Source organism: Methylobacterium sp. NEAU K, assembly GCF_030700285.1.
Taxonomy (GTDB): domain Bacteria; phylum Pseudomonadota; class Alphaproteobacteria; order Rhizobiales; family Beijerinckiaceae; genus Methylobacterium.
In genome coordinates, this window is the sequence record NZ_JAUYZJ010000040.1 from 1 (window position 1) to 43,687 (window position 43,687).

40 protein-coding genes and 5 pseudogenes are annotated in these 43,687 nt (G+C 65.0%); 24 read left to right on the forward strand and 21 right to left on the reverse strand.

Features of this window, described 5'->3' with window-relative positions; translation table 11 throughout:
* Nucleotides 1-101: 101 nt before the first annotated feature.
* Nucleotides 102-456 (forward strand): annotated as a pseudogene (locus Q8W67_RS23175) (transposase); the annotation flags it as partial.
* Nucleotides 457-678: 222 nt separating this feature from the next.
* Here the strand turns inward: Q8W67_RS23175 and Q8W67_RS23180 are convergent.
* The 5 genes from Q8W67_RS23180 to Q8W67_RS23200 are packed head-to-tail and all read right to left on the reverse strand — an operon-like array spanning nt 679 to nt 4,045.
* Nucleotides 679-1,446, reverse strand: coding sequence for an amino acid ABC transporter ATP-binding protein (locus Q8W67_RS23180; RefSeq protein ID WP_305550169.1), 768 nt, complete (start codon nt 1,444-1,446; stop codon nt 679-681).
* Nucleotides 1,439-2,095, reverse strand: a complete 657-nt coding sequence (locus Q8W67_RS23185) for an amino acid ABC transporter permease (RefSeq protein ID WP_305550171.1) — start codon at nt 2,093-2,095, stop codon at nt 1,439-1,441. The genes Q8W67_RS23180 and Q8W67_RS23185 overlap by 8 nt, the downstream gene beginning before the upstream one ends.
* Nucleotides 2,092-2,745 (reverse strand): amino acid ABC transporter permease, encoded by a 654-nt coding sequence (locus Q8W67_RS23190; RefSeq protein ID WP_305550172.1) that lies wholly within the window; start codon nt 2,743-2,745, stop codon nt 2,092-2,094. The genes Q8W67_RS23185 and Q8W67_RS23190 overlap by 4 nt, the downstream gene beginning before the upstream one ends.
* A 46-nt stretch (nt 2,746-2,791) precedes the next feature.
* On the reverse strand, nt 2,792-3,622 hold the full coding sequence (locus Q8W67_RS23195; protein WP_305550173.1) for a transporter substrate-binding domain-containing protein: 831 nt from the start codon (nt 3,620-3,622) through the stop codon (nt 2,792-2,794).
* Nucleotides 3,623-3,625: 3 nt separating this feature from the next.
* Nucleotides 3,626-4,045: a RidA family protein gene (locus Q8W67_RS23200; RefSeq protein ID WP_305550243.1), complete on the reverse strand. Its 420-nt coding sequence runs from the start codon at nt 4,043-4,045 to the stop codon at nt 3,626-3,628.
* A 211-nt stretch (nt 4,046-4,256) separates the two neighbouring features.
* Here Q8W67_RS23200 and Q8W67_RS26925 point away from each other — a divergent pair.
* Both Q8W67_RS26925 and Q8W67_RS23205 read left to right on the forward strand, forming a co-directional pair.
* Nucleotides 4,257-4,478, forward strand: a pseudogene (locus Q8W67_RS26925) (GntR family transcriptional regulator); the annotation flags it as partial.
* Nucleotides 4,479-4,499: 21 nt separating this feature from the next.
* Nucleotides 4,500-5,660 carry a PLP-dependent aminotransferase family protein gene (locus tag Q8W67_RS23205; RefSeq protein WP_305550174.1) on the forward strand — a complete coding sequence of 387 codons (1,161 nt, stop codon included), beginning with the start codon at nt 4,500-4,502 and terminating at the stop codon, nt 5,658-5,660.
* Between the two features lie 125 nt (nt 5,661-5,785).
* Here the strand turns inward: Q8W67_RS23205 and Q8W67_RS23210 are convergent, their stop codons facing one another.
* From Q8W67_RS23210 to Q8W67_RS23250, 9 genes are all read right to left on the reverse strand, one after another.
* Nucleotides 5,786-6,259 carry a carbon monoxide dehydrogenase subunit G gene (locus Q8W67_RS23210; protein WP_305550175.1) on the reverse strand — a complete coding sequence of 158 codons (474 nt, stop codon included), beginning with the start codon at nt 6,257-6,259 and terminating at the stop codon, nt 5,786-5,788.
* 36 nt (nt 6,260-6,295) lie between these two features.
* A complete protein-coding gene (locus tag Q8W67_RS23215) occupies nt 6,296-7,000 on the reverse strand; it encodes an ABC transporter ATP-binding protein (protein ID WP_305550177.1) in 705 nt (234 codons plus the stop codon).
* Nucleotides 6,993-7,754, reverse strand: coding sequence for an ABC transporter ATP-binding protein (locus Q8W67_RS23220; RefSeq protein WP_305550178.1), 762 nt, complete (start codon nt 7,752-7,754; stop codon nt 6,993-6,995). Before Q8W67_RS23220 ends, Q8W67_RS23215 begins: the two co-directional genes overlap by 8 nt.
* Nucleotides 7,751-8,764 carry a branched-chain amino acid ABC transporter permease gene (locus Q8W67_RS23225; protein WP_305550180.1) on the reverse strand — a complete coding sequence of 338 codons (1,014 nt, stop codon included), beginning with the start codon at nt 8,762-8,764 and terminating at the stop codon, nt 7,751-7,753. The genes Q8W67_RS23220 and Q8W67_RS23225 overlap by 4 nt, the downstream gene beginning before the upstream one ends.
* Nucleotides 8,765-8,776: 12 nt before the next feature.
* Nucleotides 8,777-9,667: a branched-chain amino acid ABC transporter permease gene (locus Q8W67_RS23230; RefSeq protein WP_305550182.1), complete on the reverse strand. Its 891-nt coding sequence runs from the start codon at nt 9,665-9,667 to the stop codon at nt 8,777-8,779.
* A gap of 20 nt (nt 9,668-9,687) precedes the next feature.
* The gene (locus Q8W67_RS23235) at nt 9,688-10,920 is read right to left on the reverse strand and encodes an ABC transporter substrate-binding protein (protein WP_305550184.1); all 1,233 of its coding nucleotides are present in this window, start codon (nt 10,918-10,920) and stop codon (nt 9,688-9,690) included.
* A gap of 68 nt (nt 10,921-10,988) precedes the next feature.
* The gene (locus Q8W67_RS23240; RefSeq protein ID WP_305550191.1) at nt 10,989-13,355 is read right to left on the reverse strand and encodes a xanthine dehydrogenase family protein molybdopterin-binding subunit; all 2,367 of its coding nucleotides are present in this window, start codon (nt 13,353-13,355) and stop codon (nt 10,989-10,991) included.
* Entirely contained in the window at nt 13,352-13,855 is a 504-nt protein-coding gene (locus Q8W67_RS23245) for a (2Fe-2S)-binding protein (protein WP_305550194.1), read from the reverse strand. Before Q8W67_RS23245 ends, Q8W67_RS23240 begins: the two co-directional genes overlap by 4 nt.
* A complete protein-coding gene (locus tag Q8W67_RS23250; RefSeq protein ID WP_305550196.1) occupies nt 13,852-14,730 on the reverse strand; it encodes a xanthine dehydrogenase family protein subunit M in 879 nt (292 codons plus the stop codon). The genes Q8W67_RS23245 and Q8W67_RS23250 overlap by 4 nt, the downstream gene beginning before the upstream one ends.
* Nucleotides 14,731-14,843: 113 nt before the next feature.
* Between Q8W67_RS23250 and Q8W67_RS23255 the strand changes: the two genes are divergently transcribed.
* Entirely contained in the window at nt 14,844-15,545 is a 702-nt protein-coding gene (locus tag Q8W67_RS23255; protein ID WP_305550198.1) for a TetR/AcrR family transcriptional regulator, read from the forward strand.
* A 354-nt stretch (nt 15,546-15,899) separates the two neighbouring features.
* Here Q8W67_RS23255 and Q8W67_RS23260 read toward each other — a convergent pair whose 3' ends face one another.
* Together Q8W67_RS23260 and Q8W67_RS23265 are read right to left on the reverse strand one after the other, a co-directional pair.
* Nucleotides 15,900-16,871 carry an alpha/beta fold hydrolase gene (locus Q8W67_RS23260; RefSeq protein ID WP_305550200.1) on the reverse strand — a complete coding sequence of 324 codons (972 nt, stop codon included), beginning with the start codon at nt 16,869-16,871 and terminating at the stop codon, nt 15,900-15,902.
* Nucleotides 16,872-16,986: 115 nt separating this feature from the next.
* Entirely contained in the window at nt 16,987-17,349 is a 363-nt protein-coding gene (locus Q8W67_RS23265; RefSeq protein ID WP_305550202.1) for a hypothetical protein, read from the reverse strand.
* A gap of 244 nt (nt 17,350-17,593) precedes the next feature.
* Between Q8W67_RS23265 and Q8W67_RS23270 the strand changes: the two are divergent.
* The 3 genes and pseudogenes from Q8W67_RS23270 to Q8W67_RS23280 all read left to right on the forward strand — a co-directional run.
* A pseudogene (locus Q8W67_RS23270) lies at nt 17,594-18,133 on the forward strand (SDR family NAD(P)-dependent oxidoreductase); the annotation flags it as partial.
* 42 nt (nt 18,134-18,175) lie between these two features.
* Complete coding sequence (locus Q8W67_RS23275; protein ID WP_305550204.1) at nt 18,176-19,231, forward strand: SLAC1 anion channel family protein; 1,056 nt, start codon at nt 18,176-18,178, stop codon at nt 19,229-19,231.
* Nucleotides 19,232-19,737: 506 nt separating this feature from the next.
* Nucleotides 19,738-20,913, forward strand: a complete 1,176-nt coding sequence (locus tag Q8W67_RS23280; RefSeq protein ID WP_305550206.1) for a YncE family protein — start codon at nt 19,738-19,740, stop codon at nt 20,911-20,913.
* A 558-nt stretch (nt 20,914-21,471) separates the two neighbouring features.
* Here the strand turns inward: Q8W67_RS23280 and Q8W67_RS23285 are convergent.
* A complete protein-coding gene (locus tag Q8W67_RS23285; RefSeq protein WP_305550208.1) occupies nt 21,472-22,254 on the reverse strand; it encodes a helix-turn-helix domain-containing protein in 783 nt (260 codons plus the stop codon).
* Nucleotides 22,255-22,432: 178 nt separating this feature from the next.
* On the opposite strand from Q8W67_RS23285, the gene Q8W67_RS23290 reads away from it, so the two are divergent.
* The 7 genes from Q8W67_RS23290 (at nt 22,433) to Q8W67_RS23320 (ending at nt 29,425) form a co-directional block, all read left to right on the forward strand.
* A complete protein-coding gene (locus Q8W67_RS23290; protein WP_305550210.1) occupies nt 22,433-23,653 on the forward strand; it encodes an MFS transporter in 1,221 nt (406 codons plus the stop codon).
* Nucleotides 23,654-24,033: 380 nt separating this feature from the next.
* Nucleotides 24,034-25,320 (forward strand): aromatic ring-hydroxylating dioxygenase subunit alpha, encoded by a 1,287-nt coding sequence (locus Q8W67_RS23295; RefSeq protein ID WP_305550212.1) that lies wholly within the window; start codon nt 24,034-24,036, stop codon nt 25,318-25,320.
* Nucleotides 25,321-25,413: 93 nt separating this feature from the next.
* A complete protein-coding gene (locus Q8W67_RS23300; RefSeq protein WP_305550214.1) occupies nt 25,414-25,896 on the forward strand; it encodes a nuclear transport factor 2 family protein in 483 nt (160 codons plus the stop codon).
* Nucleotides 25,884-26,375 carry a Rieske 2Fe-2S domain-containing protein gene (locus tag Q8W67_RS23305; RefSeq protein ID WP_305550216.1) on the forward strand — a complete coding sequence of 164 codons (492 nt, stop codon included), beginning with the start codon at nt 25,884-25,886 and terminating at the stop codon, nt 26,373-26,375. Before Q8W67_RS23300 ends, Q8W67_RS23305 begins: the two co-directional genes overlap by 13 nt.
* Nucleotides 26,353-27,498 (forward strand): 2Fe-2S iron-sulfur cluster binding domain-containing protein, encoded by a 1,146-nt coding sequence (locus Q8W67_RS23310; protein ID WP_305550218.1) that lies wholly within the window; start codon nt 26,353-26,355, stop codon nt 27,496-27,498. The genes Q8W67_RS23305 and Q8W67_RS23310 overlap by 23 nt, the downstream gene beginning before the upstream one ends.
* A gap of 6 nt (nt 27,499-27,504) precedes the next feature.
* On the forward strand, nt 27,505-28,272 hold the full coding sequence (locus tag Q8W67_RS23315; protein ID WP_305550220.1) for a sulfite exporter TauE/SafE family protein: 768 nt from the start codon (nt 27,505-27,507) through the stop codon (nt 28,270-28,272).
* 142 nt (nt 28,273-28,414) lie between these two features.
* Nucleotides 28,415-29,425, forward strand: coding sequence for a LysR family transcriptional regulator (locus tag Q8W67_RS23320; protein WP_305550222.1), 1,011 nt, complete (start codon nt 28,415-28,417; stop codon nt 29,423-29,425).
* Nucleotides 29,426-29,551: 126 nt separating this feature from the next.
* On the opposite strand, the gene Q8W67_RS23325 is transcribed toward Q8W67_RS23320, so the two are convergent.
* Together Q8W67_RS23325 and Q8W67_RS23330 are read right to left on the reverse strand one after the other, a co-directional pair.
* Nucleotides 29,552-30,292 carry a hypothetical protein gene (locus Q8W67_RS23325; protein ID WP_305550224.1) on the reverse strand — a complete coding sequence of 247 codons (741 nt, stop codon included), beginning with the start codon at nt 30,290-30,292 and terminating at the stop codon, nt 29,552-29,554.
* A 94-nt stretch (nt 30,293-30,386) separates the two neighbouring features.
* On the reverse strand, nt 30,387-31,223 hold the full coding sequence (locus Q8W67_RS23330) for an amidohydrolase family protein (protein ID WP_305550245.1): 837 nt from the start codon (nt 31,221-31,223) through the stop codon (nt 30,387-30,389).
* Nucleotides 31,224-31,839: 616 nt separating this feature from the next.
* On the opposite strand from Q8W67_RS23330, the gene Q8W67_RS23335 reads away from it, so the two are divergent.
* On the forward strand, nt 31,840-33,174 hold the full coding sequence (locus tag Q8W67_RS23335) for an MFS transporter (protein ID WP_305550226.1): 1,335 nt from the start codon (nt 31,840-31,842) through the stop codon (nt 33,172-33,174).
* A gap of 142 nt (nt 33,175-33,316) precedes the next feature.
* Here the strand turns inward: Q8W67_RS23335 and Q8W67_RS23340 are convergent, their stop codons facing one another.
* Nucleotides 33,317-33,544: a hypothetical protein gene (locus Q8W67_RS23340; protein WP_305550228.1), complete on the reverse strand. Its 228-nt coding sequence runs from the start codon at nt 33,542-33,544 to the stop codon at nt 33,317-33,319.
* A 589-nt stretch (nt 33,545-34,133) separates the two neighbouring features.
* Between Q8W67_RS23340 and Q8W67_RS23345 the strand changes: the two genes are divergently transcribed.
* The 3 genes from Q8W67_RS23345 to Q8W67_RS23355 are packed head-to-tail and all read left to right on the forward strand — an operon-like array spanning nt 34,134 to nt 36,824.
* Nucleotides 34,134-35,339 carry a molybdopterin-dependent oxidoreductase gene (locus Q8W67_RS23345; RefSeq protein ID WP_305550230.1) on the forward strand — a complete coding sequence of 402 codons (1,206 nt, stop codon included), beginning with the start codon at nt 34,134-34,136 and terminating at the stop codon, nt 35,337-35,339.
* An 11-nt stretch (nt 35,340-35,350) separates the two neighbouring features.
* Nucleotides 35,351-35,677: a cytochrome c gene (locus Q8W67_RS23350; RefSeq protein WP_305550231.1), complete on the forward strand. Its 327-nt coding sequence runs from the start codon at nt 35,351-35,353 to the stop codon at nt 35,675-35,677.
* 43 nt (nt 35,678-35,720) lie between these two features.
* Nucleotides 35,721-36,824, forward strand: a complete 1,104-nt coding sequence (locus tag Q8W67_RS23355) for a YeiH family protein (RefSeq protein WP_370693938.1) — start codon at nt 35,721-35,723, stop codon at nt 36,822-36,824.
* 470 nt (nt 36,825-37,294) lie between these two features.
* On the opposite strand, the gene Q8W67_RS23360 is transcribed toward Q8W67_RS23355, so the two are convergent.
* Nucleotides 37,295-38,233: a dienelactone hydrolase family protein gene (locus tag Q8W67_RS23360; RefSeq protein ID WP_305550232.1), complete on the reverse strand. Its 939-nt coding sequence runs from the start codon at nt 38,231-38,233 to the stop codon at nt 37,295-37,297.
* A 621-nt stretch (nt 38,234-38,854) separates the two neighbouring features.
* Between Q8W67_RS23360 and Q8W67_RS23365 the strand changes: the two genes are divergently transcribed.
* The 6 genes and pseudogenes from Q8W67_RS23365 to Q8W67_RS23390 form a co-directional block, all read left to right on the forward strand.
* Nucleotides 38,855-40,411, forward strand: coding sequence for a serine hydrolase (locus Q8W67_RS23365; protein ID WP_305550235.1), 1,557 nt, complete (start codon nt 38,855-38,857; stop codon nt 40,409-40,411).
* Between the two features lie 113 nt (nt 40,412-40,524).
* A pseudogene (locus tag Q8W67_RS23370) lies at nt 40,525-40,850 on the forward strand (transposase); the annotation flags it as partial.
* A 777-nt stretch (nt 40,851-41,627) separates the two neighbouring features.
* Entirely contained in the window at nt 41,628-42,194 is a 567-nt protein-coding gene (locus tag Q8W67_RS23375) for a cold shock domain-containing protein (protein ID WP_305550237.1), read from the forward strand.
* A 35-nt stretch (nt 42,195-42,229) separates the two neighbouring features.
* Nucleotides 42,230-42,466 (forward strand): hypothetical protein, encoded by a 237-nt coding sequence (locus tag Q8W67_RS23380; RefSeq protein WP_305550239.1) that lies wholly within the window; start codon nt 42,230-42,232, stop codon nt 42,464-42,466.
* 78 nt (nt 42,467-42,544) lie between these two features.
* Nucleotides 42,545-42,931, forward strand: a complete 387-nt coding sequence (locus tag Q8W67_RS23385) for a hypothetical protein (protein ID WP_305550241.1) — start codon at nt 42,545-42,547, stop codon at nt 42,929-42,931.
* Nucleotides 42,932-43,274: 343 nt separating this feature from the next.
* A pseudogene (locus Q8W67_RS23390) lies at nt 43,275-43,629 on the forward strand (transposase); the annotation flags it as partial.
* Nucleotides 43,630-43,687: the final 58 nt, after the last annotated feature.

The window sequence follows — 43,687 nt, forward strand, 5'->3', positions numbered from 1 at the left end:
TCGTCGACCCCGCCACCGGCGTCGTGCGCGAGGCCGAGATCTTCGTGGCCGTGCTCGGCGCGTCGAGGCTCCCTACGCCGAGACGACCTGGACCCAGACGCTATGGCACCAAGGCCTGCGTGATCGCTGACGGCAGCGTACGCGCCATCGCCTTTGGGCTGGCGCCTGGTCAGGCCCATGAGCTGCCTCACGCGGTTCCTCTGCTCGACGAACTGCCGGGTGTGCCCAAGTGATCGTGGGAGATCGCGGCTACACCAGCCACGCCTTTCGCGAGCACATCTGGAACATGGGCGCCCGGCGATCCCACCGCCGCGCTACGAGGCACCTGTGACCTGCCCGGACTGGATCTACAATAATCGCAATCAGGTCGAGCAGCTCTGTGCCAGGCTCAAGGAGTGGCGCGGGATCGCCACCCGCTACGAGAGGACCGCCGTCAGCTTCATGAGCGTCCTCTGAGTGGCCGCCGCCCTCGACTGGCGCAAGCGATGACGCGCCCTGGCGGAAGTGTTCGGGCGTCCGCTTTGGAGACGCGGATTCGGCGCACTGAATGACCGCGATGGGCGCCAAACTGAAGGTCTGCTTCCGAGTGAAGCCCTGAATGTGATTTGGCGCGCAGCAGGATTTGCGCGATCGCGATTGTTCTAACGGACAACGCGCCGCGAGAGGCCAGGGCGTCGATTAGCTGCGAAATAAGAAGCCCTTGGCCCGGTCGGACCGGGGCGCGGTGAAGAAGTCGTGCGGCGTCGCAACTTCTCTGATGCATCCCCCCTCCATGAACACGATCGTGTCGGCAACGTCGCGAGCGAAGCTCATCTCGTGGGTCACGATCACCATGGTCAGTCCCTCCCTCGCAAGCTCCCGGATGACGCCGAGCACCTCCCCGACCATTTCGGGATCGAGGGCGCTGGTAGGTTCATCGAACAGGATGACTCTCGGCGTCATCGCGAGGGCGCGGCTGATCGCAACGCGCTGCTTCTGGCCGCCGGACAGCGTGTGCGGGTACATGTCGGCCTTCTCGGCCAAGCCGACCCGCGCCAGGATGGCTCGGCCCTCCTCCTCGGCCTCCCGCCTCGGACGTCCCAGAACGTGGACAGGCGCTTCGGTCACGTTGCCGAGCACCGTCAGGTGCGGCCACAGGGCGAAGTGCTGGAACACCATGGCGATGCGGGTTCGAGCCGCAGCCAGCTCGCGCCGGTCCATGGGCTTCGCGGCCTTGCCCTCCCCGGTCCGCCCGATTGGCTTGCCGTCGATGCGGATCGAGCCCACGCTCGGCTCTTCCAGCCAGTTCAGGCAGCGCAGCAAAGTCGACTTACCCGAGCCGCTCGGCCCCAGGATGCAGGTCGTCGTACCGGTAGCGATGTCGAGGTCGATGTCGCGGAGGACTTCGAATCCGCCGAAATCCTTGCAAACACCGCGCACCGAGATGGCAGGGGCGTTCTCAGCCATATCGCACCTTCCTCACCCTCTCCATCCGGCGCACGCCCTCCTCGACCACGAACGACATGAGCAGGTAGAGGCCGACCGCCGCGGCGAAGGGCGCGAACGGCGTGAAGTGGTTGGCGCTGACGAAATTCGCCGCGAAGGTCAGCTCCTGGACCGTGATGATCATGAGGAGCGCACTGTCGCGGATGGTCGTGATGACCTGATTGCCGATCATCGGAGCGGCCGTGATGGCGACTTGGGGAAGGATGATGCGCCGGTAGAGCAGGCTGCGGGACAGACCGAAGGCATGGGCGGCCTCGATGTTGTCCTTCGCCACGGCGAAGAAGGCGGACCGGAAGATCTCCGCCAGATAGGCCGTCGTGTAGATCGTCAGCGACAAGAGACCCGCCCACCAGGAATCGAGCCGGAGGCCGAGTTCGGGCAGGCCGTAATAGACGACATAGGCGAGCAGCAGGAACGGCACGCATCGCAAGAGATCGATCAGTTCCGCGAGAAGGCGACGCAGCGGCGCCGACGCTTCCATGAGGACGACCGCACCGAGGATGCCCAGGGGGATGCTGAACAGGAGACAGCCCAGCACCAGCGACACAGTGTTCGCCGCTCCCAACAGGAAGACGTCCCGGCTCTCCCAGACGACTAGAAGTCCGTTCACGGGCTCACCGATCCGAAGCGCCGGGCGATCCTTCGCTCGACGACGCGCTGACCTCGGACGATCGCCGCGATCAGCGCGGTGTAGATCAGCGTGGCGACGAGGAAGGGCGGGAGGGGCTCATAGGTCTCGGCGCCGACCCGGCTGGCCGCGCGCGTGATCTCGACGACCCCGATGACCGCCACGGCCGGAGTGCATTTGAGCAGGATCGTGACTTCGCTGACCAGCGGCCCGAGATTCGCCCGCCAGATCTGCGGGAAGACGATGCGCGTGAAGGTGCCCGCCTCCGACATGCCGAAGGCCATGGCAGCCTCCCGCTGATCCAGAGGAAACGTCTGCAAGGCCGAGCGCCAGATCTCGCTGCTGAACGCCGCCGTGTTCAGCGTGAGTGCGAGGATCGCGGCCGGCACCGGATTCAGCTCCAGGCCTGCAGAGGGCAGAATGAAGTAGACGAACAAGACGAGCGTCACGAACGGCGTGGCCCGCACGACGCTGACGAAGGTCGCGAGGAGGCCCGACACGACCGGGACGCGGCGCCAGCGCAGGAGCGCGACCAGCAGACCCAGCGGCAGGCTGAGGAGGATGCTGACCGCGGCCAGCGCGGCGGTGACCACCGCGCCGTCGAGAATCGTCCGGATTGCCGGCCAGGTCATGGCCTGTTCCCCTGCGCGTCTCTGAACATCGTCGCGCGACGCCCGCCTACTTGGTCGGTGTAGACGGCATGTCCTTGAAGGCCCGGCCCAGCCACTTCTCCTGCAGGGCGTAGAGTTCGCCGCTCGCGCGCACCTTCGCCATGAACTTGTTCAGGTAGTCGAGAAGGTCGTCATTGCCCTTGGCCACGGCCCAGGCCGCATAGGTCGACGCGCCGACCGCCTCACCCATCCTGAAGCGCTTCGGCTGATCCTTCGTCAGGCTGACGAGGTTCACGACGCCGTTGATCACGTAGTCGAGCCGCCCGTTGGCGAGGTCCTGGTAGGCTTCCGGAAGCGAGGTGTACTGCACCACCTTGCCGAGCTTGCCCCCGGTCTTGGCGAGCGTGGGTTCGAGATCGGCCAGGGCCGCGTAGGATGCACCACCGGACTGCACCCCCACCGTCTTGCCCGCGAGATCCGGCACGCCCTTGATCCGGGTCTCGTCGGCACGAACCACGTAATACTGCGTGGCCTCGGCGATCGGCATCGTGAACGCGAGACTCTGGATGCGGTCGGGCGTGATCACGGCGGCCGTCAGCGCCACGTCGTATTTTCCGGTCGCAACACCGGCCAGCAGCCCTGTCCAGGGGATGATCTGCTGGTCGATCTTGAACGGCGCTTCCTTGCGCAAAAGCGCGAGGAGTTCGTGGTCGAGACCCATCGGCTTGCCGTTCTCGACATATTCGAACGGCTTGTAGCTATCCTCGGTCGCGACGACCATCGTGCCCTTGGCCCTGATCTCGTCGAGGCTCGCCGCGAAGGACAAGGCAGTCCCGAGATGAAGGATTGCCGCAGCGGCAGCGGCGATACCGATGATCTTGCCTCGAACAGGAGACATGGCTCAGTCCTTTTGCTCGTTCGACGATGGAGCTGGCGCGTTGCCACGACGGGCGATCAAATCGATCTCGACCAGGGCGTCGTAGGCGAGACCCGTCGTGCCCACGCAGGTTCGTGCCGGCAGCCGATCGGGCGGGAAGAAGGACTTGTAGGTGTCGTTGAACGTTGCGTAGTCACGCTTGAACTCCGTCAGGAACGCGCGGGCGACGACCACGTCCTCGAAGCCGAGACCGAGGCCGGCCAGGACCGTCTGGAGGTTGGCCATCACGTTGCGGGTCTGTGCTTCGATACCGTCGGGCAGGATGCCAGGGCTGACCGGCGTATCGGGCATCTGCCCCGTCACGAAGACGAACCCGTCGGCCTCGACGGCGTGGCTGAAGGGAGCGACCGGCCGCGGCCCGCCGGGGATCATGTGAAACACCATCGACGAGGCCGATTGGGGCTGATGCACCGCGATCTCCGTTCCGCGGGCGTCACCCGCACCCTGTCCATGACCCAGCGCATGGGGTCATATTGTCATGGTCAAGTTAGGCGATACAGTCGGGATTGGCGCGTCAATATTGGCGGCATCGCGCGCGAATTTCGGTCTGCGATGCGAACCAACCGAGACAATCAGTGGGACAATCGGAGCAGGGATGAGACCCGGATGGACGGAGACCATCGAGCGGACGGCAGGGCCCCGCTACCTCGCTATCGTCGGAGCGGTCGAGATCGCATTGCGGACCGGCGCCTTGCGACCGGGCGACAGGTTACCGCCGCAGCGCGACTTGGCCGCGTGGCTATCCCTTAACATCGGGACGGTCAGCCGGGCCTATGCCGAGATGCAGCGAAAGGGTCTCGCCCGAGGCGAGGTCGGCCGCGGCACCTTCCTCAACCACATGCAGGATCCGGACGGACCGTCATCGCTGCGGGAGCAGATCCCGCGCCAGACCTTCATTGACCTGTCTCACAACTTCCCGGCGCATGCGATGCGCCACCCCGCGCTGGAATTGATCCGTGCGGAATTTGATGGAGCCCTCGATATCGGGACGCTGCTGGCGAGCCAGGTCGATATCGGCCTTCACGCACATCGTGTGATCGCGGCGCGATGGCTCGGCCGCTTCGGGATCGAAGCCGAGACCGATGACCTGCTGATCACGTGCGGCGGCCAGCACGCCCTGCTGCTCGCGCTCATGGCGCTCACACGCCCGGGTGATGCCGTGCTGGCGGAGGAGTTGGCCTTCTACGGTCTGAAATCCGCAGCTGGCATGCTGGGCCGCTCGCTGGTCGGCGTCCGCATGGACCGCGAAGGTGTCGTGCCGGAATACCTCGATGTGGTGTGCCGGCGGACCGGCGCGAAGGTTCTGGTCTGCACGCCGACGCTGCACAACCCGACGACGGCCACGATGTCGGACGAACGGCGACGGCAGGTGGCGGAAGTCTGTGCTCGCCACGACGTCCTGATCGTCGAGGACGATGTCTACGGCTTCCTGGGTGATCCGCCCTTGCGACCGCTGGCTGCGCTCGCACCGGACCGTGTCGTGCACATCTCAAGTCTGTCGAAGCTAGCAGGCCCAGGCTTGCGCATCGGGTTCATGCGCGTGCCCCGACATCTGGTCTACGCCTTCGGGATCGCGATGCGGGCGAGCACGCTGATGGCCTCGCCGTTCAACGCGGAATGGGCGACCCGCCTTCTGGCATCACCGCAGGTCGACCGGATCGTCGCGGAGATGCGCGCGGAAACCCAGGCACGTCAGGCCCTGGTGGCCGCGCTGCTGCCGGCGCATGCTGTCATGGCCCATCCGAACGCCTATTACTTTTGCCTGAAACTGAGGAACGGCTGGTCTGCGGAGGCCTACACGCAGGCTGCGGAGGTAATCGGAGTGGGAGTGACCCCCCTGAGCCTGTTCGAGGTATCGTCGACGCACCAGAGCGATACGGTCCGGGTCTGCGTGAACGCAGCGCCGGACCGGGAGACGCTTCGAGAGGCACTGGAAAAGCTCACAATTCTGCTCGACGCAGGTGCTCCACCAACAGTCCGGTTTCGGGCCGCGGTCTGAAGGTCATCGGATGTCCGCGATGGGCGCAAAGCGGCCGGCTAGAGTCAGCCGGAAGCCGATGGCCGGTTCGCGGTAGAGAATCGATGCCGATGCGTGGCGCGGTCGCTCGCTCGGCTTCGTGATCCTCATGACGTCACGGCTGCGTCCGTGATGGGCGCAGGGGCGCCGAGTTCGGCGGCGAAGGCGCCGAAGAACTGGTCGGCGAGCTTGCGCGAGGTCGCCTGAATCAGGCGGCCGCCGAGGGAGGCGATCTTGCCGCCGATCTCGGCCTTGGCCTCGTAGGTCAGGAGGGTCCCGTCGCCCTCCTCGCGGAGTGACACCACGGCGCCCCCCTTGGCGAAGCCCGCCATGCCTCCGTTGCCCTGCCCGGCGAGCGTATAGCCCTCGGGGGCGCGGACATCCTCCAGCCGGACGGTGCCGGCGAAGGTCGCCGAGACCGGGCCGATCTTCAGGGCGACCTTGGCGGCGAATTCTTCCGGCGAGACTCGGGCGAGATCCTTGCAGCCGGGAATGCAGCGGGCGAGCACATCCGGATTGTTGAGGGCGGCCCAGACGGCCGAGCGTGGCGCCGCGATGCGGTATTCCCCGGTGATGTCCATCACGTTCTCCCGTCCGAAATCGCCACTGTCTGGCTGTCAGACCGCGCAGTAACGGTCCTGGATCTCGCTGTCGGCGCGCAGCGTCGCGGCCGCGCTTTCGTGGACCACCGCCCCCTGGTCGATGATCACGGCCTGGTCGGCGAGGTTGAGCGCCCACTCGACGTTCTGCTCCACGAGGAGGAGCGTCACGCCCCGCTCGCGCAGGGAGACGAACAGCCGTCCCATCTCCTCGACGAGGACGGGCATGATGCCCTCGGACGGCTCGTCGAGCAGGATCAGCCTGGGCCGGGCGATGAGGGCGCGGGCGATGGCGAGCATCTGCTGCTCGCCCCCCGACATCGTCACCGCGATCTGGTCGAGGCGCTCGGCCAGGCGTGGGAAGGTCTCGGCGATCTCGGCGATCGCCGGTCCCTCCCGGATCGCGGCGGGGGCGCGCAGCAGGCCGAGCTTCAGGTTCTCGCGCACGGTCAGGCCCGGCACGATGCGCCGGTCCTCCGGCACGTAGGCGAGCCCCAGGGGGAAGCGCCCGTGGGCCGGGCGGCCGAGCAGGTCGTGCCCGAGGAAGCGGACCCGGCCGCCGACCTTGGGGATCAAGCCCATCACGGCCTTCATGGTCGTGGTCTTGCCGGCGCCGTTGCGGCCGATGAGGGCCAGGATCTCGCCCTCGCGCACCGCGAAGGTGAGGCCGTGCAGGACATGGCTCGCTCCGTACCACGCGTCGAGGCCGTCGATCTCAAGCATGGCCGTACCCACCGCTCTGGCCGAGATAGACCCGGCGGACCTCCCGGTCGGCCTGAATCTCGGCCGGGCTGCCGTCGGCGATGAGGCGCCCATGGTGCAGGACGAGGATCCGCTCCGACAGGCCGAGGATCATCTTCATCTTGTGCTCGACGAGGAGGATGGCGCGCGCCTCCGCAAGGCGGTGGAGCAGGGCCACCATGTCCTTCGTCTCCTCCGGCCCCATCCCGGCGGTGGGCTCGTCGAGGAGCAGGAGCTTCGGGTCGGCGGCCAGCGCGATGGCGATCTCCAGGGCCCGCTGCTCCCCATGCGCCAGGGCGGCGGCGGGCCGGCCCCGGCGGCCGGCGAGGCCGACGGAGTCGAGGAGCGCGTCGGCCCGGTCTTCGAGCCCAGCGAGACGGTCGCGCCGGCTCCAGAAATCGTAGCGGCTCGCCCGCGCCTGCAGGGCCGTGCGGACGTTCTCGTGGGCGGTGAGGCGGGGGAAGACCGTGGTGATCTGGTAGGACCGGGCGATGCCGAGATGCGCGAAGCGGGCCTGGGGCACGCGGGCGAGGTCGCGGCCGCCGAACCGGAGGGATCCGCTCGTGGGCTTCAGGGCCCCCGAGAGAAGGTTGAAAAAGGTACTCTTGCCGGCGCCGTTGGGGCCGATGACCGCGGTGATGCGCTGGCGGCCGAGGGTCGCGCTGATCCCTTCGAGGGCGGAGAAGGCGCCGAAGCGGCGTCCGAGGTTCTCGACCTGGAGGACGGGGCCGGTCACGGGCGCCCCCGCATCGCACCGATCCGGGCCAGCGCCGTGCCCCAGAGGCCCCGGGGCAGGAACAGCACGAAGAGGATGAAGACGGTGCCCAGCGCCAGCTGCCAGTGCGGCGTCCACAGGCTCAGGGCATCCTCGAGCACGAGGACCGCAAGGGCGCCGACGAAGGGCCCGAAGAACGTCCCCGCGCCGCCGACCAGGGTCATCACGACCGCCATGCCCGAGGTGTGGTAGGCGAGGCTGTCCAGCGGCACGATCGACAGGTGGATCGCGAACAGCGCCCCCGCCAGGCCGCAGAACAGGCCGGACAGCACGAAGGCGAGGAGCTTGGTCCGCTCCACGTCGAAGCCGCAGGCCCGCGCCCGGGTCTCGCTCTCGCGGATCGCCTCGATCACCGCCCCGAAGGGCGAGGCGAGGATCCGCGAGATCATCGCCAGGGCGGCGCCGACGAAGGCCAGCACCACGAAGTACTTGGTGAGCGGGTTCAGGATGTCGACGGCGAGGCGGCCGAGGCCGATCCTGGCGACGGTGAAGCCCCGCAGGCCGTTCTCGCCGCCGGTCCAGGCGGAAGCCTGAAGCGCCGCGTAGTAGACGAGCTGCGCCAGCGCGAGCGTCACCATGGCGAAGTAGATGCCCCGCGACCGGATCGAGACCGCGCCGAGGGCCAGCGCCAGCGCCCCGGCGGCGGCGACCGCGAGCCCCATCGCGGCGAGCGGATGCAGCCCGTAGGCGCCGATGGCGATGCCGGTAACGTAGGCCCCGGTCCCGAAGAAGGCCGCGTGTCCGAACGAGAGCAGGCCGGTGTACCCGTAGAGCAGGTTGTAGCCGACGGCGTAGAGCCCGTAGATCAGGACGTTGACCGCGAGCGCCTGCGACGGAAGCAGGAAGGGCAGCGCCAGCAGCGCGAGGATCGAGAGCGGCGCGCGCCACCGGGACAGGGCGCCCCCCGCGAGGGGCGACCGGCGCGGCACCGGCGGCGCGGTCGCGAGGACGGTCTGGTCGAGGGGCTGCATCGTCGCGCTCCCTCAGGCGCCGAGGCCGGGCTTGCCGAACAGCCCCTGGGGCCGGACGAGGAGCACCAGCGCCATGAAGGCGAACATCGCGATGCTCGCCATCTCTGGGGCGAGAAGGGCGGTCATCGAGACCACGACGCCAACGAGGAGCCCCGCCACGACCGAGCCGAGGAGGGAGCCCATCCCGCCGATCACCGTGACGGCGAAGGCCTCGCCGAGCACGACGTTGCCCATCTCCGGGTTGACCGAGCGCATCGGCGCGGCGAGCACCCCGCCGAGCGCCGCGAGCGCGATGCCGAGGCCGAACACCCACAGCCACAGCCGCTCGATATCGACCCCGAGCACCCGCAGGATCTCGGGATCGCGGGCCCCGGCCCGGACGATCAGCCCGAGCTTCGTCCGCTCAAGCCCGACCCACAGGGCGACGAGGACCAGGGCGACGACGCCGATGACGAAGATTCGGTAGATCGGGAAGAAGCCGACCCCGAGGTCGGCCACGCCGGAGAGGGCCTCCGGGGTGGCGAAGGGCAGGCCGTCCGAGCCGAACAGGATGCGCACGCCCTCCACGAGCACGTAGCCGAGGCCGAAGGTCAGGAGCAGGGCGTCGTCCGGCGGGCGACCGGCCAGGGGCCGGATCAGGAACCGTTCCACGAGCAGGCCCAGGGCCCCGACGAGGAGCGGGCCGAGGATGAGGGCCGCCCAGAAGCTGCCGGTGCGCTCCATCACGAACACCCCCGCATAGGCGCCGACCATGAAGACGTTGCCGTGGGCGAAGTTCACGATGCCGAGCATGCCGAAGATGATCGACAGGCCGAGCGCCAGCATCACGAAGACGGCCCCGAGCGCCACCCCCGAGAAGAGCTGCATGGCGATCAGTTCGAGGTCGAGGGATCCCCAATCCATGGCCGTCTCCCGCTCCCCGGTCAGGCGCGGTGCCCGAGTTCGTCGCAGCTGCGCAGGGCCGCTTCCGAACCCGGCTCGATCTCCAGGATCGTGAAGAGGTCGGCCTCATTGGCCATCTCGGATTTCTTCTTCGACTCGGTGACCAGCACCGACTGCACCGCCTGGTGGTCGCAGGCGCGGTAATGCTCCGGCCCCTTGGCGACGTCGTATCTCAGGGTTTCGAGGGAGGTGACGACCTTGTCCGTATCGGTGCCGCCGGCCGCCTTCACGGCCATGAGGAGCGAGCGGACGGCGGCGTAGCCGTAGGCCCCGTAATCCGTGGGCACAGCCCCGCCATAGGCCGCCCTGAAGGCGTCGTTGAACGCCTTCGCCGAGGGGACGGTCTCCTCCAGGCGCCAGTAGTAGTTGCTGGCGCCGACAACGCCCTCGAAGGCGTCGGGGCCAGCGGCGAGGCGCTGGTTGTGCAAAAGCACCGGCACGACGATCCGGGCGACCTTCTTCATGCCGAAATCGTTGGCCTGCTTGATGCTGTTGGCTTGGTCTCGGCCGAAATTGCAGATGCAGAGGATGTCTGGCCGCATCGAGCGCAGGCGCGGCATGAAGGTCGAGTAATCGGCCGCGCCGAACGGGTGCAGGATCTCGCCCGCCGTCTCCGCGCCGATGGCGGCGGCGGCGCGCTTGAACCCCCGCAGCATCTCGTGCCCGTAGGCGTAGTCGGCGACGAGGTAGGCGACCTTCGTGCCCTTCCTGAATGCGTGCTTGGCGACCGCGGCGGTCGTCATGTGCGGGTTCAGGGCCTCGTGGAAGGTCGTGCGGCTGAAGTCCTTCACCTCGTTGATCGTGTCGGACTGGCTGATCGACACGTAGAGCACCCCGCGGGAACGGGTGATCTCGTTGACCGATAATTGCACCGCGCTCGACAGGGCCCCGACGATGAAATGGGCCTTGTCCTTCTCGATCAACTCCAGGGTGCGGGTGGCGGCCTCGCCGGGGTTGAGCTTGTCGTCGCGGACCAGCAGCTCGGCCATCCGCCCGTCCAGGCCGCCGGCCTCGTTGAACTGCTTGACCGCAAGCTCGGCCGAGCGGATCTGGTCCTTCGCCTCGGCGCCGAACGGGCCGGTGACCGGCGTCGGGAAGCCGATGCGGATCGTTTCGGCGGCGCGGGCCGGGCGCGGACGGCCGATCCCGCCGAGGGTCCCCGCCACGGCCATGCCGGCGACGAGCGTCCGGCGCGAAAGCGTACCCTGACCCATCACCCGTTCCTCCTGTGCTCGCGCAGGGCTCTTGAAGGCCGGCCCGCGTCGCGACCTCTCGAAAATCGTCAGACCACGCCGAGCGCCCTCAGGATGCGCTCGGGCGTCATCGGCAGCTGCGAGACCCCGGCGCCGAAGGGGAGCAGGGCGTCGTTGACGGCGTTGAGGGCCGCGCCGCTGGAGGCGGCGGTGCCGGCCTCGCCGCAGCCCTTGGCGCCGAGCTCGGTGTCCTTGGTCGGCGTCTCGACGTGGCGGATGACGATGTCGGGCATCTCGCAGGCCATTGGCACGAGGTAGTCGGTCATCGACCCGTTCAGGAGCTGGCCGGTCTCGCCGTAGCGGCACTCCTCGAAGAAGGCGGCGCCGAGCCCCTGCACCACGCCCCCGCGGATCTGCTCGTCCACGAGGAGCGGGTTGATGACCCGGCCGCAATCCTCGACCACCCAGTGCTTCAGGATGCGCACGAGGCCGGTCTCGGTGTCGACCTCGACCAGGCTGCCGTGGATCCCGTTGGTGAAGGCGAAGGGGTAGCCGCGCGGCGCGAAGTGGTGCGCCACGGTGAGCGCGGGTGACACGTCCGGCGGCAGCAGGTCGGAGCGGTAGTAGGCGAGGTTGGCGACCTCGGTCAGCGTCATCCGCGAACTGCCGTCCGCGTCGGTCACCGCGCCGTCGCGGATGTCGAGGGAGCCCGCCTCGGCCTGGAGGATGGCGGCGGCGATCTCCAGGATGCGCGCTCGCAGCCTGCGCGCGGCCTGAAAGGCGGTCTCGCCGCCGATCCCCGCCCCTCGGCAGGCCCAGGTCGCGCCGCCGGAGGGCGTCGTCTCTGTGTCGCCGGTCAGCACCCGGACGCGGTCGCGGTCGAGCCCCACGCCCTCGGCGACGATCTGGCCGACGATCGCCTCGCTGCCCTGGCCCTGCTCGGTGATGCTGATGGCGCAGGCCACGTCGCCCGCCGGCGTCAGCTTGAGGACGCAGCCGTCCTGCGCCGAGATGTGGGCACCGCCGACGCCGTAGAAGGCCGGCGTCGGATTGGTGATCTCCACGTAGGTCGCGATGCCGATGCCCCGGTGTATGCCCTTCTCCCGCAGGGCCGCCTGCTCGGCGCGCAGCGCCGGGTAGTCCATGAGGGCGTGGAGCCGGTCGAGGCAGGTCGCGAGCGAGAGCTTCTCGAACGTGTACCCAGTTGGCGTCCTGTGCGGGTACATGTCGTCGGTCACGAAGTTGCGCCGCCGGATCTCGAACGGGTCGAGGCCGAGTTCCCGCGCCGCCAGATCGACCAGCCGCTCCGTCACCGCGCAGGCGATCGGGTGGCCGACCGCCCGGTACTGGCTCATCTGCACCTTGTTCTGGGCAACGACCGTGAGGTCGGCCCGGTAGTCGCCGAGCCGGTAGGGCGCCCCGATCAGGCGCACCACCTGGTTGCCCTCCACGGCGCTAGTGCGCGGATAGGCCGAGAACGGGCCGACGCCGGTCACGTCGTCCACCTCGATCGCCCGCATCCGCCCGTCGCCCTCGAAGGCGAGCCTGGCGCGCACCCGGTGGTCGCGAGCGTGGATGTCGCTGGCGAAAGCCTCCATCCGGTCGGCGGTGAACTTCACGGGCCGCCTGAGCAGGAGGCTCGCGCCCACCACCGCCATGTCCTCGTGGTAGAGATGCAGCTTCATCCCGAAGGAGCCGCCGACATCCGGGGCGATCACCCGGACCCTGGACTCGGAGAGCCCGAAATGCCGGGCGTAAATGTCCTGGAACTGGTAGGGCGTCTGGGTCGACTGGTGGACAGTCAGCCGCTCCTCCGCCGGATCGTAGTCGGCCACGAGGGAGCGGGGTTCCATCGTCACGGCGGTGTGCCGGCCGAAGCGCAGGTCGATTTCGACGCTCCGGGCGCCTTCGAAGGCCCGCGCCGTGTCGCCCGCCTCGATCCGGGTGCGGAACAGGACGTTGTCGGGGGCGTCCGCATCGATCCGAGGCGCGTTGGGCGCGCGGGCGGCGTCGAGGCCGACGACCGGCTCCAGCTCCTCAAAGTCGATGCCGACGACCTCCAGGGCATCCTCCGCCTCGGCGCGGCTCTCAGCGACCACCATCACCACCGGCTGGCCGGCCCAGACCGCCTTGTCCGTCGGCAGGGGCATCTGCGGGGCCGAGCGCATCCCCTTGAAATGGCTGAGCGTCCCGGTCCAGGGCGCGCAGATCCGCGCGAAGTCGGCGCCGGTCAGCACCGCATGGACCCCCGGCATCGCGGCCGCCTCGGCGGTCTCGATCGGGCCCAGGCGGGCATGGGCGTAGGGGCTGCGCAGGAAGGCCGCGTGGAGCATGCGGGGCAGCGCGACATCGTCGGTGTACCGCCCCCGTCCCGCCAGGAGGCGCTTGGCGCCCGGTCGGGGAAGGCCCCGGCCGATGTAGCGGGTCCGGCCCGGGCTGTCGGTGGCCGCGCTCATGCCGCCTCCTCCGTGGCGCAGGCGGCCTTCGCGACGCCCTCGATGGCATCGACGATCGCCTCGTAGCCGGTGCAGCGGCAGTAATTGCCCGACAGGGCGTCGCGGATCGCCTCGCGGGGGGGAGCGGCCCCGCCGGGGCGGCATCCCTTCAGGAAGTCGAGGGCGACGACCAAAATTCCCGGGGTGCAGAAGCCGCATTGCAGGGCGTTGCGGGCGTGGAAGGCCGCCTGCAGCGCGGCGACCGCCCCCGTATCCGAGAGCCCTTCGAGCGTGTCGACCCGCATCCCGTCCGCCTGCACCGCGAGCATCAGGCAGGCATGGACCGGCTGGCCGTCGAGGTTGATGATGCAGGCCCCGCAGGCCCCGACCTCGCAGCCGAGGTGGACGGCGGTGAGCCCGAGATCCTGGCGCAGGAAATCGGCCAGCGACAGGCGAGGCTCCACGAAGCGCCGGACCCTGTCGCCGTTGACCGTGAGGGCGATCGGTTGCGGCGCGATCATGCGGCCTCCGCCTGCCGATGGCCGTCCCCGAGGGCGGCGAGCACCCGGCCGAGGAGGACCCGGGCGAGGTGCATCCGCGCGGCGGCCGAGAGGGTGTCGTCGTCGTCGGGGGCGAGATCGTCGGCGAGCGCCGCCTTCGCCGCCGCGATGCTCTCCGGCCCGAGGGGCCGGCCGGCCAGGGCGGCCTCGGCCGCCGGAGCCCGCATCGGGGTCGGGCCGACGGAGCAGAAGGCGAGGCGCGCCGTCTCGACGGCATCCCCCGCGAGTGCGAGGTGGGCCGCAAGCCCGACCATCGCGTAGTCGCCCCGGCGCCGGGCGATCTCATCGAAGCGCATCCGCGTGCCGGGCCGTGCGAGGGGAACCCGCACCGCCGACAGGATCTCGCCCGGCGCGATCACGGTCTCGAACAGGTCCCGGAAGAAGTCGTCCGCGGCCACGCTCCGGGTGCCGGCCGCCCCGGTGATCTCGATTGACGCCCCGAGGGCTCGCATGGAGGCCGGCAGTTCGGAGGCGGGATCCGCCAGGGCGAGGCTGCCGCCCATCGTCCCGAGGTTGCGGATCGCCGGATGGGCCATGAAAGCCGCCGCCTCGGTCAGGATCGGCGCGTGGGCGGCGATCAGGTCGGAGGCCAGGGTCTCGGCGTGGCGGGTCAGGGCGCCGATCCGCAGGGCGTCGCCCTCGACGGCGATGCCCCGCAGGGCGTCGACCCGGCCGATGTCGATGAGCAGGTCCGGTGCGTCGAGGCGGAGGTTGAGGGCCGGCAGCAGGCTCTGGCCGCCGGCGAGGTAGCGCGCCTCGCCCGGGCAGCCGGCATAGGCGTCGAGCGCCTCCGCCACGCTCGTCACGCGCCGGTAATCGAAGGCCCGCGCCTTCATGTGCGTCCCTCCCAGGCCGCCGGATGCCGGTTCAATCGTTGTTGACCGCTTGGTAACAAGCTATCGAGGGGTGGAATGCCCCGTCAAGCGAAATAACCAACCGGTCACGAAGCATGACCCCGACTGCCGACTGCCCCGGGCATCCCACGCCAGCGAAGGCCCGGCGCCGCCTGCCCGCGGCCGAGCGCGAGCGGCAGATCGTGGAGGCCGCCGCGCAGTTCTTCGCCGAGCACGGTCTCGGCGGGCAGACGCGGGAACTGGCCAAGGAACTGGGCATCACCCATTCGGCGATCTTCCGATACTTCCCGACGAAAGAGGCGCTGCTGGACCGCGTCTACGAGCACGTCTACGTTAAGCGCTGGAACCCGGCCTGGACCGGGCTGGTCTGTGACCGGTCTCAACCGCTGAGTTCCAGGATCGTTCGCTTCTATGCGGAATACACCGAGCAGATCTTTGACTTCGTGTGGGTCCGGATCTTCGTCTTCTCAGGTCTGAAGGGCTACGACATCGCGCCCCGTTACCTCGCGACCATCCGCGAGCGGGTCATCCATCCGATCTGCGCGGAAGTTCGGGCCGATCTCGGCCTGCCGGACCCGGAGACGATCCCCCTGACGGAGCGGGAGATCGAGGCGGCCTGGGCCATGCACGGGAAGGTCTTCTATCTGGCGATCCGCAAATTCGTCTATGGATGGCCCATCCCGCACAATCTGTCACAGACGATTTCCGACGATGTCACGTCGTTCTTGGAGGGATCGCGCTTTATATTTCTCGAAAGCGTAAGCAGCGCAGAATTTCGAAAAAATAAACAATACTAAGCTCATGCACTTATTTCTTGATCTGTCATCGTGTCGGCAGTCGGCGTGTCTGTGACGCGTCCGTCTATGAAGAAACATGTCTGCCGTTGCGGCGGCCGACCGGCGCTGGCCGAAACCAGCCGGTCCGCTTCGGAGCAGGTCTGCCGGAAAAAGCGGACGGCCTCCTACCGACCCAAACACGTCGTAGAACTCTGTTGGCGCCGTTCCTGGAAGCAGACGCTCGGGGTGCAGCGGTTATGAGCACTCAACTCTACCCACTCGGCCTTGATCGTCGACCCGACCTCGTCGACGAACCGGTGCGTCTGCATACGGAGATCGCACGATCGCGACCTGAGGATCCGAACCCTCTGCTCGTCAGGCAGCGTCGCGAACCAGCTCCGATGCGAGGTCGATCGCGGCGATGACCTCTCTCGGTGCCAGATGCTGGATCATGTGGCCTAAGCCGGGGACGACGATGAGATGACTGTTCGGTAGCTCGCTGTGCAAGCGCTTCGACTGCCGGTCGACGTCCGCAATCTGATCGTCTCCGCCTACGATGATCACCACCGGGAGCTTGAGGTCGCGGTAGTGCTTCTGAAGCTCGACCGTCACCGGCGTCATGAGCGCGGCGTCCTCTGCCGAGGCCCGGAGTTGCAAAGGCCGCAGCATCATGGCTTTCGGAAATCTGCGGTTGAAGCGCTCCGTAACGGCGGCGGGCGCGAACATGGCCTTGATCAGGGCGGGCTGCAGGATCCGTCCAACCACCGGCGACACAGTGTGGCGCATCAGGTCGCCGATTCCTGGGATCGCCACCGGGGACGACAGCATGACGTCGGCGCGCAGCGTTGGATAGTAATACCCGGATGCCAGGACAAGGCTACGGACGAGTTGCGGAGCCTGAAGCGCGAGGGCGACCGCGACCAATGCACCCCAGGAGTGCCCGAGCACGACAGCTTGTGTAACACCGAGCTGCTGGAGTGCCTTCTGGAACAGCGTGGCGTGCACGCGTGGCGTCCAGAGGCCGCGCGGGCGATCGCTGTAGCCGTAACCGGGTCGGTCAATAATGATGACGCGATAGCGCTTTGCGAGATCGTCGACGATGCCGCTGACCAGAAAATCCTGGATCATCATGCCATTGCCGTGGATCAGCACCAGCGGCTCACCGCGGCCCCGCTCGACGTAGTGCAGTCGCACCCCATCGACGGTCAGGAACTGGCCGATCGGCGGGGTCTGACGCTCGGCAGCCCGCGTCTGCGAGGCAGCGTAGAGCGCCGATGCGGCGAGCGCTGCCGCGGATCCGAATAGCGTCGGTCCAAGCCAACGGCCGGTGGAGGAATGGCGTGTCATGAGGTGATCCAAATGGATTGCGGGACATGCTCCTCGATCAATCGGATCGCTCTGAAGCCATGCAGCCTAGTCGTCGGCGCGGGTTGAGTGCCGATCCGGGAGTTCCTGCGCCGCCCTACGGCAGCGCGCCGATCATGCCCTTGGCTTGGGTCATCGTGTCCTCGCACGCCCGCTGATGCCCCTGGCGATCCTCCTCGATGGCTCGGCTGAGAAGTCGACGCGCGTCAGCGACGTGCGCCGTCGTGGGGATCATCGTCGCGTCACTGGGTTCGCCCGTTGGAGCTGCTGCGAGAGCCTTCGACGAATGGCTGCTGCGGATCGTGTGGCCGTCCGGGAGACCGGCGACGTGAACAGCGCCGGCGCTGTCGAGACGGCTTTCGATCGTCCCGATCTGCTCGGCGCAGGAACTGGCCCGAGCCGGGAGTTGCGTGAGACCGAGCAGAAGGGCTGAAACCGCCAGGGAGAGTTCGAGGCGCATGAAGGGGTCCTTATTACCGAGAGCCATCGATCCAGGCTCTGCCGGGGCGGCAGGCCACAGGATCCGAGCGGCAGCGGGATACTCACGCGGCCGCCGGGTGATCGCAGCGATGGTTGCGGTGCAACATGGGAACCCTTGGATGTCTCGAATGATCCCTCGCGGTCGAAGAAAGATCCGGATCAGGGCGTGTGCACCTGGCGCCTAGGGCAGAGACCGCGTCGTTACTGATGCGGGTCTCCGGCTCCTCGTAAACTGCGCCGGGTTCGGGCCATTGGGGGTCTCCCTCGACAGTCCGGCGGAGCTCTACGACGGGATGCTCGACCTCAACGTCAGGGCATTGCAGACGCTGACCTTCGCGGCGGCGAGAGACTTCGCCGACCGGGGCCGCGGAACGATCGTCAACGTTTCCTCGGTCGTCGCTCTCGTCCCCCAGCGCTTCAACGCCGGCTATGCAGCGCACAAGGCCTTCGTCCTCGCCCTGATGCAGGGGCTCGCGGCCGAGGTCGGCGGCAAGGGCGTTCGCCTCCAGGCGGTGCTGCCCGGCGTCACCCGCACCGAATTCTTCGATCGGGCGGGCGCGGATATTGGGCAGATCCCTGCGGAGATGATCATGGAGGCCCGCGACCTCGTAGCAGCGTCGCTCGCCGGCCTCGATGCCGGCGAGACCGTCACGATCCCCTCGCTGCCTGACATCGCCGACTGGCAGGCCTTTGAGGCAGCCCGGTTCCGACTGGGTCCCAACCTCTCCCACCAAGTGCCGGCTGCCCGCTACAATGTCGGCTGATACGACAGGCGTTCGGGTGCCTGCGTGAGTGGGAGTAGGTCGATGCTGCAGGTCGTCGAGAACGCGCAGGGCGCACCCGCCCCCGAAGCCGCCCTAACCGCCCATCGCTCTCCGGAGCAACCAAAGCTTCCGGGAGGCTGGCGGCAGGTCGAGGCGTTGCCCGTCGGCTTGTTCGCGGCGGTGATGGGGCTGACCGGCCTGAGCGTCGCCTGGACATTGGCGCATGCCCGGTACGGGGCCCCTCTCTGGGTCGCTGAGGGCATCGGGCTTGTCGCCTGCGCCGCCTTCGTCGCAATTGCGGCGGGCTACGCCGTTAAGGCAGTCGTCGCTCCCCAGGCTTTGCGGGCCGAGTTCCGCCATCCCGTCGCCGGCAACCTGTTCGGCACACCGCTGATCAGCCTGCTCCTGCTACCGGTCCCGCTGGCGCCCCTGAGCCTCGCCCTGGCGCGCGTGTTTTGGGTCGTAGGTGCCGCCGGCATGACCCTGTTCGCGTGGCTGATCGTGACCCGATGGCTCAGCGACAGGCAGCAGGCGGCCCATGCGACGCCGGCCTGGATCGTGCCGGTGGTCGGCCTCCTCGACGTGCCGCTCGCCCTTCCCGTGCTCGGCCTGCCGCCGATGCAGGGGGCAATGATCTTCGCGCTGGCCGTGGGGTTGTTCTTTGCCATGCCACTGTTCACGTTGATCCTGTCACGCCTTCTGTTCGAGGCGCCGCTCCCCGCAGCCCTGCAGCCGTCGCTCCTGATCCTCGTCGCGCCCTTCGCGGTGGGGTTCTCGGCCTATGTCGCGACGACGGGCACGGTCGATCTGTTCGCAGAGGCGCTCTTCGCGGTCGCGCTGTTCCTGCTCGCCGTGCTGCTGCCGAAGCTCGCCCGGTTCGGTCGGAGCTGCCCGTTCCGCGTGTCGTGGTGGGGCGTGAGCTTCCCCCTCGCCGCAGCGGCGGTTGCGGCTCTTCGGGTTGCGACGGCGCAGCCGGGGCTTGCGACCGATATTCTCGCCCTCAGCCTGCTCACGCTCGCGACGCTGGTAATCGCTTGGCTGTTCGGTCGGACCCTGATCGGCCTCGCTCGAGGGGAGCTTCGCACACTGGCGCAGTGACATCCGATGGCCGGGCAGTGGCTCGTCCGCGACGAGGAGTTCTAACGTCCGCTTCGGAGAAGCTGCGAGAGCTAGCTGAGTGGCCGCAAAGGGTGGGAAGCCGAGATTGGCCCGGCGCCCAGAACCAGACATCCGGCTTCGCGCCGACCTGCGGCACTGTTGTTCTAAACCCGTCAGCCCGAAACCGGTCACTGATGGACTAGCCATCATCAGACACACTCCCGAGTCCGGCTACATATGCCGACCAGCGAAGGTTCGAGCCCGAGAGCAAGCGCTCCGCGGGGGGGCATGTAACCGTTCAGGTGCGCGCGACAGCTCAGCGGTGGGCCGCAACCAAGCCGGCTGGCAGGTTGAACCGCCTTCCCGAGATTTGAGCCTTCGCAAATCGGAACCGGCGGCCCCGGAAAGCAGTCGCGCGGAATTGTGAAAGCGCGCGGCACCGCTACACTGACCCCCGGGAGAAAACGCAGTCGGCAAGTGGCTCAGGCCGCGAGGGGGGAGCAGCGATGGCACGTGTCTCGATAGCGGCAGGTTTCGGCGCCTGGCTTGTGACCGGTTTGTGTAGCACGTCCGTGCTCGGCGCGCCCTACATGATCGTCGGCAATGACGAGAAGGTCGTCTGGAATGACGAGGGCAAGCCGGTGATGTCGCTTCCTGGCAAGGACAATGTGCTTGTCGTCGATCTCGCCAACCCGGAAGACCCCAAGATTGTCGCCAACCTGCCGCTGAAAAACTCCGTAGTGGGTCCACCCGCCAATATCGCAATAGATCCGAGCGGCTCGATTGCCCTGGTGGCGGATTCCGTCAGTGTCATCAAGGAGGCCGAGGCGCTCAAGCAGGTGCCGGACGACAAGGTCTACGTCATAGACCTGAAGGCGAATCCGCCCAAGCTCGCCGCCACGGTGCAGGTCGGCAAGATGCCGTCGGGACTGGACATCAGCCCGAACGGCGACATGGCCCTGGTGGCCCTACGCGCCGACAACGCCGTCGCCGTGCTGTCGATCAAGGGTACCGAGGTGAAACTGGTCGACACCGTGCCCATGGGCGACGTCGTCTCACAGGTCGCCTTCACGCCGGATGGCCGCCACGCCGTGGCGGTCAAGTTCCCGATGGGCAAGGCCTCGCTGCTCGACATCGGCGCGGACGGCAAGGTGACCTACAACAAGCTCGATTTGCCGACCGGCCCCTGGCCCTACAATGTTGTCGTGAGCCCCACGGGCAAGATCGCGCTCACCGCGGATAACGGCAATTCTGGCGCCTCGGACGGCAGCGTCGACACGGTGAGCGTCATTGATCTTGAAGCCCAGCCGCCGCGGATCACGGACCGCGTGGTCGTTGGAGATGGCCCGGAAGGCATCGCCATCAGCCCCAAGGGTGATGTCGGGGTGGCGGTCATCCTCAGGGGCTCGAACGCGAGCAAGAAGGCTTATTTCTACAATAAGAATGGCAGCCTCAACGTCCTGAAGATCGACGGGAAGAGGGTGACGAACATCAAAGAGATTGAGGTCGGCGGATTGCCGGAGGCGGCGGTGTTCACCCCGGACGGAGGTTACCTGCTCGTCGGCAACTATCTCGACCAGGACTTCTCGATCTTACGGGTTAATGGCACCGAGATCACCGATACGGGGAAGCGGTTCAAAGTGCCTGGCCACCCCGCCTCGGCTCGGATAAGCCGGCGCTGACAGCGAGAGAGTTCGGTCGGTTTGGCACTTCCCTGGCTGGCGCCGCCTGTCCCGCGGCGCTTTTGCCGCTTGCGCCTGCCGTCTAGGTCAGGGGCTTCCTGCGGGGGCGATCATGACGAGCAGCTTCAACACTGGACGGCAGATCCGACGGGCGATGCTTGATGTCTGCGGGCCTCACGGCCGCCCCAAGCAACGCCTGTAGCGCGCTCAATGCCGCGCGGCACCGCCAGTATGATCGACATGACGGTGGGTGATCAGGCGCAACGATAGGTCGCCGCTTCGGCTGGCATTCACCGTCATTTTCAACCTACCAGAAAGCGGACCTGCTGAATGCCTGCGTTGGGCGCGAAGCAGCCGGCTCAATCTGGCCGAATCCCGCTGGTCCGTTTTAGAGAAGGTCCGCCGGAAGCGGACAAGCCCCTACCGACACAGTCTCACCGAAGAACTGGGTCTGCAAGAAACTCGAAAGCTGCCGCCGAACGCGCCGCCTATCAACTTGGACCAGCGGTGGCCAAGCTAATTCGAACAGCCGGTCGAGGCGATGCGCACTTGATTGGGCTACTCCGTCCCCTGTTCGCGCATGTAGGCTCGCGGACTGCAGCCCATGCCGGTGCGAAACGCGAAGACGAACGCGGATGTCGAGCCGTAGCCGAGTTGCATCGCCGTCTGCGTTACGTTCAGTCCACCGCCCATCAACTCGACCGCCTTGAACAAGCGTAGGCGTCGCCGCCACGAACGCAGGCTCATACCGACTTCGACCTCGAAGCGCCTTGCCAGGGTCCGGCCCGACATCCCGAGTTCGCGGCCCCAGACCTCCGGTCCGCGGGAGTCTGCCGGGTCGGCGTAGAGAGCTTCGCAGAGGCCGACCAACGGGCCTCCGCACGGCCAGGGCAGTGCCCACGGAAGAGGTCGCGCGCGACGAAGCTGATCGAGGATCAGGGCGCTGACACGGCCAGCGTAGCCATCGTGGCTCTCCTGCTCCTCGATCGCCACGGCCTCAAGGATCAACGCCCGCAGCAACGGTCGGACGGCAAACACCGTCGGAAGTTCTGCGACCCCACGCCCTGCTTCATCCGCGATCCACAAGCTGCGGAACGCGGCGCCCAGAAGCGATCCAACCCGGTGCCGGACGCCGGTCGGCAGCCAAACAGCCTGCTCCGGTGAGATCACGAAGGAGTGCCCCTCAACCACCACCGTCAGCACGCCGGTGGTGGCGTAGACGATCTGGTGCCAATGATGCGCGTGTTCGGCGAAATACCGCCGGGCTGGAATGGGCTGCGCCCGCACGGTGATGGGTTCGGGCGGCGCCAAACCGGGTGGTGGCTCAAGCGGCTCCCACATCACCCGCCATCCTCACGTTGTCCGAACCTCTACATGCTTTGTCATCCCGTCGAGATACGGACAAGCGGGGCACCGCTATAGCCCTGCGATCACCGACCCCGATCTCCCAGCCGGCCATCCGCACTGCCTGCAGCAGCCTCATGTGCCTGGTGCGGTTGATCGAAACCTGAGTTTCTCGATGTCTCACGCCACTGCCTCGGCAGCCGAGCTTGCATCTGCCGCCGCCGTCCGATCCGGGACCGCCGACGTGGTGAGACTGGCCATCGCGCAGGCGCTCGCAGGGGCGAACTCGACGGTCGTGTTCGCGACTGGCGCCGTTGTCGGCAACATGCTCGCGCCCAGCAAGGTCCTGGCGACCCTGCCGATCTCCACCTTCGTCGTCGGGATGGCCGCCTGCGCATTGCCGGCCGGAAGCATCGCCCGGCACTATGGACGCCGCACCGCCTTCATGGTCGGAACGGGATGCGGCGTGTTTGTCGGCTTGTTCTCGGCCTGGGCGATCGTAGCGGCCAACTTCTGGCTGTTCTGCGCGGCGATGTTCTTCGGGGGGGCCTACGCAGCCGTGGTCTTCTCCTTCCGCTTCGCCGCCGCGGACTGCGTTCCGGCGGAACGGCGGGCACGGGCGCTGTCCGCGGTCATGGCAGGTGGTGTCTTCGCTGGCGTGATCGGTCCGCAACTCGTCACCTTCACCATGAACTTGTGGCCCCCCTACCTGTTCGCCGCCACCTTCGTGGCTCAGGCCGTGGTCGCTGCCGTGGCAGCCCTCGTCCTGTCCGGCGTTCGGCTGCCCCGACCGGCCGCGGAGGACATCTCCCGCGGAAGACCGATGGCCGTGATTCTGTGTCAGCCGCGCTTCATCATCGCTGTGATCTGCGGGGCCGTGTCCTACCTGCTGATGAACTTCGTCATGACGGCCGCGCCTTTGGCGATGCGCCTGTGTGGCCACGCGCAGGAGGATGCCAATCTCGGCCTGCAATGGCATGTGATCGCCATGTACGGCCCAAGCTTCTTTACCGGGCGGCTGATCGCGCGCTTCGGTGCCGACCGGGTTGTGGCGACCGGTTTAGCCTTGATCGGCGCAGCCGTGATCGTCGGGCTAGCGGGTGCGGACGTAGCGCATTTCTGGCTGTCCCTGATCATGCTCGGCCTCGGCTGGAACTTCGGCTTCGTGGGCGCCTCGGCTCTCGTGCTTGAGTGCCATAGCCCGGAGGAACGGACGCGCGTGCAGTCGGTCAACGACTTCATCGTGTTCGGATCGGTGGCCTTGGGCTCATTCTCGTCCGGCGGCCTGCTGACGAGCTACGGCTGGGACAGGGTCCTCTGGGTGTCATTCGCACCCCTCACGCTCGCAGCGACGGCCCTCGTGCTGACGGCGGCGCGCGGGCGCCGCGTGAGCTGAGCCCCGCCGAAGCCTTCCTCTGCGCCCCAGCCGTCGCGATCCTCTGGCGCCTCGGCTGGGCTTCATAGCGCATCGGACGGACCCTCGGGGGTCACGTCCACCGGAAGCCGAACTCAGAGACGAGCTCCGACGAGGAGCGGCCGACCCGTCAGATCTGCGTCATCCCGCCTGCCAGACCTATGAGCCCATAAAAAGATTCAATTATCGGCCGCTGGTTCCCTGGTCCATCCTCAGACGAGTGCTGTGACGCCCCGGGCGAGTGCAGAGAGCATTTTCCTTCTGAGCGAGTACCTACATCCTTCGCTTCTCAAGGATAATCATCTGTCCGCCCTCGTGGCTAGCGGCATCGATCACTTGATGACCGGGCCGAGAAGCCTGTCATGGCGACACGTTACGTGGCCGTACCGGGAGGAGACCAGATGCCTGCAAGAAACCACAATCAGTGGACTGCAAATCCGCCCCTGCAGAGCAGCGAGTGGATCGACAGTCGCATCTATACCGAGGAGGCCATCTTCGAGGAGGAGATGGAGAAGATCTTCAAGAAGACCTGGATCCCCGTCTGTCACGAGTCCGAACTCCCGAAGCCCTACGATTTCCGAACCACCAGCATCGCGCGCGAGCCGGTTGTCATCTGCCGCGGCCCGGACAACGTCATCCGCGCGTTCCTGAATGTCTGCCCCCATCGTGGGATGATCATCGAACGGCGGCCGGCGGGAAGCTTCTTCGAACCCCAGCCATCCGGAAACCCCAAGCGTATGACCTGCATGTTCCATGCTTGGCAGTTCGACATGAAGGGGAACTGCGTCTACGTGAGCCGCGAGAAGGAGGGATATCAGGATCGCCTCCGCAAAGAAGACGTCGGTCTTCGCCGCCTTCGTTGCGAGGTCAAGTTCGGCGGCTTCGTCTGGGTGAATCTCGACGACAATCCTGTCTCACTCGAAGATTGGGCAGGCAAGCCGTTCGAATGCCTGCGTAGGACTTTGGAAGCTGAGCCGCTCGAGGTCTTCCACTACCACAAGGCTATCGTGGAAACCAACTACAAGCTCTGGCACGACACGAATTGCGAGTTCTATCACGACTTCATGCACTATCATAATCGCGTCACCGGCTTTAACGACGCGTATTTCGCTCGAAAGAACGAATCTTTCGAGAACGGGCACATCGTCGTCGGCACGTTTGAGGTGAACTACGATCAGTATGAGGGGTTCGAAAGTCGGGCCGAGCTCTCCTTCCCACATCTGCCGCCTAATCAATGGTACATGATCGACCTGTTCCCGGGCATGAACTTCAACCTGCGCGGTTCGGCGCTCCGGTGCGACACAGTCACCCCGCTGGGACCGAACAAGCTCATGATCGAATTTCGCGGCCTCGGATTGAAGAGCGATAGCAAGGAAGACCGGCAGACCCGGATCAATCACCACAACTCCATCTGGGGACCGTTCGGCCGGAACCTGCACGAGGATCTTATCGGCGTACAGGGCCAGGGCACGACGATGCGCCCGGGTTCGGAACCCCGCCGCGTCCTTCATGGTCGACAGGAAAACCAGACGATCCACGATGAGAACGGCATGCGGCACTACTACGACGAGTGGGGTCGCTGGATGAACCGAATGCCGAACGATCCCGACAAGGTCTTCGCCGAGCGCAAACTCATGGCTGCGGAATAGCGGACGATCGCCGGGCGGCGACTCAACCGGGGCCGCCGCTCGGCACACGCAACAGGCTTGATAACAGAAAACGACAATTGGGAGGGTTTCGCCATGGATGCTGCGAGCGCCGTCCGCGAGGCAATCGGCCGAGCGACCATCTATCTCGACGATCAACGCTGGAACGATTGGCTCGATCTCTGTGCTGACGATTTTCATTATGCGATCAAGTCGTACAGCCCTGAGATCAGCTACGATATGACCTATCTCCAGGGTGGTCGAAAAGACATGGAGAGCCTGATTAAGCTTCTTCCCAAGCACAACACCGATCACTCACCCCTCAGCCGCCACACGAACGTTTGCACCGTCGAGGTCGACGCCGACGGCAAGAATGCAACGGCTGTCAGCTCTGTGGCCGTCTACCAGCATCTGCTCGACGGGACGAACTCTCATGTCGACTCCGGAGAAAGCAGGCTGTTCCTTGTCGGCAAGTACATCGACAAATTTCGCATCGAAGAGGGGCGTCCTGTGTTCGTCGATCGCGAGGTCCGCCTTCAGAACCGACGCCTCGATAAAGGGTCGCATTGGCCGATCTGACGGATGTCGTCCGCTTTCGGGCGGTCAACCGGAGCTTTTGTTCTGGCATCGCCCACCGTCTTTTTTGGAATGCCAAAATAGGATTGACGCCAGTTGCGCTCCGCGGAGGAAACATGGGCTGGAAGTATCTGTGCGACGCCTCGGAAGTCGGTACCAACACCGTCAAATTGGTCGATGTCGATGGCGTTTCTGTGCTTGTTGCCAACTATGGCACCGGCTTCAGGGCCATGCCGCCGATTTGCCCGCATATGGAGGAGCCCCTCGCGGAGTCCGGCGTGATCGCGAACTGCATCCTGACCTGCACGAAGCATCTGTGGGCGTGGGATCTCCAGAATCTGTCGATGATCGGCGAGACCGAGAAGGAGCTCAAAACCTACGAGGTCAAACAGGAAGGCAGCAGGGTTCTCGCCCTCATCGACGGGGAGATCACCTACGACTTCGACGAGGATGGCGAGGATGACGACGATTTCTTTAACTGAAACGGAAGCGTCTACTTCGGAGCTGAATGGCGGCGATCGCTTGCTGGATCGCGCGGTGACCTCGTCGGAGGACGCCGTCCGCGTGCAGGTGCAGTCCAAAGCGGGGCCCGTCGCTTTCGCATGCGGCCGGGATGAGACCCTGCTGCTGGCGGGCCTCAGGCAGAACCTCACACTGCCCTACGAGTGCGCTTCGGGGACCTGCGGATCATGTCGGGCTCGACTGGATTCGGGGGAGGTCGCCAATTGCTGGCCGGATGCGCCCGGGCACGCGAAGATCAAGCCCGCGAAGGGCGATATCTTGATGTGTCAGACGCGTCCGCTCGGGGATTGCTCACTTCGGGTTCCGGCCAGCGTCGTGGAAGGATTCCCTCGACACGAATGCCCGACCCACCACAATGGCCGGATCGAGCGGCTCGACCGGCTGACGTCGGACGTCCTCCATTTCGATGTCGTTCTCGCCGAACCGATGGTGTTCGATGCAGGGCAGTTCGTCCTGCTGCGGGTCCCCGGCCTGGACGGTATGCGCGCCTATTCGATGGTAAACTACGAGCGCCGGACTCGCCGCCTGTCCTTGGTGGTGAAACGCAAGCCAGGGGGTGGGTTCGGAGACTGGCTCTTCGAGCGCGCAGTCGCGGCTGATACTATCGATGTCTTCGGCCCACTCGGCCGAGCCACGTTCCATCCGGATGAAGGCCATGATCTCCTGATGGTAGCCGGTGGCTCCGGTATAGCCGGAATGATGTCCATCCTCGAGAGAGCGACGAACGAAGGACACTTCGACGTCCATGAGGGGCATGTTTTCTTTGGAGTGAGGACCATCGACGATTGCTTCTATCTCGAGAAGTTCAGTCGGTACGTGGACAGAGCGCGTGGGAAGCTCGAGGTCACGATCGCGTTGTCGGATGCCCCGCCTCAGGGGGCGGCGGAAGCTGCACACCCGGGTATTCGCTTTGCGACCGGCATGGTGCACGACGTCTGCGGGCGGACCATGGATGGCCGCTTCACCGACAGGATGATGTCGTACCTTGCAGGTCCTCCGCCGATGGTCGACGGAGCCCTTCGGACGCTCATCGGCAGCGGCAAGGTTACCCCGGATCGCATCCGGTACGACAAGTTCGGGTAGGCTCGCATGCTCGCCGCCGCTGTCACGCCGCTCGCGTTGAATCTACTGTTCGTCGGCACCGTCGCCGGCCTGATGATTGGCTGCGTCGGGATCGGCGGTGTCATCATCGTGCCGATCCTGTCGCTCGCCCTCGGCGTTCCCGTCGGAACGGCGGCGGCTGCGGCCATGGCGGGCTATATCGGTACCGGACTGGCCGGAACGCTCGCGTTCGGCCGGAACGGATCGATCAACAACACGCTCGCCGGGCTGCTCTGCCTGGGCGCAGTCCCTGGAGCTCTAGCCGGAGCCTGGATCGTTCGGACGGCCGATCCCTTCATCGTCCAGGTGACGATTGCGTGCCTCGCAGGCGTTGCGGGCATTCACAGCCTCCTCAAGAGCCGGGTCGAATTTCCCTCGCGCCCGCAGATCGCCTTTGGCGTTGCCGGTGCGATGTTGGTCGGGTGCCTGGTCGGCTTGATTTCGGCCGTGACCGGAACCGGCGGCCCGCTCGTCCTGGTACCCCTTCTCATCTGGCTGGGCTTCCCAGTCCTCGGTGCGGTGGGACTGGGCCAGGCGATCCAGATTCCCGTGGCGATCACGGCGACCGGGGGCGCGATGTTCTTCGGCTCGCTCGACTACGCGATTGCGATCGCGCTCACCGTCGGCCTTATGGTCGGCTGCCCGGCAGGCGCCTGGATCTCCCACCACATTGAACAGAGAGCGCTCCGGACCGTGGCCGCAACCGTCCTCCTGCTGACCAGCGGCATGATGGCCACGACCTTGGCGTTTCGCTAGGTTTGTGGCCATGCCCTGCAATTCGGGGATTCGAGGGACCGGTACCGCGCCGTTAGCTTTACTTTCCGCTCCTCCCCACGTAGCATTATAATATGCCTGCTACAGGGCTGAGGTGAAAAAATGCCAATAGGGCGGAGCGCCTATGTTCCTGCGTCAGTTCAACTACCTGCTTGCCGTAGTAGACGAGGAACATTTTGGTCGGGCAGCCGAGAAGTGTCATGTGACTCAGCCGAGCCTCTCGGTCGGCATCAAACAGCTTGAACTGGAACTCGGAGTACCGGTCTTTCTGCGAGGGCGCGGGCAACGCTTCCATGGGTTGACGGCCGAAGGCCAGATCGTCGCAAAGTGGGCGCGCAAAGTCGTCGGTCACTGCGACGCCATGCGGGACGAAATAGCAGAGATGCGCGCCAATCTCTCCGGAAGGCTGAGAATGGGGGCGATGCCCTCCATGTCACCCGTCCTGCCGGTCCTTCTTCAGCTTGTACGACAGAAACATCCGAACGTCGTGATGGATGTCCGATTTATCGGCCATGACGCGATGAAGGTCGGGCTGAACAATTTCACTCTGGATGCGGCTCTGACATACCTCGACGAGACAGAGCTCGGACGACGGAATACGATCAAGATTTATACTGAGAAGAGCTGCATCCTCGTCTCGGACACGCCGGAGTACGCGAACAGGACGACCATGGGCTGGGACGAGGCTGCGAAGCTTCCTCTGGCGATGCTGCGCCCGTCCATGCATGAACGTCGCTTCGTGGATAGCGTCTTTGCAAAGATCGGTCAGGCCCCCGAGCCCAAGCTTGAATCCGAATCGATTTTGCATTTGATGTTTCAAGTGCAGTTTGGCGGACTGTGTACAATCATCCCGGAGCATTTCACCCGCATGCCGGGTCTCCATCCGGGAACCAAGGCTTTGGATCTCGTAGATCCAATTGTAAGCCAGGATGTCGGGTTGTACTGGTCCGAGGGAGAGCTTCTCACGCCGATCGCGAGCGCGCTGGTCGCTGCGGTGAAGAACCTCAACAAGCGTGGCGGCCTGGATCAGATCCTGAGCCGAACGTCGAACGTGCCGGCCCCCGACTGGGACGCCACGCTTCCTCCCCTGGCTTGCCCGACCTTCGGCCTACCACAGAAGTCCGAGCGGGTCTGACCAGCACGATCGCACGATCGATATCGCGTTCGAGGATTCGCAAGCGAACCGAGCCGGGCTCGACATCGAGGACCGGCGCGCCGGCGAGCGGTCCGGAGAGCCGCAAGAACGCCTCTCGATGCGGTCTCAGTGACCGCGCACGAATTCTTCGAGCGGGGTGCCCTCAGCATTCCTGAATATATGCGAGGCCGCGACGAAATCCTCACTCTGGCGCTCCTGGCTGTCGCGCCCCCGAACGTAGAAATACGGCTCGTCCAGAACCGATCCCACGGGCTTGAAGCCAACGACATATTTCGAGCAGTCCAGCTCCATGCTGAGATCCTCGGGCCGAACAAGGATCCTGTTGTCGGTCGCGCTGCCTTGCCCTTGATCGGCACTCCGAAGCGCGTGCGCCGCGTGCGACATCCACTCGGCCAGAAGCGTCAACTCCTTCTGATACTGCGCAGGGTTGAATTCCTGGCCATCGCCCGAGAGGAGCTGAGACGCGTCATAGGGTAGGCTCTTCGTGAACTTCGATCGATCCACCCCTCTGTGCAGCAGTTCGATCAGCAGCCATGCCTCGGCATGCGCCGGTGAATGTTCTTCCGCCGAGAATGCGTGATTCGAGGGCCGTCCGTCTTCGAGGAATTGGAGAACCATCTCGCCAACGCGAAGCTCGAGCTCCAAGCCGTCGGCGAAACCGTGGGTCTTGATCGCGCGTCGTTTGTCGCACCAACGGAGCCTGACCGAACCCCGCGTTCCCGCGTCGGGCCCGTAGCTGTTCTCGACGCGGGCCACCCACTGCAGGAGGCTGTGCACCTGATGCTGCGCTTCATTGAACGTCCGGAAATCGTTCACATCAGGATGGAACGGCTTGTGCTCGGCCATGGTCTCGACTCCCTATCTAGCGCGGTGCGCGCGCCCTCGGCCCCCGTGCCAGGCCTCCAGGGTGCGCGCTGAGTTCAGGGACGGCGGTTCATCTCTAGAAGGTCGTTCCGAAGATGCGGCCGGCGTTCAGGTGGGTCGCCGCCGCAAATGCGTCCGCCGAGAGGCCGAGATTGCAAAAATCATCGACCCCCTGACGCATCGGCCGAAACGGGTACGAACTCCCGAACAGGAATTGGTCCTTCATGAAGCCGTTGGCCGCTTCGATGTACAGCTTTCCGCCCGGAGCGAACGTGTACATGTCCGGAGAGACGAAAACGTTTTCGTTCCGGAACGCGACAGTGACGATGTCATGCACGCGGGGGTAGAAGCCGTGTGAGCACACGAGCTTCAGCTTGGGAAACGTCTTCGCGACGACATCGACCGCGAATGGATCGTTGAACGAGAGATCGGGCGTCGTCGGCCCTGACATGATGAAGGCCGGCACCTCCAGAGTCTGGCAGAGCTCGTAGAGCGGCATCAGACGGTCGTCATTCGCCTTGAGGTGCTCCTTGTAGAAGCCAGCATCGAGGTTGAGTCCCTTAAGGCCGAGGTGCTGGATGGCCCGAGTCGCTTCCTCGAGCGCGCCGTCCGGACCGAGTTCAACGGGATCGACGGACGCCACGCCCAGAAGTCTCTTCGGAGCGGTCGATGCCACATCGGCCAGCGCGTCGTTGGCTACCCGCACGCCAGGTACACTCCTGGCGACCATAATGGCCGCCGAGATGCCCGCTTCGTCCATCTCGGCGACGAAGCCCGCCGCGTCGCGGGCCCTGGAAAAGTGATCTATATCCCGGCTCCCGACGCGCTTGTTGAGCCAACGTACGACGTCATATTCTGGAGTGTCTGGTGTCGAACCAAAGAACTTGTGCAGGAAAGCCGGCCGACTCCGCATATCGACGATGGTTTGTTTGCCTCCATCTGCCACTTTAAATCCTCCCAGGTTGCCTTCGTTATTGGATTTCGCGAACGGCGAGACGTTTCGGCTAGAACGATTGATCGAGCCGGCGGGTCTGTTTCCGGACCGATGTCCGCAGAACGTGACCAGTCTGTTCGCGCTCGGAACGTGAAAATATTAGAAAGTTCGGATCAGCCCATAGCCCGATCCTAATTTACTCACCGGAGAGCGCTCGCCAGGTTGCCGTTTGCAGGACGGTGGCGCGCAATCGAATCCGCGGCGGGACAAACTAATAGACCGCTCCTATCGCTAACTTTCAAATAATTATTAGCCGGAGCGACGGTAAGCAGCCAATCATCGAAGAGTCACGTCTTTGCGCTGCAACATGGAGGTCTGCACCGAACATTGTGCTCACGACCTGGGAACTCGAACGCTCGCTCTGACAGGAGATCGAGATCATCGAAGGGTCGGTCAACGATCAGGCTCACGCCAAGCCATAAATCGATGGTAGATCAGACTGATAAAACGAGCCGTGGCTGAGTTGCGGCATTGGCATTCGATGCCTGCTGGATCGAGCAATCATAATGCTAAGATATGCTGGGAGGATAACGTCATGACATTAGGTGCCGGAGTCATTTCCGACGGAGCCGTTTCAACTGGTTCTGAAATATCAGCGCATGAGATTCCTTTCGAAGAACCGCAGATCACGAAGAAGGCACGCAACACGATCACACTAGCGGCGACGCTCGGATATTTGTTCGATGCATATGCCATAAACATATACGGAATGACGTTGGCCCTTATCGCGTTAGAATTCGGCGTCGGCGTTCAGACGATGGGTGCCATCGGCTCGATCTTCATCGCGGGCTACATGCTCGGTAGCTGCGTCTTCGGGATGCTGGGAGACAAGATCGGCCGCAGAAAGACGCTCGGATTCTCGATCTTCGCCTACGGGAGCGTGACGGCTCTCACTGGCTTCGCGACCGGCCCGATTTCTTTCGCCCTCGGCCGGTTTCTTACCGGCGTCGGCGGTGGCGGAGAGCTGACCGTAGGCGTTCCCTATGTCGTTGAGTCCTGGGACAGTAAGAACCGCGGCCTTGGCGCTGGGTGGATGTTCGCAGGCTATGCCCTCGGCGTCGTCTATGCGGCTGGCGTTTCAGCCCTGATCCTCGATTGGCTGGGTTGGCGCGCGATGTATTTCCTCGCGATCCTGCCTGCCGTCGTCATACTGTTCGTTCGCCTCCAACTCGAGGAAAGCCCGTCCTACGTCGCCACGATGGCCAAGCTGAAGGAAGCCCGGCGCGAACGGGTTTCTCTCATAGCTGCCATGAAGCGAGACCCGCAAATTCGGCGCAATCTGATCTGGGGCTCGCTGATCTACGTTTCACTGGCATGCATCTACTATGCTGAGACGGTGTTCGCAGTGCCCTTCATGGTCACGACGCTCAAGATGACGACGGCCAGCGCGGTGGCGACCCTCGGACTTTTCAATCTCTCGATGTTTGTCTTCTCAATCGTCTGTGGGATGGTGTCCGATCGCGTCGGCCGGAGATTGGCGGGTTCGATCACGCTTCTGACCTTGAGCGCGGCCCTTTGGGTCATGTTCTCGACCGCGTCCATCCCCCTGTTCATTCTTGCCGGCATGCTTACCTTCGGCGGAATCGGAGGTTCTTGGGCCATCGGCATGGTGCATGTCGCCGAGCTTTTCCCAACCGAGATTCGCGGATCGGGCTATGGGACTGCGGTCGCCATCGGTCGGCTCCCGTCAATCTTCGCTCCTCTCGGCATCGCTTGGCTCGCCAGTGTGGCCGAGGGCGGCATGGGGGATGCTATGAAGTACTCCTGCGTCGTCCTGCTCTGCGCGTTGCTCGCGTACATCTTTGGACCCGAGTCTCTGCGCCGCAACAACAGCGGTATCGCTCCGGATATGGTCAGCAAAGCTGGCTGACGAACTGAGGTTGCTTCCTCCTCACCGCTCTGAGGTTTGCAAGCTTGGTTCGTCATGCCCGGCCGTGGATCCCACTCAATCTCGCGATGCGTGCGGGATCCACGGCCTCACTCTCTGGAAATGGTGTTCGATCGGGGCCGCCTCAGAAGCTTGCGAGCCCACTACAATACGGGTGTGGGAGGAAGGTTTTGTTGCCGGACGTGCATAATCCGCCGATCAGATGCTGATCCAAGACCACCCCGATCGTAAAAATCAGCGTCGCGATAACGACTGTCAGAACGACCGTCGTCGCTGCTGGATAAGCTCTGCAGCGCTGTATCAGGGCGAATCCGAGCGTGATGGTGAGTGCTTCAGCGATCGCCGCGTACATCAATCTGATCCCACTCCTGAAGCAGCTGCACGGTTGGCAGCTGTGCGACCGGCTCGCGTCCCAACACCAAGCAAGGAACTAAGGCCTGCGCCTTCTAGCGCAGCCGGCACTCCAACGGCACTGCACAATCAGCATGTCCCCTCCGCTGATCGCGCATTGTTGCCGCGGCAACCCATGCAACCTGATAATAGCTGCCTATGTTCTCCAAGAGAAAATATATTGGCCTCGGAGGCAACTCGCGTCTTAACCGGGGTGGGCAATGTTCACGTTTCGACGTCTTTTCTAACCGAACCGTACAGATGCTATTTAATGGTTCTGGCGACAAATCTCGGATCAAGAGACGGCCATGCTGTATTAAGAATCCGGAGCTTGTCAGTTTCTCAGGTCAATGTCTCATGATAATGGCGATACTTTGAGTTTTCATATGAACATAGACTATCTGAACCGCATAAATTTTTGCAACGAACTCGATAGATTAAGCGTAACATGTCAGCAAAGAAAATTGACATTTTAAATTGATTGATATCGTACTCTGAGATCCGGGCATGCGATCTTGGTCAGACCTTTGTTTCTCAATGGAGAGTTGGAAATGGATCTTGGGAGACGCGACCTGTTGAAAGGGGTCGGTGCAGCGACGCTCGCCAGCGCGGGTATTGGCCTCAGCGATGGTCGAGCTGTAGATCGCGTTCCCCTCCCCTTCGGCAACGGCGAGCGGCCGCTCGTGGCCTATCCGGGCAAACGCCCGCTGCTGCAGATGACCGCGCGGCCGCCGCAGCTGGAGACGCCGTTCTCCGTGTTCGACGAGGGCGCTCTCACGCCCAACGACGCCTTCTTCGTCCGCTACCACCTCGCCGACATCCCCACCGAGATCGACCGCCAAGCCTTCCGCGTGGTGATCCAGGGACAGGTCGAGCGCCCCCTCTCGCTCTCGCTCGCCGAACTCAAGGCGATGCCGCAGACCGAGCTCGTCGCGGTCAACCAGTGCTCGGGCAATTCCCGCGGCTTCTTCGAACCGCGCATGGCCGGCGGACAGCTCGCCAACGGTGCCATGGGCTGCGCCCGCTGGACCGGCGTGCCGCTGAAGAGCGTGCTCGACAAGGCGGGGGTCAGGGCCGGGGCCGTACAGGTGTCGTTCGAGGGCCTCGACGGACCGGTCCTTCCGGAGACGCCGGACTTCGCCAAGGCGCTTCCCCTCGACCATGCCCGCGACGGGCAGGTGATGCTGGCCTGGGGCATGAACGGGCAGGACCTGCCCTGGCTCAACGGCTTCCCGCTGCGCCTCGTCGTGCCGGGCTTCTACGGCACCTATTGGGTCAAGCACCTCAACGGCATCACCGTCCTCGACAAGCCCTTCGCGGGCTTCTGGATGACGAGCGCCTACCGCATCCCCGACAATGCCTGCGCGTGCACAGAGCCCGGCAAGGCGCCGGACAAGACGGTGCCCATCGGCCGCTTCAACGTCCGCTCCTTCCTCACGAACCTCACCGAGGGCGCGCAGGTGAAGGCCGGCCGCGTTGCCCTGCGGGGCATCGCCTTCGACGGCGGATCGGGCATCCGCTCGGTGGAGATCTCGACCGACGACGGCCGGACCTGGGCGCCGGCCGAGCTCGGACAGGATCTCGGCCGCTACGCCTTCCGGCCTTGGACGGCCGATGCCGATCTGGCGCCGGGCCGTCACGCGCTCCGGGTCCGAGCGACGGGCAACGACGGCGACACCCAACCGATGGAGCCGCGCTGGAACCCGGCCGGGTACATGCGCAACGTCGTCGAGACCACCCGCGTGCGCGCGGCCTGAGGAGGATCGCCATGGCCAGCTCCACCCCGTGTTTCGCGGCCACGGTCGCAGCCCTCTGCGCCGCGTCGGGCGCGCGCGCCGCGCCCGACACCTACACGCTGCCGGAGCCGACGGCGCAGTTCCGGCCGTCCCCGGATGCGGGCCACGCGGCCGGCTTCCGGGCGGCGCAGGAGAACTGCATAACCTGCCACTCGGCCGACTACATCGCCATGCAGCCGCCGAAGAAGGGGCAGGCCTTCTGGGACGCGGAGGTGATGAAGATGATCAAGGTCTACCGCGCGCCGATCGCGGAGGATCAGGCCAAGGCCATCGCCGCCTATCTCGGCGCTGCCTACTGAGCGCCGGCGCCGGATTGGACACCAGACAGCAGGAGGCCGCCCCATGACCGCCCGAACCGCCGGCCGTATCGGGCCAGAGGCCATGCCTGTGGGCCCGGCCCGCCCCTCCGCCTGGGCCGTCGCGGCCGGCCGCTTGCTGCCTGGGCTGCTGCTCTGCGGGGCCATCACCGTCGTGGCGCAGGCGCTGCAGGTGGGCGAGGAGCACCTGACCGGCCACCCCTACGTCGAGGCCCTGGTGCTCGCCATCCTGCTCGGCACGGCTTTGCGCACCGTGTGGGTGCCGGGGACGCGCTTCAAGGCCGGGATCGCCTTCTCGGCCAAGCAGGTGCTGGAGGTGGCCGTCACCCTGCTCGGCGCCTCGGTGAGTCTCGGGGCTATCGTCGCCTCCGGTCCGGCGCTGCTGGCCGGCATCGTCGGAGCGGTGGCGCTCACCATCCTGGCGAGCTGCGGCCTCTGCCGCGCCCTCGGCCTGCCGGTGCGCATGGCGCTGCTGATCGCCTGTGGCAACGCCATCTGCGGCAACTCGGCAATCGCCGCAGTGGCGCCTGTGATCGGGGCGGACAGCCGGGACGTGGCGGCCGCCATCGCGTTCACGGCCGTGCTGGGGGTGCTGATGGTGCTGGGCCTGCCCCTGTTCGTGCCGCTGGCCGGGTTCAGCGAACACCAGTACGGGGTGCTGGCGGGGCTGACCGTCTACGCGGTGCCGCAGGTGCTGGCCGCGACCCTGCCGGTGAGCCAACTCGCCACGCAGGTCGGCACGCTGGTCAAACTGGTGCGGGTGCTGATGCTCGGGCCGGTGGTGCTGGCTCTCTCGCTGATTGCCCCGCGCCTGCCGGCGGCGGGGGCGGCGGCGGGCCCCACCGGCCCGGGCCGGCTCGGCTTCTTCAAGCTGGTGCCCTGGTTCATCCTCGGCTTTCTGCTGCTGGCCACCCTGCGCTCGCTCGGCTTGATCCCGGACGCCTGGATCGCGCCGATCTCGCGGCTTGCGGGCTTCCTCACGATCGTGTCGATGGCCGCGCTGGGACTCGGGGTGGATGTGCGCGTGCTGGCCCGGGTCGGCGGCCGGGTGACGCTGGCGGTCACCGCCTCGCTCCTCGTGCTCCTCGCCATCGCCGTCCTGCTCATCCGCGGCCTCGGCATCGGTTGAAGCGCCGCCGGTGCAGGCGATCCCTCTCGCCGTCACCCCCGATGCATCTGCCTGAGCCAGGGCCCTGGTCCCCCTCACGATGACGTCTGCTTCTGAGATCCTGTCGGGTTCAGCTGAGCGGCGGCAATGGGCGCAAACCCGTCGCCCAGCATGATCTGTGTGAACGTCCTGTATTGTGGCTTCGGCCCACGGAAGCAGACTGGCAGAAATCCACCCGACCGAGACGTACCAGCGAACGCGGCAGCATCGCCGGTTGATGGCCGAGATCCGCCGGTCCGCTTCGGAGCCACTGAGCTGAAGAAGCGGACACGCCGATTTAGACCCAGGCCAGGCGTGAGGCAGGCCGTCAGGGTCTCCGAAAAACGGCCATTCGTCGGCCGTCCGGCAAATTCGGCCTGAGGTTGATGCGGACCTTGCTGGCCGCCAAAGGCCAGGGGTGATCCTCGCTCAGAGATCCAAACCGTAACTTCTCATTTTAGATCGAAGGTTCGGGTCAGTATTTCCCGCACAGCTTGCAACGCGAAGTTACGTGCGGCGGCATTCGGTGCGTAATGCGGTCCGCGCTCGACGCAGGGATCAGCGTAGGTAAAGTGAGCCCCGTTCGAGCTGTTGATCAAACCGCCGTTGGCATCTTCGCTGATCTTGCAATTCCGCACCGTCTGACCGCCCTCGACGGTGACAGGGGTCTCCGGACCGAAAGGTATGTCGAAGACATGTTGCGCATTCGGATAGACGGTGATCTCCACGTTCCGGCCCGCTGCTTTCAGGCGTTCGACGTAGGCGGCACAACTAGCAGGCGGATTGTAGTCGTCGCTGCTGCCGCCGAAGATGCGGATCGGACGGTCGGCCACGTCAGTATCTGCTTTAAATGTAATCGCGCAATCCGGGTAAAACGGTAGGTACAGGGCCGGGAAAATGCTGGACTTGTTCCAGAGATGATCGAAGCGCTTGACACTCGCGTAGAGCGCGGCCTGCCCGCCGCGCGAGAACCCCATGATGGCTACCCGCTGCGGATCAACTCGCGGGTGCTTGGCCAGGACTCCGAGTGAGCGATAGATATCGACGATTAAGTTCGTCCGGGCCAGCAGGGACTGATTTGCATTAACATTCGACAAGCCACGACCTGTGAAGCCATCGATTGCAAAGGTTGAGACGCCCAGCGCGTTCAGTTCGCGCTGCCAAAACTCCACATAGCTGCCGATGCCGCCCGAGCCGTGCATGAGGATTACGACGGGTAGGCGATCTGTTCCACCGCGTGGAATTCGAAGGCTACCTGCAATTGTTACGAGCTTTCCTTCGTTCTCAGCGCCCTTGAGGAACTGCTCGTCCGTAAGCGTGAGGCTCGGAAGCGGGTGAAGCTCGACTCGCGCCGCATACCCGGCTGAGCCGATGTCGCGTGTCTCAGCCATGGCAGGTGACGCAAATGCCCAACTTACAAGCACAAGCACAAGTCCGAATCGCCTCATGATGGTCGAATCCTTTGAGGATTACGCTGCTTCGGGCGGAGTTTCTTGTCGAGGAAGCATACACCTTGGTAATTCGAAGTCGATGATCGCTGCCCCCTTTGTCCAACGGTTCGTTGGGGATGCTGGTTATGGGCCGCCAGCGGGCGCGACGGCAGTGTCTGCTTCTTCCAAGTCTTGCTCAAGAAGCGGAAAGTCGCGAAACCACCCAACCGAGACGCTCATGCAGGCTATCAGGCGCGGCAAGGTCTGGCCGAAAGCGAAGCGGCAGGTGTCCAGCGATAGGGGGCCAAAGCAGTCGCTCGCCTCTCTCGTATCAGCAGCGCCTCGGCCTACTTTCTCCAATATCTGATCACTCATACCACTGCATGGAGCCCACTCTCGTCAGTGCGCGACAGACGTTCCTGCAATCGCTCCGGCTCACGACCGGCGGCAATCACGCATCGTCCCGGAGCCGATTCGAGTACTAAAAACTGCCTTGTCACTGGATTTTGAGCGGATAAGCTCGCAGGCGCTCATTGTGCCAATCTCTTCACTTGAGTCAGCTTAGATAGGATCGAAGAGCAGATGTGGCGTTCCCGATCGAACCAGCTCTTCGTCCATGCTTGTCTCATGCTCGATGTGATGTCGGTTGGATCCAGTTCTGCGTTCGCCCAGACCATCACACGTGCGCAGGTCGAAGCGAGACTGCCGGCACTTGAGGTGCTGGCGCAGCAGGCTGTCGATGCAGGCGAAGTGCCGGGCCTTGCGATCGCGGTCGTGTTCGGTGACGAGACGATCTTCCTGAAGGGTTTCGGCCAAAGGGAGGTCGGAAGGCCTGAACGTGTTGGCCCAGATACAGTCTTCCAGATCGCGTCCTTGTCGAAGCCCGTGACCTCGACCGTGGTGGCCGCCCTGGTGAGCGAAGGAGTGATCGACTGGGATTCGCGCGTCGCAGATCTCGATCCCGCGTTCCAGCTTCACGACCCTTATCCGACCTCGCAGGTGACCGTCCGGGATTTTTTCAACCATCGAAGCGGGTTGCCGGGAACCAGTGGGGACGATCTCGAGGATATCGGGTACGGCCGCGACGAGATTCTTCGCAAATTGCGCCTTGTGCGACCGTCTTCCAGCTTCCGCGCCGGCTACTCCTACAGCAACTTCGGCTTCACGGAGGGCGCCGTCGCCGCCGCGAGACCGACCGGCAAACCCTGGGACATCGTGGCTCAAGAAAAGCTCTTCGGCCCGCTGGGTATGACTTCCACCAGCACGACCTACGCGGGCTTTCTGACGCGCCTCGACCGCGCGGCATTGCACGTCAGAGCCGATGGCGCGTGGGTTGCCAGGATCAAGCGCGATCCCGACGCGCAGGCTCCGGCTGGCGGCATTAGCTCCAGCGCTCGCGACCTCGCCCAATGGCTGCGGCTTGAAATCGGCGACGGGATGACCGAGCACAAGCGCCTCATCGCGGCGGCAGCCCTCGCCCAGACGCATGTGCCGCTGACCGCACGCGGCCGCAATCCTGTGACCGGGTCTGCGTCATTCTATGGACTCGGCTGGAATGTTGAGTACGGGCGCCACGGCCTCGTCTGGGGCCATGCTGGCGCTTTCAGTGTCGGTGCGCAGACACTCGTCTCGATCCATCCAGAGTCTAAACTCGGCATTGTTCTGTTGACGAACGCGTTTCCGTCAGGCGTACCGGAGGGACTTGCCGACAGCTTCGCGGACCTTGTCTTCGACGGCATGATTGGCAAGGACTGGCTGAAGGACTGGGGCGAGGCCTACAGAAACATGTTCGCGCCGACCTACGCTGCGGCTGCTGCCAGATACGCTACGCCCCCGGTCGGTGCCTCGGCATCCCTCGCGCTCGCGGCTTACACCGGGCGTTACGCGAATGCTTACGTCGGCGAAGCCGTTGTGACGCAGGCGAACGGCACCCTGACATTGGCGATTGGACCCGCGGGCACACGGAACTACCCCTTGCGGCACTTCGATCGCGATCTCTTCATCTGTTTTCCAGATGCAGAGGCGCCTGAAAGACCATCCGCCATCCGCTTCTCCATCGGAAATGACGGCCAAGCTACCACGATGACGGTGGATTCGTTGAATACAAGCAATCTCGGAATTCTTGAGCGTCTAAAATAATAGGAGGCCCATCTCAGAGTCCGTTTCATAACGGGCTGAACAGCTTGGCTGTTGGATGAGCGGCGGCCATCGCGAGCGTTGGGAGCGTGTCTGACGCTCAACCCGAAACCCCGATGTGGACGCCTGCCGCCTGGGCCGAGCTTGCGCGCGCCAGCCTGGCCTATGCAACATGCCTGAGCGATGCCGAATGGGCCGTGCTCGCGCCGGCTCTGCCTGCCCTGCCGCGACCGGCGCCCGTGGCGCTGGCCCCTGCGCTCCTTCTTCGACGGCATCCTGTACGTGCTGCGCGTGACGGCACCTGCCGCTGGATTTCCCGCCCTTTGGCACGGTGCATCGCTGGTTGTTATGCCTCTCACAGGCGGGCGTGTTCGACCGTCTCGCCCACGCCCTCACGATGGCCGACCGCGAGCGGGTCGGACGCGCGGTCAGCCCGACTGGCCGTATCCTTGATGGGCAGGTCGCACCCTCGGGTGGCGTGGTGTCGCAGGCGAGCGGACACCTCTAAGAACCGTCTGCTTGGGGGGTTGCAGGCCGTTTTGACGATGCGGGCCACTCTGGCCTGGACGCTTGGCCGTCTGGACACCTCCAAATACCGGTCTGACGGGGGCTTCTGGAAAGGTGTGGTGGGAGTTTCAGCGCTTTGGGTGAGAGCAGCGGCTCCAGCTGCCGGTCTTATGTTCCCCTTATCGGACGGGCACTAAAAGCCAGCCAAGGCAGCGATGCGAAGGACGTTTTTCCATCGCTGCCGGCCCAACCCTACAGCCGCGGCCGGTTTAATGCGATCAAGTAGCATAAATTTCTACAATTCGCACTGTCGGCAGGGCAGCTTCGACGACGCAATGAACTCTCCTGCCGATGGCACACAAGGAATCAGATCACGCATCGCTACGGAACCCAGACTGACTCAGAGCGGCCGGCAACACCTCTAGAGTAGAGTTACCTGATACGTCCGGCGTGTCATGCTTGAATCCGGCGTTCTTACCCAGTCCGAGGGGTTTGTCTTCGCGCCAAAGAACGAGCAACGGCACAACGTTGCCACGCCCAACGATGATCGGAACGATGCGCCCGACGTCGGTGACGCACGCGCAAGCTGGCGAAGCAGGCCGGCGTGAGGGTTTCCGATTGAGGCGAACGTCCATTGGATTGATCTTGCTCAAGGCCAGATGGTGCTGAAAGGCCAATCATTTCGATGCAGGCCCCGACAGGAACCTCGTCCATGCAGGTACCAGCCAAGATCGCCTTCCGGCATTACGAGCCCCTGGATCAAATTCGCGCTGAAATTGACGAGGAGGTGAGCTGCCTCGAGACCTTCAGCGACAAGATTACCAGTTGCCATGTCACTGTGACCGGTCCTCCTGGCCGACACCGGAACGGCGAGGCCTTCACGGTCACCGTGCACATTGCAATGCCTGAGCATCACGACATCATCGTGGACCGGCGCCATGGTGATACGCCCGAACACGAATATGCTCTCGTGGCCATCAAAGACGCTTTCAAGGAGGCCCGGCGCCAGATTGAGGACGTCCAGCGCGCCATGCGCGGCCAGACTAAAATTCATGCAGTCGAAGAGCACGGACGGGTCACGAAATTCTTAGCGGGAGAGAACTGCGGCTTCATCGAAACCGATGACGGTCGCGAGATCTACTTTCACCGCACTGACGTCCTTCACGAAGGCTTCGATCGCCTGACAATCGGAGCGGAGGTTCGCTTCGCGGAGACTGAGGGCGCCAAGGGACCTCAGGCGAGCACCGTCCGTCCCATCGGAAAGCACCATCTGGTTTAGCGCGGATCGACGCAGCGCGTTGCCAAGGAGGGACCATGGAACCTGCAACCTTTCGCCAATGGCTCGCCGAGCGGGGCTGCCGTTTCGACAGCGGCAAGGACAGCGCCGGCACGCATGGCCATGCCTCGGTGACGGTGCATCACGGGCACCGCAAATCGGTGCTTCCCGGCATCGGGACCAAGCAGGCGCTTGACCCAGCGGTCGTCAGGCAGATCGTGGACGACCTCGGGCTCGACCGGTCCGAACTGCCCGGACCCGTGTCGCGGGCGTGACCCGCTCCTTCCGCTCTAGGCCTAGGTGGGAAGGGGCGGAGAGAGACCGTCATCTGCCGAATGGGCATCGCCTGACTCGTGAGCGAAGGTAACGCGCTGAGAGCCGCCGGTGTGCGGATTCCGACGGAAGCCGGCCCCCTGTTTCGACGCGAAGTCGGCCACTCTCTAACCGGCACCGGCCACGGCGCATCCCTGCGGGTCAGCAACCGCGGCATCCCTGATCTCGAACACGAGGAGAGCGGGATGCCAGCCAGGAGAGAGCTGACCATGCGACCGATCAAACAAATGCTCCGGCTCGCTCACGACGGAGTGAGTTCGCGTGAAATTGGACGAACGCTGGGTGTCGCCCGCTCGACCGCACAGGACAACCTCGCCCGGGCGAGCGCCGCCGGCCTTACCTGGCCGCTTGATCCCGAGGTCACCGACGCGGTGCTGGAGCAGCGCCGTTTGCCCGATCCGGGGTGAAGCAGGGGATGCGTCGGCTGCCCGAGCCGGACTGGCCCTCGCTGGTCAGGGAGATGCGCCGGCCCAGAGTCAACCTGACCGTGCCGTGGGAAGAGTCCCAGGAGGCCCATCCGGAGGGCTATGGCTACTCCCGGTTCTGCAACCTCTATCGCGAGTTCGAGCGCCGGCTCACCCCGGTTATGCGCCAGCACCATGCTGCGGGCGACAAGCTCTTCGTCGACTACTCCGGCAAGAAGGTCGGATCGTCGACCCCGCCACCGGCGTCGTGCGCGAGGCCGAGATCTTCGTGGCCGTGCTCGGCGCGTCGAGGCTCCCTACGCCGAGACGACCTGGACCCAGACGCTATGGCACCAAGGCCTGCGTGATCGCTGACGGCAGCGTACGCGCCATCGCCTTTGGGCTGGCGCCTGGTCAGGCCCATGAGCTGCCTCACGCGGTTCCTCTGCTCGACGAACTGCCGGGTGTGCCCAAGTGATCGTGGGAGATCGCGGCTACACCAGCCACGCCTTTCGCGAGCACATCTGGAACATGGGCGCCCGGCGATCCCACCGCCGCGCTACGAGGCACCTGTGACCTGCCCGGACTGGATCTACAATAATCGCAATCAGGTCGAGCAGCTCTGTGCCAGGCTCAAGGAGTGGCGCGGGATCGCCACCCGCTACGAGAGGACCGCCGTCAGCTTCATGAGCGTCCTCTGAGTGGCCGCCGCCCTCGACTGGCGCAAGCGATGACGCGCCCTGGCGGAAGTGTTCGGGC

Bases quoted from the DNA above. Each gene is read 5' to 3' on its own strand.
- Q8W67_RS23180 (WP_305550169.1), bottom strand. From the start codon at position 1,446: ATGGCTGAGAACGCCCCTGCCATCTCGGTGCGCGGTGTTTGCAAGGAT.
- Q8W67_RS23190 (WP_305550172.1), bottom strand. From the start codon at position 2,745: ATGACCTGGCCGGCAATCCGGACGATTCTCGACGGCGCGGTGGTCACC.
- Q8W67_RS23195 (WP_305550173.1), bottom strand. From the start codon at position 3,622: ATGTCTCCTGTTCGAGGCAAGATCATCGGTATCGCCGCTGCCGCTGCG.
- Q8W67_RS23200 (WP_305550243.1), bottom strand. From the start codon at position 4,045: ATGGTGTTTCACATGATCCCCGGCGGGCCGCGGCCGGTCGCTCCCTTC.
- Q8W67_RS23205 (WP_305550174.1), top strand. From the start codon at position 4,500: ATGCAGGATCCGGACGGACCGTCATCGCTGCGGGAGCAGATCCCGCGC.
- Q8W67_RS23210 (WP_305550175.1), bottom strand. From the start codon at position 6,259: ATGGACATCACCGGGGAATACCGCATCGCGGCGCCACGCTCGGCCGTC.
- Q8W67_RS23215 (WP_305550177.1), bottom strand. From the start codon at position 7,000: ATGCTTGAGATCGACGGCCTCGACGCGTGGTACGGAGCGAGCCATGTC.
- Q8W67_RS23225 (WP_305550180.1), bottom strand. From the start codon at position 8,764: ATGCAGCCCCTCGACCAGACCGTCCTCGCGACCGCGCCGCCGGTGCCG.
- Q8W67_RS23230 (WP_305550182.1), bottom strand. From the start codon at position 9,667: ATGGATTGGGGATCCCTCGACCTCGAACTGATCGCCATGCAGCTCTTC.
- Q8W67_RS23235 (WP_305550184.1), bottom strand. From the start codon at position 10,920: ATGGGTCAGGGTACGCTTTCGCGCCGGACGCTCGTCGCCGGCATGGCC.
- Q8W67_RS23240 (WP_305550191.1), bottom strand. From the start codon at position 13,355: ATGAGCGCGGCCACCGACAGCCCGGGCCGGACCCGCTACATCGGCCGG.
- Q8W67_RS23245 (WP_305550194.1), bottom strand. From the start codon at position 13,855: ATGATCGCGCCGCAACCGATCGCCCTCACGGTCAACGGCGACAGGGTC.
- Q8W67_RS23250 (WP_305550196.1), bottom strand. From the start codon at position 14,730: ATGAAGGCGCGGGCCTTCGATTACCGGCGCGTGACGAGCGTGGCGGAG.
- Q8W67_RS23255 (WP_305550198.1), top strand. From the start codon at position 14,844: ATGACCCCGACTGCCGACTGCCCCGGGCATCCCACGCCAGCGAAGGCC.
- Q8W67_RS23260 (WP_305550200.1), bottom strand. From the start codon at position 16,871: ATGACACGCCATTCCTCCACCGGCCGTTGGCTTGGACCGACGCTATTC.
- Q8W67_RS23265 (WP_305550202.1), bottom strand. From the start codon at position 17,349: ATGCGCCTCGAACTCTCCCTGGCGGTTTCAGCCCTTCTGCTCGGTCTC.
- Q8W67_RS23275 (WP_305550204.1), top strand. From the start codon at position 18,176: ATGCTGCAGGTCGTCGAGAACGCGCAGGGCGCACCCGCCCCCGAAGCC.
- Q8W67_RS23280 (WP_305550206.1), top strand. From the start codon at position 19,738: ATGGCACGTGTCTCGATAGCGGCAGGTTTCGGCGCCTGGCTTGTGACC.
- Q8W67_RS23285 (WP_305550208.1), bottom strand. From the start codon at position 22,254: ATGTGGGAGCCGCTTGAGCCACCACCCGGTTTGGCGCCGCCCGAACCC.
- Q8W67_RS23290 (WP_305550210.1), top strand. From the start codon at position 22,433: ATGTCTCACGCCACTGCCTCGGCAGCCGAGCTTGCATCTGCCGCCGCC.
- Q8W67_RS23295 (WP_305550212.1), top strand. From the start codon at position 24,034: ATGGCGACACGTTACGTGGCCGTACCGGGAGGAGACCAGATGCCTGCA.
- Q8W67_RS23300 (WP_305550214.1), top strand. From the start codon at position 25,414: ATGGATGCTGCGAGCGCCGTCCGCGAGGCAATCGGCCGAGCGACCATC.
- Q8W67_RS23310 (WP_305550218.1), top strand. From the start codon at position 26,353: ATGACGACGATTTCTTTAACTGAAACGGAAGCGTCTACTTCGGAGCTG.
- Q8W67_RS23315 (WP_305550220.1), top strand. From the start codon at position 27,505: ATGCTCGCCGCCGCTGTCACGCCGCTCGCGTTGAATCTACTGTTCGTC.
- Q8W67_RS23320 (WP_305550222.1), top strand. From the start codon at position 28,415: ATGTTCCTGCGTCAGTTCAACTACCTGCTTGCCGTAGTAGACGAGGAA.
- Q8W67_RS23325 (WP_305550224.1), bottom strand. From the start codon at position 30,292: ATGGCCGAGCACAAGCCGTTCCATCCTGATGTGAACGATTTCCGGACG.
- Q8W67_RS23330 (WP_305550245.1), bottom strand. From the start codon at position 31,223: ATGCGGAGTCGGCCGGCTTTCCTGCACAAGTTCTTTGGTTCGACACCA.
- Q8W67_RS23335 (WP_305550226.1), top strand. From the start codon at position 31,840: ATGACATTAGGTGCCGGAGTCATTTCCGACGGAGCCGTTTCAACTGGT.
- Q8W67_RS23340 (WP_305550228.1), bottom strand. From the start codon at position 33,544: ATGTACGCGGCGATCGCTGAAGCACTCACCATCACGCTCGGATTCGCC.
- Q8W67_RS23345 (WP_305550230.1), top strand. From the start codon at position 34,134: ATGGATCTTGGGAGACGCGACCTGTTGAAAGGGGTCGGTGCAGCGACG.
- Q8W67_RS23350 (WP_305550231.1), top strand. From the start codon at position 35,351: ATGGCCAGCTCCACCCCGTGTTTCGCGGCCACGGTCGCAGCCCTCTGC.
- Q8W67_RS23355 (WP_370693938.1), top strand. From the start codon at position 35,721: ATGACCGCCCGAACCGCCGGCCGTATCGGGCCAGAGGCCATGCCTGTG.
- Q8W67_RS23360 (WP_305550232.1), bottom strand. From the start codon at position 38,233: ATGGCTGAGACACGCGACATCGGCTCAGCCGGGTATGCGGCGCGAGTC.
- Q8W67_RS23365 (WP_305550235.1), top strand. From the start codon at position 38,855: ATGTGGCGTTCCCGATCGAACCAGCTCTTCGTCCATGCTTGTCTCATG.
- Q8W67_RS23375 (WP_305550237.1), top strand. From the start codon at position 41,628: ATGCAGGTACCAGCCAAGATCGCCTTCCGGCATTACGAGCCCCTGGAT.
- Q8W67_RS23380 (WP_305550239.1), top strand. From the start codon at position 42,230: ATGGAACCTGCAACCTTTCGCCAATGGCTCGCCGAGCGGGGCTGCCGT.